Origin of the sequence: Pectobacterium sp. HCp5_1, assembly GCF_032905925.1 — a bacterium.
GTDB classification, from domain to species: Bacteria; Pseudomonadota; Gammaproteobacteria; order Enterobacterales; family Enterobacteriaceae; genus Pectobacterium; species Pectobacterium brasiliense_A.
The window spans coordinates 1-41,990 of the sequence record NZ_JAUMIO010000032.1; the positions used below are offsets into that span (position 1 = coordinate 1).

General features: G+C 54.2%; 37 protein-coding genes, 4 tRNA genes and 1 other RNA gene. 25 read left to right on the forward strand and 17 right to left on the reverse strand.

Annotation, left to right across the window (positions count from 1 at the left end; translation table 11 throughout):
* The coding region (locus Q3A88_RS17705) for a hypothetical protein (protein ID WP_317177660.1) at positions 1-122 on the forward strand (122 nt) is incomplete at its 5' end.
* A 75-nt stretch (positions 123-197) separates the two neighbouring features.
* On the opposite strand, the gene gltX is transcribed toward Q3A88_RS17705, so the two are convergent.
* Positions 198-1,613 carry a glutamate--tRNA ligase gene (gltX, locus tag Q3A88_RS17710; protein ID WP_039499521.1) on the reverse strand — a complete coding sequence of 472 codons (1,416 nt, stop codon included), beginning with the start codon at positions 1,611-1,613 and terminating at the stop codon, positions 198-200.
* A gap of 291 nt (positions 1,614-1,904) precedes the next feature.
* On the opposite strand from gltX, the gene Q3A88_RS17715 reads away from it, so the two are divergent.
* The 5 genes from Q3A88_RS17715 to Q3A88_RS17735 all read left to right on the forward strand — a co-directional run bounded on the left by Q3A88_RS17715 (position 1,905) and on the right by Q3A88_RS17735 (position 2,513).
* Positions 1,905-1,980: transfer RNA gene (locus tag Q3A88_RS17715), tRNA-Val, on the forward strand.
* Positions 1,981-2,037: 57 nt separating this feature from the next.
* Positions 2,038-2,113, forward strand: a tRNA-Val gene (locus tag Q3A88_RS17720).
* Positions 2,114-2,180: 67 nt separating this feature from the next.
* Positions 2,181-2,256 (forward strand) — tRNA-Val (locus tag Q3A88_RS17725).
* Positions 2,257-2,263: 7 nt separating this feature from the next.
* Positions 2,264-2,339 (forward strand) — tRNA-Lys (locus tag Q3A88_RS17730).
* Positions 2,340-2,385: 46 nt separating this feature from the next.
* Positions 2,386-2,513, forward strand: a non-coding RNA gene (locus Q3A88_RS17735) — RtT sRNA.
* Between the two features lie 151 nt (positions 2,514-2,664).
* Here the strand turns inward: Q3A88_RS17735 and Q3A88_RS17740 are convergent.
* Complete coding sequence (locus Q3A88_RS17740) at positions 2,665-3,771, reverse strand: NADH:flavin oxidoreductase (protein ID WP_317178368.1); 1,107 nt, start codon at positions 3,769-3,771, stop codon at positions 2,665-2,667.
* A gap of 186 nt (positions 3,772-3,957) precedes the next feature.
* Between Q3A88_RS17740 and Q3A88_RS17745 the strand changes: the two genes are divergently transcribed.
* The 3 genes from Q3A88_RS17745 (at position 3,958) to Q3A88_RS17755 (ending at position 6,444) form a co-directional block, all read left to right on the forward strand.
* Entirely contained in the window at positions 3,958-5,007 is a 1,050-nt protein-coding gene (locus tag Q3A88_RS17745) for an aldo/keto reductase (RefSeq protein ID WP_317178369.1), read from the forward strand.
* Positions 5,008-5,091: 84 nt separating this feature from the next.
* A complete protein-coding gene (locus tag Q3A88_RS17750) occupies positions 5,092-5,673 on the forward strand; it encodes a TetR/AcrR family transcriptional regulator (RefSeq protein WP_317178370.1) in 582 nt (193 codons plus the stop codon).
* Between the two features lie 336 nt (positions 5,674-6,009).
* Complete coding sequence (locus Q3A88_RS17755) at positions 6,010-6,444, forward strand: DoxX family protein (protein ID WP_014916261.1); 435 nt, start codon at positions 6,010-6,012, stop codon at positions 6,442-6,444.
* An 81-nt stretch (positions 6,445-6,525) separates the two neighbouring features.
* Here Q3A88_RS17755 and Q3A88_RS17760 read toward each other — a convergent pair whose 3' ends face one another.
* The 7 genes from Q3A88_RS17760 to dgt form a co-directional block, all read right to left on the reverse strand.
* Positions 6,526-7,518 (reverse strand): sulfate/molybdate ABC transporter ATP-binding protein, encoded by a 993-nt coding sequence (locus Q3A88_RS17760; RefSeq protein ID WP_010299494.1) that lies wholly within the window; start codon positions 7,516-7,518, stop codon positions 6,526-6,528.
* Positions 7,508-8,389, reverse strand: coding sequence for a sulfate ABC transporter permease subunit CysW (gene cysW / locus Q3A88_RS17765; protein ID WP_110164183.1), 882 nt, complete (start codon positions 8,387-8,389; stop codon positions 7,508-7,510). Before cysW ends, Q3A88_RS17760 begins: the two co-directional genes overlap by 11 nt.
* A 12-nt stretch (positions 8,390-8,401) precedes the next feature.
* Positions 8,402-9,214, reverse strand: a complete 813-nt coding sequence (gene cysT / locus Q3A88_RS17770; protein ID WP_010280704.1) for a sulfate ABC transporter permease subunit CysT — start codon at positions 9,212-9,214, stop codon at positions 8,402-8,404.
* Between the two features lie 156 nt (positions 9,215-9,370).
* Positions 9,371-10,375 (reverse strand): sulfate ABC transporter substrate-binding protein, encoded by a 1,005-nt coding sequence (locus Q3A88_RS17775; protein ID WP_369987577.1) that lies wholly within the window; start codon positions 10,373-10,375, stop codon positions 9,371-9,373.
* 396 nt (positions 10,376-10,771) lie between these two features.
* Positions 10,772-11,929 carry a CdaR family transcriptional regulator gene (locus tag Q3A88_RS17780; protein WP_010280713.1) on the reverse strand — a complete coding sequence of 386 codons (1,158 nt, stop codon included), beginning with the start codon at positions 11,927-11,929 and terminating at the stop codon, positions 10,772-10,774.
* A gap of 232 nt (positions 11,930-12,161) precedes the next feature.
* Positions 12,162-13,610, reverse strand: coding sequence for a serine endoprotease DegP (degP, locus tag Q3A88_RS17785; RefSeq protein ID WP_317178371.1), 1,449 nt, complete (start codon positions 13,608-13,610; stop codon positions 12,162-12,164).
* 189 nt (positions 13,611-13,799) lie between these two features.
* On the reverse strand, positions 13,800-15,311 hold the full coding sequence (gene dgt / locus Q3A88_RS17790) for a dGTPase (RefSeq protein ID WP_317178372.1): 1,512 nt from the start codon (positions 15,309-15,311) through the stop codon (positions 13,800-13,802).
* Between the two features lie 121 nt (positions 15,312-15,432).
* Between dgt and mtnN the strand changes: the two genes are divergently transcribed.
* The 3 genes from mtnN to Q3A88_RS17805 all read left to right on the forward strand — a co-directional run bounded on the left by mtnN (position 15,433) and on the right by Q3A88_RS17805 (position 17,470).
* Positions 15,433-16,131, forward strand: a complete 699-nt coding sequence (gene mtnN, locus Q3A88_RS17795; protein ID WP_039280650.1) for a 5'-methylthioadenosine/S-adenosylhomocysteine nucleosidase — start codon at positions 15,433-15,435, stop codon at positions 16,129-16,131.
* A gap of 2 nt (positions 16,132-16,133) precedes the next feature.
* Positions 16,134-16,964: a vitamin B12 ABC transporter substrate-binding protein BtuF gene (gene btuF, locus Q3A88_RS17800; protein WP_317178373.1), complete on the forward strand. Its 831-nt coding sequence runs from the start codon at positions 16,134-16,136 to the stop codon at positions 16,962-16,964.
* A 227-nt stretch (positions 16,965-17,191) separates the two neighbouring features.
* On the forward strand, positions 17,192-17,470 hold the full coding sequence (locus Q3A88_RS17805; RefSeq protein ID WP_317178374.1) for a hypothetical protein: 279 nt from the start codon (positions 17,192-17,194) through the stop codon (positions 17,468-17,470).
* Between the two features lie 152 nt (positions 17,471-17,622).
* On the opposite strand, the gene erpA is transcribed toward Q3A88_RS17805, so the two are convergent.
* Positions 17,623-17,970, reverse strand: a complete 348-nt coding sequence (erpA, locus tag Q3A88_RS17810) for an iron-sulfur cluster insertion protein ErpA (RefSeq protein ID WP_005969047.1) — start codon at positions 17,968-17,970, stop codon at positions 17,623-17,625.
* Positions 17,971-18,049: 79 nt separating this feature from the next.
* Entirely contained in the window at positions 18,050-19,465 is a 1,416-nt protein-coding gene (clcA, locus tag Q3A88_RS17815; protein WP_317178375.1) for a H(+)/Cl(-) exchange transporter ClcA, read from the reverse strand.
* 172 nt (positions 19,466-19,637) lie between these two features.
* Between clcA and hemL the strand changes: the two genes are divergently transcribed.
* Together hemL and Q3A88_RS17825 are read left to right on the forward strand one after the other, a co-directional pair.
* Positions 19,638-20,918: a glutamate-1-semialdehyde 2,1-aminomutase gene (hemL, locus tag Q3A88_RS17820; protein ID WP_010280733.1), complete on the forward strand. Its 1,281-nt coding sequence runs from the start codon at positions 19,638-19,640 to the stop codon at positions 20,916-20,918.
* 162 nt (positions 20,919-21,080) lie between these two features.
* The gene (locus tag Q3A88_RS17825; RefSeq protein ID WP_039547275.1) at positions 21,081-21,704 is read left to right on the forward strand and encodes a glutathione S-transferase family protein; all 624 of its coding nucleotides are present in this window, start codon (positions 21,081-21,083) and stop codon (positions 21,702-21,704) included.
* Positions 21,705-21,710: 6 nt separating this feature from the next.
* On the opposite strand, the gene Q3A88_RS17830 is transcribed toward Q3A88_RS17825, so the two are convergent.
* Positions 21,711-23,174 carry a PLP-dependent aminotransferase family protein gene (locus Q3A88_RS17830; RefSeq protein WP_039515592.1) on the reverse strand — a complete coding sequence of 488 codons (1,464 nt, stop codon included), beginning with the start codon at positions 23,172-23,174 and terminating at the stop codon, positions 21,711-21,713.
* A gap of 135 nt (positions 23,175-23,309) precedes the next feature.
* Between Q3A88_RS17830 and Q3A88_RS17835 the strand changes: the two genes are divergently transcribed.
* Positions 23,310-23,900: a LysE family translocator gene (locus Q3A88_RS17835; RefSeq protein WP_317178376.1), complete on the forward strand. Its 591-nt coding sequence runs from the start codon at positions 23,310-23,312 to the stop codon at positions 23,898-23,900.
* 42 nt (positions 23,901-23,942) lie between these two features.
* Here the strand turns inward: Q3A88_RS17835 and fhuB are convergent, their stop codons facing one another.
* The 5 genes from fhuB to hrpB all read right to left on the reverse strand — a co-directional run bounded on the left by fhuB (position 23,943) and on the right by hrpB (position 33,347).
* Positions 23,943-25,973, reverse strand: coding sequence for a Fe(3+)-hydroxamate ABC transporter permease FhuB (gene fhuB / locus Q3A88_RS17840; RefSeq protein WP_317178377.1), 2,031 nt, complete (start codon positions 25,971-25,973; stop codon positions 23,943-23,945).
* Positions 25,966-26,892 carry a Fe(3+)-hydroxamate ABC transporter substrate-binding protein FhuD gene (fhuD, locus tag Q3A88_RS17845; protein WP_205593425.1) on the reverse strand — a complete coding sequence of 309 codons (927 nt, stop codon included), beginning with the start codon at positions 26,890-26,892 and terminating at the stop codon, positions 25,966-25,968. The genes fhuB and fhuD overlap by 8 nt, the downstream gene beginning before the upstream one ends.
* A gap of 16 nt (positions 26,893-26,908) precedes the next feature.
* Positions 26,909-27,706 (reverse strand): Fe3+-hydroxamate ABC transporter ATP-binding protein FhuC, encoded by a 798-nt coding sequence (fhuC, locus tag Q3A88_RS17850; protein ID WP_317178378.1) that lies wholly within the window; start codon positions 27,704-27,706, stop codon positions 26,909-26,911.
* A 595-nt stretch (positions 27,707-28,301) separates the two neighbouring features.
* A complete protein-coding gene (mrcB, locus tag Q3A88_RS17855; RefSeq protein ID WP_317178379.1) occupies positions 28,302-30,782 on the reverse strand; it encodes a bifunctional glycosyl transferase/transpeptidase in 2,481 nt (826 codons plus the stop codon).
* A 102-nt stretch (positions 30,783-30,884) separates the two neighbouring features.
* Entirely contained in the window at positions 30,885-33,347 is a 2,463-nt protein-coding gene (hrpB, locus tag Q3A88_RS17860) for an ATP-dependent helicase HrpB (protein ID WP_317178380.1), read from the reverse strand.
* A 92-nt stretch (positions 33,348-33,439) separates the two neighbouring features.
* On the opposite strand from hrpB, the gene thpR reads away from it, so the two are divergent.
* From thpR to Q3A88_RS17910, 10 genes are all read left to right on the forward strand, one after another.
* Complete coding sequence (thpR, locus tag Q3A88_RS17865) at positions 33,440-33,970, forward strand: RNA 2',3'-cyclic phosphodiesterase (RefSeq protein ID WP_014916278.1); 531 nt, start codon at positions 33,440-33,442, stop codon at positions 33,968-33,970.
* Positions 33,971-33,994: 24 nt separating this feature from the next.
* Complete coding sequence (sfsA, locus tag Q3A88_RS17870; protein ID WP_014916279.1) at positions 33,995-34,699, forward strand: DNA/RNA nuclease SfsA; 705 nt, start codon at positions 33,995-33,997, stop codon at positions 34,697-34,699.
* Positions 34,700-35,091: 392 nt separating this feature from the next.
* On the forward strand, positions 35,092-35,547 hold the full coding sequence (gene dksA / locus Q3A88_RS17875) for an RNA polymerase-binding protein DksA (protein ID WP_005969032.1): 456 nt from the start codon (positions 35,092-35,094) through the stop codon (positions 35,545-35,547).
* Between the two features lie 128 nt (positions 35,548-35,675).
* Positions 35,676-36,608, forward strand: coding sequence for a tRNA glutamyl-Q(34) synthetase GluQRS (gluQRS, locus tag Q3A88_RS17880; protein ID WP_110164196.1), 933 nt, complete (start codon positions 35,676-35,678; stop codon positions 36,606-36,608).
* 139 nt (positions 36,609-36,747) lie between these two features.
* The gene (pcnB, locus tag Q3A88_RS17885) at positions 36,748-38,160 is read left to right on the forward strand and encodes a polynucleotide adenylyltransferase PcnB (protein ID WP_317178382.1); all 1,413 of its coding nucleotides are present in this window, start codon (positions 36,748-36,750) and stop codon (positions 38,158-38,160) included.
* Entirely contained in the window at positions 38,157-38,702 is a 546-nt protein-coding gene (gene folK, locus Q3A88_RS17890; RefSeq protein ID WP_205568655.1) for a 2-amino-4-hydroxy-6-hydroxymethyldihydropteridine diphosphokinase, read from the forward strand. Before pcnB ends, folK begins: the two co-directional genes overlap by 4 nt.
* Positions 38,703-38,809: 107 nt before the next feature.
* Positions 38,810-39,607 (forward strand): 3-methyl-2-oxobutanoate hydroxymethyltransferase, encoded by a 798-nt coding sequence (panB, locus tag Q3A88_RS17895; RefSeq protein ID WP_180775378.1) that lies wholly within the window; start codon positions 38,810-38,812, stop codon positions 39,605-39,607.
* An 80-nt stretch (positions 39,608-39,687) separates the two neighbouring features.
* Positions 39,688-40,542: a pantoate--beta-alanine ligase gene (gene panC, locus Q3A88_RS17900; RefSeq protein ID WP_014916284.1), complete on the forward strand. Its 855-nt coding sequence runs from the start codon at positions 39,688-39,690 to the stop codon at positions 40,540-40,542.
* 17 nt (positions 40,543-40,559) lie between these two features.
* On the forward strand, positions 40,560-40,940 hold the full coding sequence (gene panD, locus Q3A88_RS17905) for an aspartate 1-decarboxylase (protein WP_014916285.1): 381 nt from the start codon (positions 40,560-40,562) through the stop codon (positions 40,938-40,940).
* A 281-nt stretch (positions 40,941-41,221) separates the two neighbouring features.
* On the forward strand, positions 41,222-41,890 hold the full coding sequence (locus Q3A88_RS17910; RefSeq protein ID WP_317178381.1) for an IS110 family transposase: 669 nt from the start codon (positions 41,222-41,224) through the stop codon (positions 41,888-41,890).
* The last annotated feature ends 100 nt before the right edge of the window (positions 41,891-41,990 follow it).

Consider the following 41,990-nt stretch of genomic DNA (forward strand, 5'->3'; position numbering starts at 1 on the left):
CGGAACTAATGCGTGATCTTGAAAGCCAGGGACAACTGGTGAAATTACCGATAAGAAGGGAAAGGGCCTTCCCACGAATAGTAAAAGAAAGGCCCCAAAAATACAGTAAGGCCCGTAGATAAATTGCCAGTCAGTCGCTTAACTGACTGGCATTACAGCATTTGGCCGGGGCTTCTTGTCTATTCATGCAGTAGAGCTTATTGCTGCGCTTCACGCTCAGCAATGAACGCCAACGCTTTATCAATACGCGCCAGCGAACGCTGTTGACCAATCGCATGCACGGTCACGTCAACGCCCGGAGACTGACCCGCGCCGGTTACCGCAACGCGCAGTGGCATACCAACTTTACCCATGCCCTGACCCAGCTCGTCCGCCGTGCCCTGAATGGCGTGATGGATATTCTCCGGCGTCCAGCTCGTTATCGCGGCCAGTTTCTCGCGTACCAGCTCAAGCGGCTGACGGGCAACCGGACGCAGGTGTTTCTTCGCAGCATCGGCATCAAACTCAGCAAAATCTTCATAGAAATAACGGCAAGAGTCCGCCATTTCTTTCAGTGTTTTGCAACGTTCGCCCAGTAAGCCAACCAGTTCGCTCAACTGCGGCCCAGTGCGGGTATCAATTCCAGCCTGCTCGATATGCCATGACAGATGCGTCGCCACGTATTCTGCGGGTAAATGATTAATATAGTGATGGTTCAACCATTGCAGCTTCTCAGTATTGAAAGCGCTCGCCGATTTGTTGACGGCATCCAGCGAGAACAGCGATTTCATCTCATCTATAGAGAAGATTTCCTGATCGCCAGACGACCAGCCTAAACGCACCAGATAGTTCAGCAGTGCTTCCGGCAGATAGCCGTCATCGCGGTATTGCATTACACCCACAGCGCCGTGACGCTTGGACAATTTCTTACCGTCGTCGCCCAGGATCATCGACACATGCGCATATTCCGGCACCGGTGCACCCAGCGCTTTCAGGATGTTGATCTGACGCGGCGTGTTGTTGATATGGTCTTCGCCACGGATAACGTGCGTGATTTCCATATCCCAGTCATCGATAACGACACAGAAATTGTAGGTTGGTGAACCGTCAGTGCGACGGATAATCAGGTCATCGAGCTCCTGATTGCTGAATTCGATCGGCCCGCGAATGCGGTCATTGAAGATGACCGAGCCTTCCTGCGGGTTGAGGAAACGCACAACGTGTGGCTCATTATCAGCATGATGTTCGTGAGAGCCACGGCAACAGCCGTCGTAACGCGGCTTTTCGCCGTTTTCCATCTGCTTTTCACGCAGCGCTTCCAGACGTTCTTTAGAGCAATAGCACTTATAGGCCGTACCGTTTTCCAGCATCTGATCGATTACGGCGTTGTAACGGTCAAAACGTTTAGTCTGGTAGTACGGGCCTTCATCCCAGTTCAGGCTCAGCCAGTTCATACCATCCATAATGGCATCAATCGCGTCCTGAGTTGAACGCTCCAGATCGGTATCTTCAATACGCAGCACGAACTCGCCGTCATGATGACGAGCAAACAGCCAAGAATACAGTGCGGTACGAGCGCCGCCGACGTGGAGATAGCCAGTAGGACTAGGGGCGAAACGGGTTTTGATTTTCATTTGGGATTACAGCCTTATTACGCAACGGCTGTCGGCATAGACCGACATAAGCTCAGAGAACAAAAGTGGGCAACATTCTATCACTCTGCTTCGATTCCTCAACGCCGTAACATGCCGCTCATGCTTTTATTCTGCTAGCAATGGCAAGATAACAGGCTGAATTGCGCAAGGATGCAGCACCAACGGCGATAAATACGACGTCTTGACTAATTTTGCAACGAACAATCATTTTAGTTTTAAAAAGCGTTGACTCACATTCAAGGATCCCTATAATGCGACTCCACACAGCGGGGGTGATTAGCTCAGCTGGGAGAGCACCTCCCTTACAAGGAGGGGGTCGGCGGTTCGATCCCGTCATCACCCACCACTCTTTTGAGTTTTAAATAAGAGTAGCTCGCTGTGTAGAGTAAGAAGATTTGAGATTGGGTGATTAGCTCAGCTGGGAGAGCACCTCCCTTACAAGGAGGGGGTCGGCGGTTCGATCCCGTCATCACCCACCAATCTCATACCAGCTGGTCTTCTTATTAGAAGTTGAAGTAAATCAAGAAGTAAATGTAGTTCAGAAGTGGGTGATTAGCTCAGCTGGGAGAGCACCTCCCTTACAAGGAGGGGGTCGGCGGTTCGATCCCGTCATCACCCACCACTTCTGCGGGTCGTTAGCTCAGTCGGTAGAGCAGTTGACTTTTAATCAATTGGTCGCAGGTTCGAATCCTGCACGACCCACCACTTCCGCAAAGTGAATTCTTCCTGAAGTAAATCCACCCAATGTTATATATTGCACGTGTCGTGTAGGTGAGAACCTGCGCTCAGGTTTGAGCCGAGCGAAGCGAGACAGCAACGCGCTAGCGTTGACCCCGAAGGGGCGAGGCCAAAGGCCGAGTCATCCTGCACGACCCACCACTTCCGCAAAGTGATTCATCTCTGAAGTAAATCCATCCAATGTTATACATTGCACTTGTCGTGTAGATAAAATCCTGCTCAATTGCTCCGTATTAGCTTTCCCAATATTCAATGAAGTACCGCAGCCTTACTCAGCTACGGCACCTAAATATCACGCCAGTACGGCTAAATCCGCAGCATCAAAACCGCGTAATTTATCAGTCTGCCCAGAACGCACTTTTTGTACCCATTGCGCATCAGAAAGCAGGACCCGGCCTACCGCGATCAGGTCAAACTCTTCTCGCTCCATCCGCGCATGCAGATTGTCCAATGCCGCCGTGCCAGCACCTTCACCACCAAACGCAGCAAAGAAATCCGAGCTCAATCCCACCGAGCCAACGCTGATTGTCGCCGCACCCGTCAGTTTTTTCGCCCAACCGGCGAAGTTCAGCCCTTCCGTCCCATCAACCTCCGGGAATTCAGGTTCCCAGAAACGACGCTGGGAACAGTGCAGAATATCCACGCCAGCCTCAACCAGCGGCACTAGCCAGTCCGTCATCTCCTGTGGGGAACTCGCCAGACGTGCGCTGTAGTCCTGCTGCTTCCACTGACTCACACGCAGGATCAACGGGAAATCCTCACCAACAGCGACCCGAACAGCACGAATTACCTCAGCGGCAAAGCGAGAGCGTTCGCGGATCGTTGCGCCACCAAAGGCATCTTCACGCTTATTCGTAACCGACCAAAAGAATTGGTCGATCAGGTAGCCATGTGCACCATGCAGTTCCAGCGTGTCAAAACCCAATCGTTTTGCATCCGCCGCCGCGCGAGCAAACGCCGCCACGGTATCAGCGATATCTTCTTCGGTCATCACCACACCACGAGGCTCATCTGGGCCGACGATTCCCGAGGGGCTTTCAACAGGCGCATCAGGCTCCCAGCCACGTCCGTGGGTTGAACCTGTATGCCAAATTTGCGGCCCAATACGGCCACCAGCGGCATGAACCGCTTTCGCCACCGCATCCCAACCGGCTAACGCGGCTTCGCCGTGAAAGAGCGGGATCCCTGGCATATTACGCGAAGCGGGACGATCGACTACCGTTCCCTCTGTCAAAATCAGCCCCACTCCCCCCTCGGCACGGCGGCGATAATATTCCGCCTGCGCTGGGCCAGGAATGCCGTTTTCAGCCATACCTCGCGTCATCGGAGCCATGACAATGCGGTTAGGAAGAGTTAACCCTTTCAACGTGAAGGGACTAAACAGAACATCATCAGACATAAATATTTCCTTTTATGGTTTAACGTCATAGCGGCGTTGAATGTCGATTAGAAACGCAATTCATGCAGTTAAGCAACCTCCGTTAGCATCGCCTCCCGTAAAGAGAATGCCACCCTGCTTGCACTTATAGATGATGTGTGACATATATAATAGATGTCAATCGACATTTAAAAATAGAGGCACGGTATGAAATACACAACGTTTGGACGTAATACGGGCTTACGCGTTTCCGAACTTTCTCTCGGAACAGGAAATTTTGGCACCGGTTGGGGCTATGGTTCTGAAAAAGAACAGGCTAAACAGGTATTTGATCGTTATGCCAACGCAGGCGGCAACTTCATCGATACAGCGGATGCTTACCAGTTAGGCCAATCTGAGCAGATGGTCGGAGAATTCATTGCCGCAGATCGCGACCATTTTGTCGTTGCGACGAAGTACACCTTAAGTGCCATGCCGGATGCCGGAATTTCCCAAACCGGCAATAGTCGCAAGAACATGATCTCATCGGTAGAAAACAGCCTGAAACGGCTAAACACCGATCGTATTGATGTACTGTGGGCGCACTTTGATGACCAATTAACCCCGCTGGAAGAGATTGTTCGCGCTTTCGACGATCTCATCCGGGCAGGAAAAATTCAGTATGCAGGCCTCTCTAATTTTCCCGCCTGGCGCATTGCTCGAGCGGACACCATCGCGGAACTGCGCGGCTGGTCGCGAATTGCCGGTATTCAGGTGGAATACAGTCTGGTGCAGCGCACCGCAGAACGAGAGCTACTGCCGATGGCTGAAGCCATGGGGCTGGCAGCAACGCTTTGGTCTCCATTGGGTGGCGGCCTGCTGACGGGAAAATATCGTCAAAGTAAAGAAGGCCGTCTGATCGGTTTTGGCGGAAGATTAGTGCACACCGAGCAAGACACGACCTTGCTGGATGAGGTTTTTCGCGTTGCAAACGACTTGAACGTCATGCCAATACACATTGCCATCGCCTGGTTGCGGCATAAATCAGCCCGCGCTAGCACCAGCCTGATCCCTATTCTGGGTTCCCGCACGCTGGCGCAGTTGGATGATACGCTGCTCGCATTAAATGTGACGCTAAGCGACGAGCTGGTCGCGCGACTGGATGAAGTCAGTGCTATTTCACTGGGGACGCCGCACGATCAGATCGCAGGGTCATTGCCTCGGGCTCAGGGAGGCGACAGCGCTCATATTATTACACCGTGGCCGCCACGGGCCTGATCCGGCTATTGATGAAAGGCATCATCTATTGAGTCTGACTTTTTCATACCCTAAGATGATGCCTGACAGAAAAAGGAGAACAACATGGCCCGTGTATCAAAACAACAGATGGAGCGTAACCGAGAAGAAATCATCCAGGTTTCTTCACAGCTCTTTCGTGAACGGGGCCTGAACGGCGTTAGCGTGAACGACTTGATGGCTGCGGCAGGTTTAACCCACGGTGGCTTCTATGGTCATTTTGCATCTAAAGATGAACTCGCCGCCATCGCCAGCCGAAAAGCGCTTGAGGATTCCGGTACTCGCTGGCAGGAAATGTGCCAGCGCGCAGATAAACATAACCTGGAAACACTGGTGGAACACTATCTTTCCCCCGCCCATCGCGACGGCGCAAAAGATGGCTGCGCCCTCACGGCACTAGCCAATGACATAGCCAGAGAAAGTGCAGATAAACCAGTACACGACGTTTATCTCAGCGGTGTCAAAGCCATGCTGGACAGGCTGGAGTCTCTATCGACCATAGAAGATAAAGAACAGCGCCGACTGTCTGCTCTGGCGCAATTCGCCCTGTTATCCGGCGCGCTGGCGCTAGCACGCGCAACAGTTGGCGACACTTTGTCAGACGACTTTCTCAATGCCGCCAAAAAGGCACTACTTGACGAAGCATAAGCAGGTTATGGAAAAGGGGCCTGTCGTATCCAGGATAGGTTCCAAACTGCATCCACTCTTAAAACGATTCCCTGTATACAATCCGTTCCTCTGGCCTTCAGCCATTCAAACTACGCTCCTTTTTCATAACATCTTGTTATTGCATTATTCCCATCCATCATTAGACCGCCGCAATCGCGGTGCTATGCTTATCTGCGTTTGCTCTGTTCACGTAATTTTTTGACAGAAAATATCAAATTTATTGGTTTTCTATTCAGCCCCTAAATCGACGACACTGCCGCACTATACAAAGCATTGCCAACAAGCACTTTTTGCTCACTTATGAGGTTTTTTATTATGATTTCTCAGTTGAATCAGTGGTTCACGCGTTTAACCGATCATCCTGATGCAGGTAAACTTTTACTGCGTTTAACCGTGGGTATTCTGCTGCTGTTTCACGGCGTAGCAAAAATTGAGCACGGTGTAGGCTGGATCGTACAGATGCTGCAAGGTGCAGGTCTGCCTGGTTTTATCGCTTATGGCGTTTATATCGGCGAGGTTGTTGCCCCGATTCTGATTATTCTGGGCGTATTTACCCGCATTTCCGGCCTGATTGCCGCGCTGACGCTGGTTGTAGCGACACTGATGGTAGGAACGGGTAAATTCTTCACCCTGACTAACGTTGGCGCCTGGGCGCTGGAGTTGGAAGCACTCTATTTCTTCGCTGGCATTATCATCATGCTGGTCGGTAGCGGCCGCTACTCTGTTGCCTCTAACCCCGCCTATCGCTAATCCTTGCCATTCGGCAGGCATTTCTGACAAAAGCAAAAAAACCCGCGGATTCGCGGGTTTTTTATTTCGATGCTCTGTCGATCAGATTTCCCAATCGTGACTATAACGTTTGGGTTTGAACTGAATCACATCGCCTTTCTGTAGCCCGTGCAGACTTGCATCGTCTTTTGCGACTTCCGCTTCAATCAGCTCCGACTGCTCACCCAGCTTCAACGACAGGCGCGTTAAGGCACCGAGTGGGCGAATATCTCGCACTGTTACTGCCTGATAACCTTCCTGTGCCTGAACGGATAGCGACACTTCATGCGGACGGAACAGAATCGTCTCTTCCGTCTGCGCCACTTTCAACCGGTTACTGTCGCCAAGGAAATGGTAAACAAACTCGCTGGCCGGGTTGTTGTACACCTCCGCCGGCGTACCGATTTGTTCAATCACACCTTTGTTCATCAGCACGATGCGGTCGGCGACTTCCATCGCTTCTTCCTGATCGTGCGTCACAAATACCGACGTCAGATCGATATCTTCATGCAGTTGAGACAGCCAGCGGCGCAACTCTTTACGTACCTTGGCATCCAGTGCGCCAAAAGGTTCATCCAGCAGCAGGATGCTCGGCTCGACGATCAGTGCACGTGCCAAAGCAATACGCTGACGCTGGCCGCCGGAAAGCTGTTCAGGATAGCGATCCCCCAGCCAGTCCAACTGCACCAGATTCAGCAATTCATGCACTTTCTTTTCGATGTCACTCTTCGATGGCCGAATATTTTTCGGCTTCATTCGCAGCCCAAACGCCACGTTATCGAACACCGTCATGTGTCGGAACAGCGCGTAGTGCTGGAATACGAACCCCACGTTGCGTTTACGCACATCGTGAACGGACACATCCTGGCCGTGAAAGATAATGCTGCCGCTATCCGGCTGTTCCAGCCCGGCGATAATACGCAGCAGCGTTGTCTTACCGCAGCCCGATGGACCCAGCAACGCCACCAGCTCGCCGCTGTGGATCGACAAATTAATCTCGTTCAGCGCCCGGAACTGACCAAATTGTTTATTAATATTGCGAATCTCAATGCTCATTTTTGGCCAACTCCTGTTGTTTCTTTATTTGCTTCGTCAATCGGCTTTCACTCCACTGACGCAGCAGCAGCACTACCAGTGACATAATTAGCAGAAGGATCGCCACGCTGAAAGCCGCAACGATGTTGTACTCGTTATAAAGAATTTCAATATGCAACGGCAGCGTGTTCGTCAGACCGCGAATATGGCCGGAAATGACGGAAACCGCACCAAATTCCCCCATCGCACGCGCGGTACACAGCACCACGCCGTAGATCAGCGCCCATTTCACATTCGGCAGCGTGATGTGCCAGAACATTTGCCAGCCATTCGCCCCCAGCAGCCGTGCCGCTTCTTCCTCCTGCGAACCCTGCTCTTCCATCAGCGGAATCAACTCACGGGCAACATAAGGCAGCGTAACGAAAATTGTCGCCAGCACGATGCCCGGTACGGCGTAAACAATTTGCAGATCGTGTTCGAGCAGGAAGGGATAGATCTTGCTTTGCGCCCCAAACAGCAGCACATACACCAGCCCCGCAACCACAGGGGAAACGGAAAATGGCAAATCGATCAGCGCCAGTAGAAAGCTCTTGCCACGAAATTCGAATTTCGTCACGCACCACGCCGTCGCCAGCCCGAACACTACGTTTAGCGGTACAGAAATGACGGTCGCAAGCAGCGTCAGCTTAAGTGCAGAAATCGCATCCGGCTCGGTAATCGCGTCCCAAAATGCGCCGACGCCTTTATCCAGCCCCTGAGTGACGACCATCATCAGCGGCAGAACCAGAATCAGGAAAAAGACGACCCACGCGAGTGAAACCAGAATGTAATAGGCGGCGGGCTGTTTTTTTCTTTTAGCCGCGTTGGCCTGAGTGGAAATAACCTGTTCCATGAAGACCGGCCCTTACAGTTTCGGTTGAATGCGGCGCTGCAACACGTTAATCAGCAGCAGCATAATGAAAGACACCAGCAGCATGAATACGCCGATCCCGGTTGCTCCCTTGTAGTCATACTGATCGAGCTTGGAGACGATCAGCAGCGGCAGAATTTCGGTTTTAAACGGAATATTCCCCGCGATAAACACCACGGAACCGTATTCGCCAACGCCGCGGGCAAAGGCCAGCGCAAAGCCCGTCAACCACGCGGGTAACAGCGCAGGAAGCAAGACATGGCGGAAAACCTGAAGCGGACGCGCGCCAAGGCAGGCGGCGGCTTCTTCCACTTCTTTCGGAATATCGGCCAGCACCGGTTGCAGCGTTCTGACCACGAAAGGCAGCGTGACAAAAATGAGCGCCAGCGTGATACCGATGCCGGTGTAGGCAATTTTGAACGGAAACAGCGAGCCAATCAGGCCATTCGGCGCATACAACGCCGTCAGCGCAATCCCCGCCACGGCGGTTGGCAGCGCAAAGGGCATATCGATCATGGCATCGATCACTTTACGGCCGGGAAAGGTATAACGCACGAGCACCCAGGCCAGCAGCGTCCCGAGAATGCCGTTAATAAACGCCGCAGCCAGCGCCGTACCAAACGAAAGCCGCAGGGAGAAAAGCACCTGACGGCTGGTGATCAGATCCCAAAACTGACCAAACGTTAGTTGGCTGGCATACAAAAACATCCCCGCCAACGGAATAAGGACAATTAATCCTAAATAGCTCAGGCTAAACCCTAACGTTAGCCCGAAACCGGGAATCACTGAGGAAGAACGTTGTGACATACCGTGCCTTTAATTTTCATACTCACTACCCAGCCAACAACTGCTTGCCGACGCGCGCTACCTGACAGAAAGGTTAAGGCGGCAGGTCCTCTGCCTTCTTAACCTGAAAAAAGCCGCTAGGGTGATAGCGGCCTTAATCCGTCAGACATTAAAAACTTACTTATTAATCTCTTTAAAGATGGCGTCGAACACACCGCCGTCGTTAAAGAATTTGTCCTGTGCCGCTTTCCAGCCGCCGAAATCCTTATCAATCGTCACCAGATTCACCGGTGCAAACTGATCTTTAAACTCTTCAGCGATCTTGGCATTACGTGGACGGTAGAAATTTTTACCGATGATGCGCTGCGCTTCATCGCTGTAGAGATATTGCAGATAGGCTTCGGCCTGCTTCTGCGTTCCCTTACGCTCAACGACTTTGTCGACAACGGCAACCGGTGGTTCAGCCAGAATCGACAGAGACGGTGTCACGATCTCAAGCTGATCGCCGCCCTGTTCTTGCAGAGACAGGTAGGCTTCGTTTTCCCATGCCAGCAGCACATCGCCTAGTTGACGTTGCACAAAGCTGATCGTTGCACCACGCGCACCGGTATCCAGTACGGGTGCATGGCGATACAGTTCAGTGACAAATTTCAGTGCAGTTTCATCATTGCCACCCGGTTGTGCTTTGGCATACGCCCACGCCGCCAGGAAGTTCCAACGCGCACCACCAGAGGTTTTCGGGTTTGGCGTGATCACTTCAACACCCGGCTTCACCAGATCGTTCCAGTCTTTGATTTGCTTCGGATTACCTTTACGCACCAGAAAAACGATGGTCGAGGTATAAGGGGTGCTGTTGTCAGGCAGACGTGCCTGCCATTTAGGATCGATCAGCTGTTGATTCAGGTTTAAGGCGTCAATGTCACCCGCCAGCGCCAGCGTCACCACATCGGCCTGCAAGCCGTCAATCACCGAACGCGCCTGCTTTCCAGAACCGCCGTGCGAGTTTTTGATAGTGATATCTTCACCGGTGGTCGCTTTCCAATGCTTAATAAACGCCGCATTGTATTGCTGATACAGTTCGCGCGTCGGATCGTAAGACACGTTTAATAATTCGGTAGCCGCCGAGGCCACACCGGAAAACAACAGTGCTGCCGTAGCAACAGATAACCCCAGACGACGTATTGACATTCTTATCACTCCCTAATGCTCGAAAGTATCAGATGAAATCATGACGGATGTGACTGATTAATAAATTAAATAATTCGATTCGCAGGAAAAAACGTTATCGTTTTGAACCACGTACATGCCGCTTGAAATAGGACGGATATATCAGGCTGACAACATGGAAGTGACAATAGTGGATATAAGGAAGAGGCAAAAATATTGTTTCGCGATAATTTATGCTATCGCGTTATATTGTTAATGATTATGTAATAGTTTTCAGTCTAAGCAATTTTGTTGCAGTGGTAATATTTTACGACGAGATATGAGGTAACCCTGATGCCGTGCGGCATCAGGTCAATACGATGCAAGGTCAGCTTGAATAACAGTGGGCGTAAAACGACGAGTCTTTCTGCCCTACTCTTCTTCGTCCAGTTGCAAAGCTACGTACAGCAGCAGACGATCGTCGAAATTCCCCAGATCTAACCCCGTCAGTTCTGAGATGCGGTTAAGGCGATATTCCAGCGTATTGCGGTGGATAAACAGCGCTTTCGCCGTCGCACCGGGCTGGACGTTGTTACGGAACCAGGCACCCAACGTCCGACGCAGCAGACCATTGCCGTCCATTGCTTTAAGCTTCGAGAGCGGACGCACCAGCTCGTTTGCCTGCCAGCCGCCGCGCAGGCTGTCCAGCAGCACGGGTAGCATCAAATCCTGATAGTAATAACAGCGCTGGGCGGGCATCCGCTGCTTACCTACGCTCATGGTCGTTCGTGCCGTGCGGTAGGAACGCGCGATACTGCCGGGGCCAGAAAAATAGTTCCCCAGCGCCAACCGTACCCGTAGCCGACTGCTCTCCGCCATACGCGACATCAGCGTATCCACGCGACGCCGGTGTTCCTCTGCATCCCAGCGCCCGTGGCTGTTCAGCGCCGGTTTTAGCACCACCATTTCCGTCAGAGAAACGATAGCGATCAGGTTGTCGCGTTCCGGCGTGGTCAGCAACGTCTGCAACTGCTGTAGCTCTGCCATAGCGGAGTCGACGCCGAGCTGCCCGCTATCGACTTCGATCACCGCTGCAACGCGAGGCTTATTTAGATCGATGCCTAAACGCTGCGCCCACTCCATGAGAGCGGGAGACAGATCGTCGGTACGAATCAGGTTCAGTACCAGCTCTTCACGCAGGCGGCTATCCTGCGCCAGCATATGCAGCAGCCTTGCCTGCTCCAGCATCATTTCCGCCGTCATGCAGACAAGCTCGCCGTATTGCCGTAGCTGGCTGGGATTCCCGGTCAGGCCGATGACGCCAACGATTTCACCATCGATGCGCAAAGGTAAATTGATGCCCGGACGCACGCCGTGCAGGTGACGCGCCACGGCATCATCAATATCGACGACTCGCCCCTGCGAAAGCGCCAGCAGCGCGCCTTCGTGCAGTTCCCCCAATCGTTCCTGATCGCCACTGCCGATAATCTTACCGCGAGCATCCATCACGTTGATATTGCTATCAATGATCTGCATGGTCCGCGCGACAATATCCTGTGCCATCTTGGCATTGAGATGATACGACGCCATTTTTACCTCTGAGAGGAACATTGACAATTGCACCAGCATACCGCCACACGGTGCGCCACACATTGTGCAAATTAACAAAGAAACGGGAATTAGATTAAATCTGTGGAAGAACTCACAAAAGCACGTTGATAGAGAAGGAAGAAGTGGCCGAGTACCTGAGTACCCGGCCAGATAAGCTACGTAACAAATTGTCTTAAAAGGTAATTATTAACGTAGACGCTAAACAGACCGATTACTGAGCCAGCAGATAAATCGTGGCATCACCGCGACGAACGTTCAAGGCCAATACGGCTGGTTTGCTGTCCAGAATTTTACGCAACTCACCAATATTCTGTACCGGCTGTTGGTTAACCCCCAGAATAATGTCGTCCTTCTTCAGGCCAATTTTAGCCGCCGCGGAACCGGGTTTGACGTTATCCACCTTGACGCCTTTTTTGTCGTCCACCTGAGTATTGCTCAGCTCGGCACCTTCAATGCCAGAGTAGAGATTACCGGAAGCCACCTGAGCCTGATTGCTCTGTTGCAGCGTCACCTCAACCGTCAGCGGTTTACCCTCACGCAGCAGTCCCAGTGCCACTTTGCTGCCCACCGGCAGCGATCCAACCTGCGCACGCAGCGCAGAGAAGCTGCTGACCGCCTTACCATTCAGCGTGACGATCACATCGCCCGCCTTGATGCCCGCTTCATCTGCCGCTGATTTAGGTCGCACCTGACTCACAAACGCCCCGCGCTGTGTATCAACTTTCATCGCCTGCGCCAGTTCGGAGTTCAGCTCCGTCCCGGTGATGCCCAGCTCGCCGCGCTTCACTTCGCCAAATTCGACAATCTGTGCCACGACGCTTTTCACCATATTGCTGGGGATAGCGAAACCAATCCCGATATTGCCGCCATCTGGAGCAAGAATCGCGGTATTCAGCCCAACCAGTTCCCCGTTCAGGTTAACCAGCGCACCACCGGAATTCCCCCGGTTGATCGCCGCATCGGTTTGAATAAAGTTCTCGTAATTTTCAATATTCAACCCGCTACGCCCCAGCGCGGACACAATGCCCGATGTCGCCGTTTCGCCCAGACCATACGGGTTGCCAATCGCTACCGTGTAATCACCGACCCGCAGTTGGTCAGAATCTGCGACCTTAATCGCCGTCAGGTTTTTAAAGTCTTTCAACTGCACCAGCGCGATATCTGAACGCGGGTCTTTGCCTAACACTTTGCCGTCATACTTGCGGCCATCGCTGAGTCTAACCTGAATCTTATCGGCGTTATCCACCACATGGCTGTTGGTCACCACATAGCCTTTTTCTGCATTAATCACGACGCCCGCGCCTAGCGCCTGGAAATTTTCCTGCTGCGGCGGCTGACCGTCGTCGTCACCGTCTCCCTGACACATCGGCGATGACTGGAACGGCGATCCTTCCTGACAGAAAGGCGAGTTTTCACCAAAAAACGGCTGAAGCTGCGGTGGGATACCTTCTTTTCCCGCATTGCCCGCATGGGTCGTATGCCCTTCCACATAGATGCTCACCACGGAAGGCATGACGTTTTCCAGCATAGGGGCCAGGCTGGGTAATTGACCCGATGACGCGGCAGACGCCGCTGACTCAGCGGCATTCGCCGTGGTGGAACCCATCGCCATCGCCAGACTTAACGCCAGCGCACTCAGAACCAGTGATTTTCTTTTCATAGGAGGTTATCTCATAGTAATCAACACGCGAGTCTTACGGCCCGTGTACCCGACACCGGGTACACTCAGTGGTCGTGCTGTATGAGATAAATATGGACCAACAAGGTTCCCGAGGGGAAGATCGTGAAGCGTAAGGAAATATTGAACGGCTTTACAAAAGTCGCGATTTCCATTGCGGCCTGTTCATCGCTAATCCGCCGCCATCAGTTTGCGGTATTCGTCGTAGGCGTACAAATCGGTCATACCGCTGATGTAATCCTGAATCAGGCGCGCCCGATAATAATATTCACGGATGACGCGCTCGGTTTCGGGTAATCCTTCCAACTCAGCAACCGCTTCACAATAGGCCAGACAGTGCTTGCTGGATAGCTTGTGATAAAGCCGCGTTTCAATCGGATAGCGTTTGTGCGTATCGTCGCTAACAAGCTGGCTGAAATCCTGATAGGGCATCTCAAGCAGCGGGCTATAAATATCCAGCAGGCCGCGAATCACGCGATCCCCCTGTAGCTCCAACTGTTCAACTTCATGATGGTTAAAAACGTGCTTTAAAGCGACGCGTTTGAAAATGCCTAACAGGCGGTTCTGCGGGCTGTCGTCCTCAAGCAACGCCTGATTGAACGAACCGGCATAAACTTCCGGCAGGTTGTCGATAAAACGCTGCGCGGCGTGCGGCACCATCTGTCCCACGGTATGAACACGGAGATTCATGAAGAACTGATCGTCGTGGCTACGCCATTGAAAGCGTTCGCGTTCTTTGTAAGCACGTTCAATCGTTTTAGCGAAGATATCTTTCTCTGCTCCTGCGCCCCAATTTTCGCGCAGACGATCGTAAAGTTCGTCGATCGTGAGGATATCTTTCTCGACGGCGTCCTCAAGATCCGCGATGCAGTAGGACACATCGTCGGCCGCCTCCATAATGTAGCTCAGCGGGTGACGATGAAATTCGCCCATATCCAGCTCTTCACGCAGTGTGGCGACAAATGCTTCCTCTGCCAGATAGTAGCCCGGCTTCTTCATCAAATAATGGTAATCCGCCGGAAGCTTGCCATGCCAATACGCGGGACGGGTATATTTCAGAATACAGGCCACCTGCCCATAGGTCAGGTTGAGCTTCAGCAACGTATGCACCAGGCGGATCGCCTGTGCATTGCCTTCAAAGTGGCTCAGATCCTGCCGGATTTGCCCACGTAGATCGTCCAGTCCATCCTGCTGCATCCGCAGCGTAGGCACTCTACAGTCATCGACGCGTTCCGGGGATTCACTGTCCAGATAGTGGCTATCCAGTAATTTTCTGAACCACTGATTAATCGCCGATTCGCCAAAATGTCCAAACGGCGGATTGCCGATGTCATGCATCAGGCACGCCATTTCGACCAGACTTTCAAACGGCGTTTCTCTGTCGTTCAGACCCAGCGACGCCAGCCGCCCGTCGACTTTCAGGCGGTGCAAAATCTCTTTGGCGATATAACGGCCAACCTGCTGAACTTCCATTGAATGGGTCAGACGGGAGCGGACGGCCGCATTACGTTCTAGCGGAAAGACCTGAGTTTTTTGCTGTAAGCGGCGGATGGCAGCGGAGTTAATAATACGACCCCGATCGCTCTCAAACTGGCGCACAATCGTATATTCATCCCCAGCCGTTTTAGGCCGGCTGAAATGGCGCTGAAAGCTCATTTTTTTGGCGAAATCGATACCAGACATACGCTTCTCCCTATCATCCCGCTACAGCACAATAATGGACATTCCATCTCATCCCGCTAGCCATGATAGACTAACCCCAGCTACACGCCTTCCATTTATAACAGAATTTGCGGGGAACCTTATGAAAGTCGGTATTATCGGCGCGATGGAACAAGAAGTAACGCTGCTGCGCGATCGGATTGAAAACCGTCAGACCTTCCAGCGTGCGGGTTGCGAAATCTACACCGGACAAATCAACGGCGTAGACGTCGCCCTGCTGAAATCCGGTATCGGCAAAGTCTCCGCCGCGCTGGGCACCACGCTGCTGCTGGAACACAGCAAGCCAGACGTGGTCATTAACACCGGTTCCGCTGGCGGACTCGCACCTACATTGAACGTCGGTGATATCGTCGTTTCCGATGAAGTGCGCTACCACGATGCTGACGTCACGGCCTTTGGCTATGAACCCGGCCAGATGGCGGGCTGCCCTGCCGCTTTCCTTGCCGATGAAAAACTCATCGCGCTGGCGCAGGAAGTGATTGCCGAGTTACAGCTGAACGCCGTGCGCGGCCTGGTTGTCAGCGGCGATGCCTTCATTAATGGCGCAGAGCCGTTAGCCCGTATCCGCACCACCTTCCCGAAAGCGATTGCCGTAGAAATGGAAGCGACGGCCATCGCCCATGTCTGCCACCAGTTCGCCGTCCCGTTTGTGGTTGTACGCGCGATTTCTGATGTGGCCGATAAAGCCTCACACCTGAGTTTCGATGAGTTCCTGAGCGTTGCAGCACAGCAATCAACGCGGATGGTAGAAGCGATTCTGGCCAAGCTGGCCGCACGCTAACTGTGACTTTCAGGCTCCTCTGCTGGCTGACCGGGCTGCTGCTCTGCACCGCCGCTTATGCCATTCCGCAGCGTGTCATCAGTCTCGCACCGCACGCGACGGAAATGGCCTATGCGGCAGGTATGGGCGAACAGCTGATTGCAGTCAGCGCCTGGTCAGATTATCCGCCAGAAGCGAAAAAGCTGGAACAGGTGGCTTCCTGGCAGGGAATCAACCTGGAGCGGATCCTGGCTCTCAAACCCGATCTGATTCTGGCGTGGCGCGAGGGTAACCCGCAGCGGCCGCTGGAACAGCTCGCTAACTTCTCGATTCCTATCGTTTATCTGGATGCGAAGACGTTAGACGATATCCCTGCGTCACTACGACAGCTGGCGACCTACAGCCGCCATCCTGAGCAAGCCGAACGGGCCGCGACAGATTTTCAGCAGGAAATAGGTGAACTCCAGCACGCTGGCAAGGCACCTCACGCCGCGCCACTGCGGGTATTCATTCAATTTGGTACTCAACCGCTGTTTACTTCTTCGCAAGCAACGCTGCAAAGCCAGATCGTTTCACTGTGCGGCGCCGAAAATGTCTTTAGCGACAGCCCGGTGCCCTGGCCGCAGGTCAGCCGTGAACAGGTGTTAAGACGCCAGCCGCAGGCCATTATTGTCGGCGGTACGCCAGATAGAATTGCCAGCGTGCAGGCGTTTTGGCAGCCGCAATTAGCGGTTCCGGTCATTACCGTCAATGAAGACTGGTTTAGCCGCAGCGGCCCTCGTTTACGCTTGGCTGCCCGGCAAATTTGTTCTCAATTAGCCGAGTTAAGACCCACGCTTTCGTCAGCGAAGTGATTGTTAGTTAACAGAATGAAATCATTCCGATAACAATAGCTTCATTAGTATACAAGTTGTAACACTAACAGGCTTTTATTTCGCCAATAGTTGCCGATAATCTGAACGCAACGGTGGAATCATAGACACTATTCTGTGTTGATTACCACCCGGCGATAAAGCCAAAGCAAAACGAAATAAGAAAACTTTGAACCGATATCGGTTCTTTACACCAGGTAGCTTTAACTATGAAAAATGCGTTGCTTTACGCGGGCTTACTTATGGCAGCCTGTAGCACGGCATATGCAGGAAGTCAGGGCGGGCAGATTAACGCTCAACTGACGATACTACCGGCATGCGGCGTAACGCCTCAATCCGGTCAATATCAAATGAAATGTAACGTAGCCTCTGTACCACAACCTAAAATTACTGAGTCACGTATTCAGGTCGATCAGGCAAAATTTTCGACCTCTGCGGCAAAAACCGCACAGGGTATGGAAACGCGTCTGATTACGGTCGAATGGTAATCACAGTAAAAACACGAGGCGTGTTCTTTTAATTAACACGTCTTGTGACAGGCTTGTTATCTGCTATAAAAAATGTCTGCTATAAAAAAACCGTGTCTCGGCAACAAGACACGGTTTTTATTTTTCAGTCGGTCAATCACCGCAACGCAGGATCAGACGCTGAAAGAAGAACCACAGCCGCAGGTGGATTTCGCATTCGGATTCGTCACGATAAAGCGAGAACCTTCCAGACCTTCGGTATAATCCACCGCACCGCCAACCAGATATTGCAGGCTCATCGGATCAACCACCAGCGCCACACCTTGTTTCTCAATGGTCATATCGCCGTCGTTGATTTGATCATCAAAGGTAAAACCATACTGGAAACCGCTACAGCCGCCGCCCGTGATATACACACGCAGTTTCAGCTCTGGGTTTTCTTCATCAGCAATCAGGTTTTTCACCTTGCTTGCCGCCGCATCGGTAAATTGCAGAGGCAGTGCTGCTATATCATCGCTCATATTTTTACTCCCAACTCAGGGCTTATCAGGTGATAGACCCATATTCATACGCTTATTATCCGGCAGTATGCGAAAACGTTCAAGATTTGACAGAAATTGTTGAATTAATCTGCTGCTCCTGCTCAGCCAACGCCTGTCGCTGCAGCGTCCTCGCCAGAATAGAAGAATATAGCGGCTTCCCTCCCAGAAACTGCGCCAACAGTGTCGCGCCCAGACACGTCACGATCATGGGTAAGATCAACTGGTAGTTGTCAGTCATTTCCAACACCAGAACGATACCGGTGAGCGGAGCACGAACCGACGCCGCGAACAGCGCGCCCATCCCGGCGACAGCAAACGTACTGGCGCCAATCGCATAATCAGGAAATAACTCGCTGGCCGCCATACCAAACGCGGCTCCAAGCAGCGTTCCCAACGCCAACATCGGTGCAAAAATCCCCCCTGGCGCGCCAGATCCGAAACAAAGCAGCGTCATGAATACGCGGATTATAAAGATCCCAAAGAGCATACTAATGCTGTAATGCTCCGCCGCCGCAAGGGGAATAAGCGTAAACCCGCCTCCGGTTGCGTCATGAAAAACGACAGACAACACGCCACAAAGGCCGCCCGCCAGTGCGCCAACCAGCAGGAAACGCGACATCCGCTTACCGTGGAAGGCCAAAAACAGCGCCTGAGTACGTAACACCAGGGTATTAAACACCACGCCGACAACGCCAAAAATAATCCCAAGCACCAAATATAACCACAGCGTCTTGAGCGGTGCGGAAGGCAGTTGCCCTACATCGATCACGGCCTGCTCGCCGTTGAAGAGCCGAAATACGATGCTCGACATAATGACGCCGATGAATACCGCTTTAATTGAGATGAGGCTATAGCGGAACTGAGGCCGCATTTCCTCAATGATAAAAAGTATTCCGGCCAGCGGCGCATTAAAGGCAGCGGATAACCCGGCTGCCGCGCCAGTCGCTAATAATGAATGGCGTCCGTCCTGCTGCCTTTTGGGCAACATGTCCGCAACCATACCGCCGATATTTCCCCCCAACTGTACCGTCGGTCCTTCCCGCCCCAGCACCATTCCTGACCCGAGCGTGCCAATACCGCCAAAAAACTTAACAGGCAATACGCGCCACCAGCGTACCGGTCTGAGTTCTTCTAACGCGCCCTCAATCTCGGGAATCCCCGATCCACCCGCTTCTGGAGCGAATCGGCGAACAAGAAAATATCCCCACATCGCGAGTACAGCCGACACCGCCGCAGCAACAAGCCAGCTCACCCCGCTTTCAGGAAAATGCGCCAAGAGTGCCATTCGCTGTTGTATAACCCAGTTCACCGTACGTTCAAATGCCACGCCGACTAACCCGGTTAACGTTCCTACTATCGCCGCCAGCAGAAGAATCAACGCAGGGGTTTTATCGCGCCGCATAAATTGTGCGATGGCAGCGCGACGCTCCGCCGCAGAAGAAACGGGTACGGAAAGTTTGATCACAACGGTCATAACCAAAAAAGAGAAATAAGAGTCACTATGTTACCCCTTAAGGATAAAACTGCCTATTTGACCAGAGCAGAATACAAAGAGACCAGTATCTGCTGAACAGCGATTTCATAACGGCGGTCAGTTCATTAGAATACCCCTACATTTTACGATCAAGACCAGTCAGGACCGCGTAATGAACAAATCTGAAAGCCTGTATGCTGCGGCACAGCAACTTATTCCCGGCGGTGTGAATTCACCCGTTCGTGCTTTTAACGGCGTTGGCGGTACTCCGCTGTTCATCGAACGGGCTGACGGCGCTTATCTCTATGACGCTGACGAGCAAGCGTACATTGATTACGTGGGATCGTGGGGCCCGATGGTGCTGGGGCACAATCACCCGGCAATCCGTGATGCGGTGATCGCGGCAGCAGAACGCGGCCTGAGCTTTGGCGCGCCGACAGAAATGGAAGTGCAGATGGCGCGTCTGGTTACCTCGCTGGTGCCGAGCATGGATATGGTGCGGATGGTCAACTCCGGTACGGAGGCCACCATGAGTGCGATCCGTCTGGCGCGTGGTTACACCGGCCGCGACAAGATCATCAAATTTGAAGGCTGCTACCACGGCCACGCCGACTGCCTGCTGGTGAAAGCCGGCTCTGGCGCGCTGACGCTGGGCCAACCTAACTCCCCCGGCGTTCCAGCTGATTTCGCCCGCCACACGCTGACCTGCGTCTATAACGATTTGTCATCCGTTCGCGCCGCATTTGAACAATATCCTGACGAGATCGCCGCGATCATTGTCGAACCTGTTGCGGGCAATATGAACTGCATCCCACCGCTGCCAGATTTCCTTCCCGGCCTGCGTGCTCTGTGCGACGAGTTTGGTGCCCTGTTCATCATTGATGAAGTGATGACTGGCTTCCGTGTGGCGTTGGCAGGAGCACAGTCGCACTACGGCGTAGTGCCGGATCTGACCTGTCTGGGGAAAATCATCGGCGGCGGCATGCCAGTTGGCGCATTCGGCGGTAAGCGTGAAGTCATGCAGGCGCTGGCACCGACCGGCCCAGTTTATCAGGCGGGAACGTTGTCCGGTAACCCGATTGCCATGGCCGCAGGCTTTGCCTGTTTGACTGAAGTCGCGAAACCCGGCGTACATGAAAAACTCACCGCGTTGACCAATCAGCTGGCTGACGGCCTGCTGGCTGCCGCGAAAGCCGAAAACATTCCGCTGGTGGTGAATCAGGCAGGCGGCATGTTCGGCCTGTTCTTCACGGATGCCGAGAGCGTCACCTGCTATCAGGATGTGATGAAGTGCGACGTCGAGCGCTTTAAGCTGTTCTTCCACATGATGCTGGAAGAAGGAATTTACCTCGCGCCGTCCGCGTTTGAAGCGGGCTTTATGTCGCTGGCACATACGCCACAGGACATCGATCGCACCATCGAAGCTGCGCAGCTCTGCTTCTCACGCCTGTAAAACGGACTCGTACACAATGGCGTCACTCACTGACGCCATTGCTGCTCAACACCCGCCTCTGCTCCGCCCCCACTTTTTTCGTCAGGATTCTCGTTTGAGAATGACAAGCCCTCTCAAATTGGTTATGAGTAAGTCTATGTTCCTGAAAATAGCGGAGAGATCATGTTAAAGGTTCTAGGACGCACGTCGTCAATCAACGTTCGGAAAGTGCTGTGGCTGTGTGATGAGTTGGCGATTCCCTTTGACCGGGAAGACTGGGGTGAAGGCTATCAGTCACCGCAGTCACCGGAATTTTTGGCGCTCAACCCTAATGCTATGATACCGGTGATTCAGGACGACGATTTCGTCATGTGGGAATCGAACGCGATTATACGTTACCTAGCCAACGCGAAGGACGGTGCCTGGCTCTACCCACAGGATCCGCGTAGTCGTGCTTCGGTCGATCAATGGATCGACTGGCAGGCCAACGAGCTCAATCCCTCATGGCGTTACGCCTTTATGTCGCTGGTGCGCCAATCCCCCGCACATCAGGATCCCCAACTCTTAGCCGCATCCTGCAATCTTTGGTCCCGCACTATGGGTATTTTGAATCAGCAATTAGAGCGAACCGGCCACTACGTCGCAGGAAAAACGTTCACGCTGGCCGATATTCCCATCGGGCTATCGGTAAACCGCTGGTATGAAACGCCGCTGGAACACACAGACTATCCCGCCGTCCGCGCCTACTATGAGCGTTTAAGCGAACGCGCGGGCTACCTGACCTGGGGACGCAACGGCACGCCATAAGGCTACTCATAACGCTACGCTACCCGGCTCGATACCGCTCATCTCACAGGCCAGCGCCCCCGCGCGCTTAAGCGCATAGGTGTAGCGTTCATCAAACGGGTAGCAGCACGATAGCCGAAGCGCGTGCTTACAGCGACCGCTCAGCGTGTAAAGTTCGCCGGGCGTGACGCAAATCCGCTCTTGCAGCAGGCGATGGAATAACTCAACGCCATCCACACCGCCCGGTAACTCCAGCCAGAAGACAAAACCGCCCTGCGGCTGCGTCGCGCGTGTTCCCTGCGGAAAATGTCGGGCAATCAATCCACGCGCTTCATCCATCTGCGCGGCATAGCGGCGGCGCAACGTACGCAGATGGTGATCGTAACCGCCGGACTCCAGAAACTGCGCCAGCGTTTCCGATAGCAGCGCCGATTCCGCCATTGACGAGACCGCTTTCAGCCGCGCCACTTTGGCACGGAAACGACCCGATGCCATCCAGCCGATGCGGAAATCAGGCGCCAGCGTTTTCGTGAAGCTGGAGCAGTAAATCACCCAGCCGTCGCGGTCGAAGGCTTTCACCGTCGGCGACAGCGGCCAGGTAAACTGAAGTTCGCTGTATAACCCATCCTCAATCAGCGGAACCTGATAATCGTTCACCAGCTTTGCCAGCCGCTTTTTATCCGCCAGCGTCATACTGCATCCGAGCGGATTCTGCGCGTTCGGCATGGCAATAATCGCCTGTAATCGCTGTTCTGACAGCAGCAGTTCCAACGCATCCAGCGCAAGACCACGTTGCGGATCGGTGGGAATTTCCACCGTTTTCAATCCCAGACTGGCAAGCAGAGGAAAGAGATAAAAATAGGTTGGCGTTTCCAGCCCCACACAGTCGCCCGGCTGCGTGACCGTGCGTAGCGCCAGCTGTAGCGCTTCCATACAGCCGTGGGTGATCGTGATGTCCTCGCGGGTCAATGTCATACCCAAATCCATCGCCCGCCGCGCCACTTCGCGCCGCAGCCGTTCACTGCCCGGCGGCAGCGCATAGCGACCAATCAGGTCGGGCTGTCGTCGTAGCAAGGAAGCGGCAATACGGCTGATCTTTTCGGTCGGATAGAAATCGGCATGCTGCGGGCACGCCAGAGAAATGTTGATGTAATCCGGGTGCGTCTGAGCAGCAAAAACGGTATCAATCAGATCCAGTTGCTCACTGCCCGGCACAATCACCTGCGCACGGTGGGGCTTGCTCTCCGTCAGCGACGGCAGACGTCCTCGCACAAAGTAGCCGGACTGCGGTCGTGCTTCGATCAACCCGCGATCTTCGAGAATACGCCAGGCGTTCAACACCGTATTCACACTCACCTGATGCGATCCGGCAACGCGGCGAATAGAAGGCAGGCGGCTTCCCGGCGCTAACGTCCCTTGATGAATCGCCGTAGCGAAGGTTTCCGCGAGCTGTTGATAGAGCGTACTTTCTTGTGAGTCGATAATGGACACAGTTCCCCCGCCAGCCGATGAGTACAGTTAACGATTAATGCATTTTGTACCCATAACAATAATCGTTTTGTGTATCTGTAACCATTTATTTTTTCTGCCTACCATAGTGTTCTCCCCCATCATCAGGATAACACCATGCTCGACCCTTCTTTTTTCAGCTACGTCACCGTCATGTCTATCACGCCGGGACCCAATAATCTGCTGCTGGCAACTTCTGGCGTCAATTTTGGCCTGCGTCGTACGTTACCGATGATGATGGGCATTTCCGTTGGCTGCGGGATACAAACGGCGCTGATGGGCGTGGCCTTGGAACTTCTGCTGAACTGGATGAGCATGATTCGCCTCCCCCTTACCGTGCTGGGGTGCGTCTATCTGCTGTGGCTATCGTGGAAAATCGTGCGCTCATCGGCACCGGAATTACAGGGGCGAGTACAGCCGATGACCGTACTGCAAGGGACGCTATTTCAGGCGGTGAATCCGAAAGCCTGGCTGATGTCCAGTAACATCGCGCTGCTTTATGCCGCCAGCGGCGGCCTTTTCACCACAGTAGTCGCCTTTATGGCGCTCAATCTGCCCTGTATTTTAGTCTGGGCACTACTCGGCGATCGCATCGGTAAACATCTTCAGGAACCGTGGAAACTGAAAGCCTTCAACAGCATCATGGCGCTTTCTCTGGTGCTCACCACCTTCTGGATGCTGGTCGAAGCCATTAACCTCTCCGGCTAATCACACAGCGTCGGCGGGCTTCCCTCCCCGCCGAGGCTCGCATTATTTCACCTGTTTACGCAATAGATAAACAAAGTAAGGCGCACCGATAAACGTCGCGAGCAGCCCCGCCGGAATCTGCGCTGGAAAGAGAATCATCCGGCCAAACCAGTCTGCAATCACCATCAGCGCGCCGCCAATCAATGCAGAGCAAGCAATTTGCGGTAACACGCGGCTAAAGCCCAACATCCGCGCCATATGCGGTGCCATTAAGCCCACAAAGCTCATCGGCCCAACCATCAGGGTTGCCATCGCGGTCAGTACCGATGCCAGCAGCAAAACCAGCAGACGCACCGGCGTAACGGCCACGCCAAGCGCTCTGGCCGTGGTGGTTCCCAGCGGCAGAATACGCAGCCAGCGCTGACACAGCGGGACAATCAACAGCAGCAGAACGGCAATCACCGCCGTGCGTATCGCGTCCGTCGGTTCAACCGCATAGGTTGATCCCGACAGCCAGGTCAACACGGTTCCCATACGCGGATCGCCACTGGCCAGCAGCAGCGCAATGACGGTGGTGAACGCCATGCTCAGTGCAATCCCCGCCAGCAGCATACGCTGCGTGGAGAAACCACCGCGCCCGGCGATCATCACCATGACCAACAGCGTCAGCGCCGCGCCCGCACTACCGGCAGGAAGTAGCCACACGAACGCATTGCCGGGAATGAAGAACAGCAAAATAATGACGCCAAACGACGCGCCGGAGCTAATTCCCAGCACTTCCGGGCTTCCCATCGGGTTACCCGTCAGCTTCTGTATTAACGTTCCCGCGACCGCCAGCATCACTCCAGCAGTTAACGCCGCCAGCACCCGAGGCCAGCGCCATGAGAGCAACTGCGTTAACACATCACCGCCGCCCCACTGCCAGCCGTCGGCATCTTTCCCTAACATCAGCGCCGTAATCACCACCATTCCCAGCAGCGTGACGCCAAGTACCAGCCACGTTCCCCACAGGCGACGTTCAGCCGTCGGCGTACTGCTGCTGTCGACCATCGCAGGTTGACCGCTATTACGCAGGCGCGGCAACAGCCACAGTAGCAGCGGCGCACCAATCAGCGCCGTCGCAGCACCCGTTGGAACGTCAAGCCACACGCGGCTCAGCCAGATAACGCCCTGATCGGTAACGCCAAGCAGCAGCGCACCCAGCAGCGGCGCTAATAAGAGACGGTGAAGTAACCGCCGCGCGCCTAGCATTTTCGCCAGCAGCGGCGCAAACAGACCGATAAAACCGATAATGCCTGCCGCACTCACTAATTGCGCACACAGGAAAATCCCCAGCCCAAGCGCGCTCAGACGTGCCAGCGACAGCCCAAGCCCCAAGTTACGCGCGACGCCGTCATCCAGTCCCAGTAGCGTTAGCGGACGAATTAACAACAGCGCCAGACAGAAACACGCCGCGAGACGCGGGAGAACAAACTGCACATTGCTCCAGTCCTGCTGGTTCAGCACGCCGCTGCTCCACAGGAACAGACCCTGCAACTGCTCATGATGAAAGAGCACCAGCAGTTGATTGACTGCGCTACAGTAGAAACTCAGCACCAGCCCCGCCAGTATCAGCGTCACAGGCGATAAACGTTTGCCCCAGGCGACGCCAAAGACCAACGCGCCAACCACCAGCGCCCCAGCCATGGCCGCGACCTGCTGGAGCCATGCGCCACCGGGCAGCGCCCACAGCGTGACCACGGTGATCCCGAGCTGTGCGCCCGTGGCGATCCCCAGTGTTGACGGCTCAGCCAGCGGATTACGCAAGACCTGCTGGAATAGTACGCCGCACAGCCCCAGCCCCGCGCCAATCAGCAGCGCCAGCACCATGCGCGGCAATAGGCTGTAGTGAAACAGCAACTGCGGCATATTATTCAAGGCAGGCTGAGTCAGCCCGTCAAGCCACTGTGACACCGGTAATTGCTGCTGCAAATTGTAGCTGCCCATCCCCAGAATCACGATCAGCAGAAAACCAATCAGTACCACTGGCAGCACCCGCGGATGAGCAACGTGCTTGTGCGCGTGCGAGGCACTGGCAGACAGAGGATTAGGCATGTTTTCTCGCCTCCAGCGCCTGATTCAATACGCGGCAGAAGCGCATCGCCGAGAGCGTTCCACCATACAGCCAGACGGCAGGCACACGTTGCAAACGCTGATTACGCACAAACGGCATGGCCTGCCAGAGCGGGTTCTTATCAAGCTGCGCGCTGATGGCACTATCGCCATGCTCGAAGCAAAGCACGTTGGCATCGCCGACGTCTGCCAGACTCTCAATGCCCACAATCGTACTGCCCCAGAAGCTGGTTTCACCACGCCAGGCATTTTCAATCCCGACATGATCCATGACTTCCTGAAAAAGACTGTTCTTGCCAATCACCAGCACATGGCGGCTGTCGACCAGCGTGATGAGCAACAGCGGCCGCTGGGTGTACGGCTGGAGTGTGATTTTTTCCTGCTGGAGAAACTGCGCAAGCTCTGTCAGATGCTGCTCGCCAGCCGCTTTCATATTGAGCGCATTGGCCAGTTTCATGACAGAGGCCTGTGCCGACGTCAGCGGTTTTCCCTGTTCGTTGCTGAAGCCAAAGCCCAGCAGAGGAGAAATACGGGACATTTTTGCGACCGAAGGGCCGTAACCTTCAGAGTAAAGAATCAGCGATGGGCGAATCTGCGTCAGCAATTCCAAATTAGGCTCGGTACGCAGCCCCACATCAATTACCGATTCAGGCAACGCGGGCTCTTTCACCCACAGGTTGTAATTATGCTTATCTGCAATCGCGAAGGGCGTGATGCCCAACGCCAGAAGCAGTTCAACAGGCAACCACTCCAGCGCCACAATGCGGTTTACATCGGGGAATGTGGCAGCCGCTCCCCTGCTCGCCGCCGAATAAACCAGCGGTGACAGCAGCAGGGCCGTCAGCAAACGACGGCGTAGCGGATCGGGAGAGGATGGAGAAGAAAAAAATTCAGGCATCATGAGCAGAAAAACCGAGTTAACAAACGAAGCTGACCGGCGCGCCACCCGCCGGATGAGGCAAAGTGCCCATGGGAATGCCGTAGATATTTTCCAGCACGTCCCCTTGCATCAGCGCGACAGGCTCACCCTGCGCAATCATTTTGCCGCCGCGCAACGCCACCAGATGATCGCAGTAGCGCGCAGCCATGTTGATGTCATGCAACACCGCAATGACGGTGATGCCGCGCTCGCGGCTCATACGCTGAATCAGCGCCAGAACCTCAACCTGATGCGCAATGTCCAGCGCGGAGGTCGGTTCATCCAACAGCAGGCAGCGGCTATCCTGCGCCACCGTCATCGCCAGCCAGGCTCGCTGCCGTTCACCGCCGGACAGGCTATCCACCAGACGATTAGCGAACGGTTTCAACCCCACCAGCGTGATGGCTTCTTCGACCTTTTCCCGATCGGCGCTGCCGAAACGGCCTAATGCGCCGTGCCACGGGTAACGTCCTACGGCAACCAGCTCACGCACGGTCATCCCTTCGGCAGCGGGAAGCTGCTGCGGTAAATAAGCCACCTGACGGGCGAACAATTTGCCGTCCCAGCTTCCGGTAGCCTGTTCCCCCAGTAATGCGGTTCCGCTGCTGGCGGGCTGGTGACGGCCCAAAATTTTCAGCAAGGTCGATTTGCCCGAGCCGTTGTGTCCAATCAGACCACAGACTTTCCCGACGGGGAACGTGATAGAGAGCGGGTGTAGCAGCGTGCGTCCGGCGACGGAAAAGCTGACGTCATCCAGTCTGAAAGTGGTATCAAGCAGTACAGTTTGATTTTGCATAGCGCTTTTGGTTTGTCATGTCACTGAAGGAAAGGGGTGAGCAGAGTTCACTATTCCCGTAATCGTCAGTCTAAAAGAGAACGATAATGATTACGATAAAGGCAGCATGATAGGCGCAACGGAATGCCAATCGCAAGACTTTTACCGGGCAGCGCCAGAATGGCGTGGAGAGAAAAGCAGTATCAGGCAGGACGTGGGGCTCGGCCAAAAATAGTAGAGAAAAAAAATGCCCAAAGATTCAGCCTATTAGGTACATTTTATGCCACTATTAAAGCGGTTTCGTGCGCGATAATACCGTTATTCTCATGCTACCTTGTAGCACGCGCCCGACATAGGGGGCTACGCCAGCCCCCTATGAACCCCGGCTTTTGGCGGAAATTATGCCGCTAAAGCGGTGCCTTCGTCGGTATCAGGCTTAGAGGACCGCTTGCGACACGTTCCATACGTGGCGCAAGCTTTCGCCGCGTCCATGCGGCTCATCCTAAGCCTGCTATCTCCTCAGCATAATTTTTTACGCCGGATAACGACAAAACACGTGATACCCCTTTCTTTGTCTATAAAAGACAATAGATTAACCAGGGGCAGTGAGAAGAATTTATTGACCAAACATTTGTTTGATCCAATCAGCGACACCTTCTCCGTTTTGCTGGTCCTGCTGCGCTGAAGGCTGTGGCTGGCTCGCCTGACACAGTGCCTGCGGATTATCCGTCCAGACCGGCAGTACGCGTCCGGCGCTGCTGCCGTTGCAGATAAAGTTACCGCTGGCATCCACCGTCATGGTCGTAATGCCTTCCGGCGGCGTCAGCATTAACGGCAGCGGCGTTTGGTTTTCCAGATAGCGACGATAAATCGTCAGCGCACCGTTCGCCCCAGTCAACTTGGCCGGACCGTTGTTATCGCGCCCTACCCAGCTAATCGCCACTTCTTTACCGTCGATCCCCGCAAACCAGCTGTCACGCAAATCATTGGTGGTACCGGTTTTCGCTGCCAGATGATAATTCGGGAATTTCACCGCCAGCGAACGCGACGTACCACGTTCGACAACCTGTTGCATGCCATACAGCGTCAGATAAGCCGCCTGCGCCGGAACCGCGCGTTCCGCCTGCGGGAAGCTCTGGTACAACACCGTACCGTCTTCAGCAATCACCGAACGCAGCGAGGAAAGCGGAGCGCGGTTGCCGCCGCTGGCGATCGTCTGGTATTCCTGCGCCACTTCCATCGGTGTCAGGCTGATCGCACCCAGCAGCATCGCCGGTACAGGCTGAATCACGTTTTCCGGGATCCCTAAACGCTTCAACGTTTCCGTAATCTGATTCAGCCCCACGGCCATACCCAGATTGACGGTCGGGACGTTCAGCGAGTTCGCCAGCGCATCGACCAGCATGACGCGGCCACGGAACTCACGATCGTAGTTCTTCGGCTGCCACACCTGCCCGTTCGGCTGTTTGATCGACAGCGGTTCATCCGCCAGCCAGGTATTCAGACGGTAGGTGTCCGGCTGGCTCAGCGCGGTCAGGTAGGTTGGCGGCTTCGCCAGCGACCCGACGGGACGACGCGCCTGTAGCGCACGGTTAAACCCGGCGTACTGCGTTTGAGAACCGCCAACCATCGCGCGAACTTCGCCGCTGAAGCGATCGACAATCACCATCGCCGCTTCCAGATCGCTGACGTTACGCCCTGCACGCAGTGCCGGAACGCCGACTTCCACCGCCTTTTCCGCCGCATCCTGCGAGACCGGATCGAGCGTGGTAAAGATCTTCACGCCAGAGAGATCGTTAACCTTGTCGCCAAGCCGCTGTTGCAGTTCCTGACGTACCAGTTGCATAAACGCCGGCTGCGGGCTGATGACGCCACCTTTCGGCTGTACGCCCAGCGGACGCGCACTCAGCATGTTGTACAGATCGGCATCAATCACCTGCTGATTCTGCAACAGACGCAGCACCAGATTACGTCGTTCTAACGTAATCTGCGGGTTACGCCATGGGTTATACAGCGACGCCCCTTTCACCATCCCCACCAGCAACGCCTGCTGATCGAGGCTCAGTTCATTCACCGGACGGCCAAAGTAATACAGGCTGGCAAGCGGGAAGCCGCGGATCTGATCGTTACCGCTCTGACCGAGATACACTTCGTTCAGATACAGCTCAAGGATACGATCCTTGCTGTAGCGATAATCCATGATCAGCGCCATATAGGCTTCGTTAGCTTTACGCCACAGCGAACGTTCGTTAGTCAGGAACAGGTTCTTAACCAGCTGCTGCGTCAGCGTACTGCCGCCCTGTACCGCGCGCCCCGCCGTGATGTTCGCTAAGAACGCACGACCAATGGAGTACAGGCTGATGCCATCGTGTTCATAAAAGTGGCGGTCTTCGGTCGCGACCAGCGTATCAACCAGCAGATCGGGGAAACCAGCACGCGGCACAAACAAACGCTGTTCGCCATTCGGCGATTGCATCATGGTGATCAGCTTCGGATCGAGACGGAAAAAGCCGAAGTTGCGCTGGTTATCCAGATTCTGGATCTGCGACAGGCGATCGTTGGCAAACGTCAGCCGCGCCTGAATCTGCCCTTCTTTCCCATCGGGAAAATCAAACGGACGACGCAGCATATCGATGCTGTTGCCACGCACGCTGAACTCACCCGGACGGGTAATGCGGCTCACCTGACGGTATTGCATGCCTTCCAGCAGACTGATCATCTCTTTCTGGCTATAGGCCATGCCCGGCTCAAGGTTGACCATGCGGCCATAGACGGCGGCCGGCAACTGCCAGACTTTGCCTTCAATACGGCTACGGATCTGGCTGTCAAGGTACACACCATAGATCGCCATCGCCACGGCAAAGATCAGGAACAGCTTGATCGCCAGGCCCAGCCAGCGCCGTTTTCTCTGCGGTTTACGCGTCATGGTGTCATCGCCATCGTAATCATCATCGTCGTCATAGTCGTCCTGATAATCGTCATAATCTTCATCATCATAGTCGTCATCCCTGCGACGTCGTATGGCCTGCTTGCGTTCAGGCTTACGTTTTGGCGCTCTCCCTTTGCGTCCGATAGGTTCGCGGTCATCCCGAGACATTACAATCACTTCTCCGTCAGGTTGTTCACGGCTATCCGCTCTGCGCTCAAGCCGCCTACTCTGTTTCCAGCCCCTTGTTTGGGAAAGCGGAAACGTCTGAAATTAGTGGTTCTGATATTTCTTGGTACGTCTCGTCGGAGCCGTATTCGCCGGATCGTCCGGCCAGACATGCTTGGGGTAACGCCCCTTCATCTCTTTTTGCACCTCGCGGTACGTACCTTGCCAGAATGCCGCTAAATCCCGCGTAATTTGTAGTGGTCGCTGTGCGGGTGATAAAAGTTCCAATACCAGCGCCACACGCCCTTCCGCCAGCAGCGGGCTCTGCTGCTCACCGAACATTTCCTGCATCCGCACCGACAGTACCGGAGGCTTATCGTCATAATAGGCGATAGGCAAGCGACTGCCGCCGGGTGCCGTGTAGTGCGTGGGCAGCGCGCTATCCAGCCGCTGGCGCAGCGACCAGTCCAACAGCCGCAGCAGCGCCTCGCTCAAATTGATCTGGTGCAGCGCCCGTAAATCACGCACGCCGACAAGTGACGGCTGTAGCCAGATGTCCAGCGTTGCCAGCAGCGTTTCATCATCCACTCGCGGCCAGTCAAGCTCCGGCAACCACTGGTGAGCACACTGTAGCCGGGCGCGTAGCTGCAACGCCGTGGCGTCCCAGTTTAATGCATCAATCCCCTGCTCCCGAATCCAGGATAACAGCGCCTGCTGCAGTGCTTCATCGGAAGGCTTGTTCAGCGGGCGTGTTCTCAGGGTCAGGCAACCTATCTGGTCACGCTGGCTGGCGCGCAGAGTACCCTTTTCTTCGTCCCAGTGCACCACGTTATGTTCATTTATTAGTCCGGGTAGCCGCCGTTCCAGCCGCTCAATATCCAGCGGCAACGCCAGCAGGATCCGTGCCTCTGCGTTCTGATTGTTTTGTGCTAATCGATCGTTCTGTAAGAGCGCCGGAGCCAGCAACCACTCCGTACCCGACAGCGCCTCATCAGCCGACATCATCGCGCCGCTGCCGTTAGCAAGTTGGTAGCGTCCATCCTGACTGCGCCGCCGGGCGATGCGGTCGGGGAAAGCCTGTGCCAGCAGCCAGTCGGCTTCCCCGCCGTCAATGCGTCCCGAAGCCGTCGATAAACGGCGTGTCAGCTGCTTTGCCCGCCGCAGCCAGTGTGGCAATGGACGATGCAGCCAGTCAGCCAGATTGATCGACCCGCTACGCGGCGGTTCTTCGAGGATCGCCGCCAGACATCCGGCAGTTGCCAATGCATCTGAACCTTGCTGTGACGCGGCATACAGCATCGTCGCTAGTCGGGCATCGCAGCCTAACGCGGCGATCTTCCGCCCCTCGGCGGTCAGCCGATCCTGTTCATCGGTAATACCAAGCTGGCGTAGCAGCTGGCGTGCGGCATAAAGCGCAGGAGCGGGTGGCGTATCTAGCCAGGTTAATTGCGCCACATCGGTACAGCCCCACTGTAATAAATCCAGCCAGACGCTGCTTAAATCACTGTTCAGTATTTCGGCTTCGCTTTGCGCCGCCGCGCGTTCTGCCTGTTCACGTGAGCACAGATGCCAGCACATACCGGGGCTTAAACGTCCGGCACGCCCGGCTCGCTGCACCATCGACGCCTGACTGATTCGCTGCGTCACCAGTCGCGTGACGCCGCTTTTCACATCAAAGCTGGCGACACGCTCAAGGCCACTATCCATCACCAGCCGGATCCCTTCAATCGTCAGGCTGGTTTCAGCAATATTGGTGGCTAACACCACCTTACGACGACCCGGCTCCGCGGGCAGAATCGCCTTTTGCTGCTCCGCCAGCGTCAACGCACCATATAAAGGGCAGAGATCCGTCTCGCTCGATACGCTATTTTCCAGCAGCGCCTGCACGCGGCGAATCTCCGCGACACCGGGCAAAAACAGCAGCAGCGAACCGTCTTCTTCACTGAGCAAACGCCGCACCTGCCGCGCAACGCCCTCTTCCAAACGCTCCTGATTATTCAGCGGCGCATAACACCGTTCAACCGGATAGCTACGACCTTCGGAAACCACGCAGACGGCTTCCGGCAGCAGCGCCGCCAGCCGCGCATTGTCGAGCGTCGCGGACATAATCAGCAGTTTTAAGTCTTCACGCAGCCCCTGCTGCACATCAAGCAGCAGCGCCAATGCCAAATCAGCCTGCACGCTGCGCTCGTGAAATTCATCAAGGATGATTAGCGCCACACCTTGCAGTTCCGCATCCTGTTGCAGCAGGCGAGTCAGCATCCCTTCGGTGACAACTTCCAGCTTCGTTGCGTCACTCACGCGGCTTTCCGACCGCATGCGATAACCTATTGTTTGCCCCGGTTCTTCACCGAGCTGCTGCGCCAGCCGCCAGGCCACGCTCTTCGCCGCCAGACGACGCGGTTCCAGCATGATGATGCGCCCGTTCACATTGCCCTGTTGCAGCAATTGCAACGGCAGCCAGGTCGATTTCCCCGCCCCTGTTGGCGCATTAAGCAGCACCTGAGGCGCGGTATGTAGCGCCGTTATGACATCATCCAGCACAGCGCTGACGGGCGGTAAAATCACAGACATCTCCGTATAAAGTTAACTTTCAGCGGCGAGCATTGTAGCATCTGGATGAATGCAGCATCTGATGGAATCAGAACAGAGAGATCGCCATGCCAGCCACACGCCGCCTGTTTTTTGCCTTATCACTGCCGGAAACCACACAGCAAGAGATTCTCCGCTGGCGTGCCGAGCACTTCCCTCTGGAAGCCGGTCGTCCGGTCGCGGCGGCCAATCTTCATCTGACGCTGGCGTTTTTAGGCGATGTCAGCGAGCAAAAAGCGCAGGTTTTGCAAACGCTGGCGAGCCGCATCCGTCAGCCCGCCTTTTCCCTTACGCTGAATGACGCCGGACACTGGCCGCGCCCTGGCGTGGTCTGGCTGGGCTGCCGCCGTGCACCGCGCGGGCTGTTGCAGTTGGCGGAACTGCTGCGTTCTCAAGCGGCGCGCAACGGCTGCTATCAAACGGCATTGCCGTTTCACCCACACATTACGCTATTGCGCGGCGCGACTCGCCCGGTTGCGATTCCCCCCGCCACCTTTAGCTGGCAGGTCGACATGACGCACTTTTCGCTTTATGAGTCACTTTTCGACAACGGCAAAACCCGCTATCAACAGCTGGAAAGCTGGCCATTTATTAAATAAGAGAACGAACAAAACAGGATACGCATGAACTATACCCCACGTTTACAACCTGCCCGGTTGATTAAACGTTACAAACGCTTTTTGGCAGATGTCGTGACCCCGGAAGGCGAGACGCTTACGCTGCACTGTGCCAATACTGGTGCGATGACGGGCTGTGCAACGCCCGGCGATACTGTCTGGTACTCCACATCGGATAACCCTAAGCGCAAGTATGCCCAGAGCTGGGAACTGACTGAAACGCAACAAAATCACTGGATTTGTGTCAATACTCTGCGTGCCAACACATTATTGTACGAAGCCTTATTGGAGAATCGCATAGAAGAGCTGGCAGGCTACCCGGACGTAAAAACGGAAGTAAAATACGGTACGGAAAATAGCCGAGTCGACCTGCTTTTACAGGCGCCAGACAGGATTGACTGCTATATTGAGGTGAAATCTGTCACATTATTGCAACATGAATGTGGTTACTTTCCCGATGCGGTGACACTCAGAGGGCAAAAGCATCTGCGTGAACTGCAACAAATGGTTGCCAATGGAAAACGCGCAGTCCTTTTTTTCGCCGTGCTCCATTCAGGTATTCAGCAGGTTTCTCCCGCCCGGCATATTGATCCACGCTATGCGGAATTATTTACAGAAGCACAACGGGCAGGGGTTGAAATTTTATGTTACGGCTCCACATTATGCCCTGACGGTATTACATTGACGCATAAGCTACCGTTGTTGGGATGACGTACAAGCATTGCATAACACGCCGAACGTACCACTAAAGGCGTAACACATTGTTTATTATTTAATGTATACCCTAAATAATTCGAGTTTCAGGAAGGCGGCAAGAGAAGGAGTCCCGATGAGCTTACATGGGTAAGTGATTCGGGTGACTGAACGAAGCCAACACACATGCAACTTGAAGTATGACGGGTATAAGCAGGTTGTTCCTCACACTTTATCAGGCCGGTGTCAGGAAGCATTGCCAACCCCATCTTCATCTGCTATTTATAGCGGCCTGTTTTTTCCCCCTTTGGGGGCCGATATACCCAGATAGCTGAAGTTATGGCCAACAACGCCGCAATTTCACTGCATAAAAGGGTATTATGCGTGTCGTGTTATGTAGGAGAAGCAACATGCAAGAAGGGCAAAACCGTAAGACATCTTCTCTGAGCATTCTCGCAATTGCCGGAGTAGAGCCGTATCAGGAGAAGCCGGGCGAAGAGTATATGAACGACGCTCAGCTGGCTCATTTCAAGCGTATTCTTGAAGCATGGCGCAACCAACTCATGGATGAAGTGGATCGTACGGTATCGCACATGCGCGATGAAGCCGCTAATTTCCCGGATCCCGTGGATCGCGCAGCGCAGGAAGAAGAGTTCAGTCTCGAACTGCGTAACCGTGACCGTGAGCGCAAGCTGATCAAGAAAATCGCCAAAACGCTGGTGAAAATCGAAGATGAGGATTTCGGATTCTGTGAATCCTGTGGCGTCGAGATTGGCATCCGCCGTCTGGAAGCACGTCCGACCGCCGATCTGTGTATCGACTGCAAAACGCTGGCAGAGATACGCGAAAAGCAAATGGCAGGCTAATTTTCCTGTCCAGAATCGGCTCCTGCCCGGCGCGGGGGCCGACTCCAGGAACACGACCGCTGATGAATGATGTTCATCACTCTATCTTCTGTCTGGATAAAGCGCTGACGAGATAGCATCAACCTCTTATGTCTGGAACAACTGGTTTCACCGAAACGCATCGTTACGTCGGGCGTTTTGCCCCCTCTCCTTCTGGTGACCTGCATTTTGGCTCACTGATCGCCGCACTCGGTAGCTATCTGCAAGCGCGTTCCCAACAAGGGCGCTGGCTGGTACGCATTGAAGACATCGACCCGCCACGGGAAATTCCCGGCGCAGCCTCTCGTATCCTTGCACAATTAGAACATTACGGCCTGTATTGGGACGGCGAGGTGATGTACCAATCACAGCGGCATGCGCGTTACCGCGAGATCCTTCAGCAGCTTCGACAGCAGGGAGCGAGCTACTACTGTACTTGTACGCGTAGCCGTATTCAGCAGCTAGGTGGACACTATGACGGTTATTGCCGGACGCGTAACCTGCCCTCCGATAACGCCGCACTACGCCTGCACCAGACAACGCCGGTATTTCACTTTCATGATAAATTGCGTGGTGAGCTGTATGCCGACACGGCACTCGCGCAGGAAGATTTTATTATCCACCGCCGCGATGGGCTGTTTGCCTATAATCTGGCCGTCGTGATCGACGATAACGATCAGGGTATTACGGAGATCGTGCGTGGCGCCGATCTGATCGAGCCGACAGTGCGACAAATTTCGCTCTATCAGCAATTGGGCTACGCGATCCCTACCTACGTTCATCTGCCGCTGGCGCTGAATACAGAGGGAAATAAGCTTTCCAAGCAGAATCATGCACCAGCGCTACCGAATAGTGATCCGCGTCCCGTGCTGCTGGCTGCACTGCAGTTCTTGAACCAACCGCTGCCGGACAACGGTCAGGAGATGACACTTTCCGCACTTCTGGCCTGGTCTGTCGCGCACTGGTCCCTTGATGTTGTTCCGTTGCAGCCGGCAATAAACCCGTCCGCGATCACATCGGCATTCTCAAAGGGGCATTGGTGAGCTATGATTAGCCGCTATTTTTAGTGACGCACTCTCTTTGGCCGTCACATTTGCAGGCCGTCACTGGGTCGACGTCAAAAACGTTTCCCGGAAATTTTTTGCTGTGCCGTTGATTTATCCATCACTATCGAGGTGTATTATCTTTTCCCGAGTTGCTAATTTTTGTCGTAAGGTACTGAATCGTGAGAACGAAATGGTCGAATCAGAGGAACCGCGCCAGCGTCTGACGGTGATTCCGCGTGACCAGCATACTATTTCACGCAGCGATATCAGCGATAACGCGCTGAAAGTACTTTATCGCCTGAACAAAGCGGGCTACGAAGCTTATCTGGTTGGCGGCGGCGTACGCGACCTGCTGCTGGGCAAAAAGCCGAAAGATTTTGATATCACCACTAACGCCACCCCCGATCAGGTGCGCAAATTATTCCGCAACTGCCGTTTGGTCGGGCGTCGTTTCCGTCTCGCCCACATCATGTTCGGGCCAGAGGTGATTGAAGTTGCCACGTTCCGTGGTCACCACGAACAGCATCAGGAACAGCAAGAAGTCAAAAACTCCTCTCAGCAAGCCCAAAGCGGCATGCTGTTGCGCGACAATATTTTTGGTTCCGTTGAAGAAGACGCCCAGCGCCGCGATTTCTCGATCAACAGCCTCTACTACAGCATTTCTGATTTCAGCGTACGTGATTATACCGATGGCCTGAACGATCTGCGTCAGGGCGTCATCCGTATGATTGGCGATCCCGAAACACGCTACCGTGAAGACCCGGTGCGTATGTTGCGCGCTGTCCGTTTCGCCGCCAAGCTGAACATGACGGTCAGCCCGGAAACCGCTGAGCCGATTCCTCGTCTGGCCTCATTGCTGCACGATATTCCTGCGGCGCGCATGTTTGAAGAGTCGCTGAAGCTGCTTCAATCAGGCTATGGCTACCCAACCTATAAAATGCTGTGTGAATACCAGCTGTTCCAGCCGCTTTTCCCGCTGCTGAGCCGCTATTTCACACCAAATGGCGATTCCACATTGGAGCGCATGGTTGCACAAGTGCTGAAAAATACCGATCAGCGCCTGCAAAATGACATGCGAGTCAATCCAGCATTTTTGTTTTCCGCCATGCTGTGGTATCCGCTGGTTGAACATGCACAAAAGCTGGCTCAGGAAAGCGGTCTGGCTTATTTCGATGCCTTCTCGCTGGCGATGAACGATATACTGGATGAACAGTGCCGTTCTCTGGCCATTCCTAAGCGCATTACATCTTTAGTTCGTGATATTTGGCAATTGCAAACGCGTCTGTCTCGTCGTCAGGGTAAACGCGCTTATAAGCTGATGGAACACCCTAAATTCCGCGCCGCGTATGACCTGCTTTGCCTGCGTGCCGAAATCGAAAACCATCAGGAGCTGCTGCGCCTGGCTCAGTGGTGGGGTGAATTCCAGGTTGCCGCACCGCCACGTCAGCAAAACATGCTGAAATCGCTGGATGATGGCCCGACACCACACCGTCGTTCCCGCCCTCGTCGACCGCGTAAACCGACTGCGGCACGCAGAGATCAAGCATGACGATCCGTGTGTATCTGGCGCTGGGCAGCAATCTTGCCCAGCCTTTGCAACAGGTGCGCGCAGCATTGTCTGCGTTGGACGCGATTCCACACACTCGCGTCGTTTGCTGCTCCTCGTTTTATCGTAGCCGTCCGCTTGGCCCTCAGGATCAACCAGACTACCTCAACGCCGTCGTTGAACTGGAAACCGCATTAGCGGCCGAATCGCTACTGGATCACACACAGGCTATCGAGCTGGAACAAGGTCGCGAACGCAAGGAACATCGCTGGGGTCCGCGTACGTTGGATCTGGACATTCTGCTGTTTGGCGATACCGTCATCCAGACTGAACGTCTGACCGTGCCGCATTACGACATGAAGAATCGTGAATTCATGCTCTACCCGCTCGCAGAAATCGCCCCAGAACTGACATTCCCCGACGGCGAAACCCTCGCCCAGCGGTTAAGCCATGTCGATCGCAACGGTCTGACCTTATGGGATAATACACAATGGGATGCTGAACCGAGTGATGACGAGAAGCTGACCGGAACATTCGGCCACTAATCATCCCCCCATCTGTAACTTGAAGCGCGACGGGTATATCGCTACACGTCGGCTTACATTAGAATGTCCCCCTCAATTCTTCGCCCTATTGACATAGGAAGACCGTCATGAAACCGACGACTATCTCCCACTTGCGCCAATGGAAACAAGATCAGCGAAAATTCGCTACGATTACCGCTTACGACGCCAGTTTCTCTCGCTTGTTTTTCGAGCAAGGCATCCGCGTGATGCTGGTAGGTGACTCACTGGGAATGACCGTGCAGGGTCACGATTCCACATTGCCCGTGACCACACACGATATCGTTTACCACACGCAGTGTGTCCGCCGTGGCGCACCGCTGGCGCTGGTTCTCTCCGATATGCCTTTTATGACCTATGCCACGCCAGAACAAACGTTCAGCCAGGCCGCCGATCTGATGCGCGCAGGTGCAAATATGGTGAAGCTGGAAGGCGGAAGCTGGCTTGCACCGACGGTAAAAATGCTGACCGAACGTGCCGTGCCAGTTTGCGGTCATCTGGGTCTGACGCCGCAGTCCGTTAATATCTTCGGCGGCTATAAAATTCAGGGCCGGAGCGAAAGCGATGCCAATCAGCTACTGGCCGATGCGCTTGCGCTTGAAGAAGCGGGAGCACAGCTGCTCGTGCTGGAATGCGTGCCTGTCGCGCTGGCCAAGCGCGTAACAGACGCCCTGTCGATTCCGGTAATCGGTATTGGCGCTGGCAACGTGACAGACGGGCAGATTCTGGTCATGCATGATGCTTTCGGCATTACCGGCGACAAGACGCCTAAGTTTGCCAAGAATTTTCTGGCGCAAAGCGGTGGTGATATCCGCGCGGCAGTGCGTTTGTATGCACAAGAAGTCGAACAGGGCATTTACCCGGCCGAAGAACATTCGTTTCATTGAGACATTCATTTCATTGAGAAATGTCGTTTCATTAAAGAACGAGCATTCCATTAATCAGGCTATTTTTTAGGAGTACGGGTGTGTTAATAATCGAAACCCCTCTGCTGCTGCGCCGCGAGGTTCGTCGCTGGCGTCAGGAAGGGAAACGCATTGCTTTAGTTCCCACCATGGGTAATTTACATGACGGGCACATGACGCTGGTCGATGAAGCCAGAGCGCGTGCCGATATCGTTATTGTCAGCGTTTTTGTCAATCCTATGCAGTTTGAGCGGCCAGATGATTTAGCCCGCTACCCCCGGACGTTGCAGGAAGACTGCGAGAAATTGAATCGCCGCGGTGCCGATCTGGTTTTCGCACCGAGCCCGGATGTGATATACCCCAATGGGCTGGAGTCGCAAACGTTTGTCGATGTGCCCGGCCTGTCTTCCATGTTGGAAGGTGCCAGCCGTCCCGGCCATTTTCGGGGCGTTGCGACCATCGTCAGTAAGTTGTTCAATATGGTACAGCCAGATGTCGCCTGCTTCGGTGAGAAAGATTACCAGCAGCTAGCGCTGATTCGGCAGCTTGTCCGCGATATGGGCTATGACATTGATATTATTGGTGTCCCTACCGTGCGTGCCAAAGACGGTTTGGCATTGAGTTCGCGCAATGGCTATCTCAGTGCGGAAGAACGCCAGCGGGCGCCGTATGTTCATCAGGTGATGATGGACATGGCGACACAGTTGGACAACGGCGATCGCCAGATAGACACCTTGCTGGAGCAGGCGGCAGACAAGCTGCGTGAAGCGGGCTTTACGCCTGATGAACTGTTTATCCGCGATGCAGATACGCTGCAACCGCTGAGCGCGGCCAGCACGCGTGCAGTGATTTTGATGGCTGCCTGGTTAGGCAAGGCCAGATTGATTGATAACCACCAGGTCGATTTGACTGTATGAACCGAGGTAACAAAGCGATGATACGTACCATGCTGCAAGGCAAGCTGCACCGGGTCAAAGTAACTCAGGCTGACTTGCATTATGAAGGCTCTTGCGCCATCGATCAGGATTTTATGGATGCCGCTGGCATTCTGGAATACGAAGCGATTGATATCTACAACGTTGATAACGGTCAGCGTTTCTCTACCTACGCCATTGCGGGCGAAAGAGGTTCACGCATTATCTCCGTAAACGGCGCCGCCGCTCGCCTTGCCTGCGTGGGCGACAAACTGATTATCTGCTCCTACGTGCAGATGTCCGACGAACAGGCCAGAAGCCACAGCCCGAAGGTTGCCTATTTCTCTGGCGATAACGAGCTGCAACGTCAGGCAAAAGCGATTCCGGTTCAGGTTGCCTGATCGCCAAATTTATGACGAAACCGAGCGGTAGTAATGGATAGATCGTAAAGACGCTGCAAGTACCTCCCTTGTATCTTGAACTAGGTAGTGGGTGATGGTTAGCTACCATCACCTGAAACAGGGTGAATCTGGTACTTCCTATAAGGTCAGACCTTGTCTTACAGCTGAGATCCCCTGTTTCACCTTTCACGCCAGCATCAACTTTGAACGGTAGCCAGGAGCATAGACTCCGCATGAACAAGGAAAATGGGCGTGATGGTTATATGTGAAAGGAGACACGTATGATTCAGTTAGGTATTGATGTCGGAAAAAGCAAAATAGACTTATGCCTCAGACCAGATGGCCCGGAAGGTCGCAAGAAAACCAAAATACTGACTAACGGACCTGATGTCGCAGTCAGCGTTCTGGAATGGCTGGCAAAGCAGAAAGTCGCTCCCGCGGATGTTCAGGTGGTGATGGAGTCAACGGGCACTTACCATGAACATCTGGCTTACGGCCTTTATGAGCGGGCGGTACGCGTCATCATTGCCAATCCTGCTCGCGTCCGTGCCTTTGCTCAGGGCATGGGTATTCTCACTAAAAATGATACCGTCGATGCTGACGTTCTGGCCCGGTATGGTGCCATGCGTCAGCCGGATGTGTGGCAACCTCCTTCTCCAGCTATCCGTGAATTAAAGGCCCTAATTAGCAGACGTGATGCGCTGGTACACGATGTGGGACGTGAGCAAAGCCGGCTTGAGAAACTTCTCTCCACGCGATGTTCATTGCTGGTTGAAGCCTCTGTCAGAAAGATACTTCAGGTGCTGCACAACGAACTGCAGGTGGTACAAGCGCTGATTGATAACCATATCGATAACCATCCTGAGCTGAAACGGGATATGGAATATCTGACGTCGATAAAAGGGATAGGGTCAGCAGTCGGGAGTACGGTCACGTATTCAACTCGGTGATCGTCAGGTAGAATGTTCATCTGTTTTCCTAAATATTTAGAAGAAGAGCCTGATGGCAACGGTTGAGGTAAAATGCCCGTTTTGTGAGCAAACAGACCCG

Bases quoted from the DNA above. Each gene is read 5' to 3' on its own strand.
- gltX (WP_039499521.1), bottom strand. From the start codon at position 1,613: ATGAAAATCAAAACCCGTTTCGCCCCTAGTCCTACTGGCTATCTCCAC.
- Q3A88_RS17740 (WP_317178368.1), bottom strand. From the start codon at position 3,771: ATGTCTGATGATGTTCTGTTTAGTCCCTTCACGTTGAAAGGGTTAACT.
- Q3A88_RS17745 (WP_317178369.1), top strand. From the start codon at position 3,958: ATGAAATACACAACGTTTGGACGTAATACGGGCTTACGCGTTTCCGAA.
- Q3A88_RS17750 (WP_317178370.1), top strand. From the start codon at position 5,092: ATGGCCCGTGTATCAAAACAACAGATGGAGCGTAACCGAGAAGAAATC.
- Q3A88_RS17755 (WP_014916261.1), top strand. From the start codon at position 6,010: ATGATTTCTCAGTTGAATCAGTGGTTCACGCGTTTAACCGATCATCCT.
- Q3A88_RS17760 (WP_010299494.1), bottom strand. From the start codon at position 7,518: ATGAGCATTGAGATTCGCAATATTAATAAACAATTTGGTCAGTTCCGG.
- cysW (WP_110164183.1), bottom strand. From the start codon at position 8,389: ATGGAACAGGTTATTTCCACTCAGGCCAACGCGGCTAAAAGAAAAAAA.
- cysT (WP_010280704.1), bottom strand. From the start codon at position 9,214: ATGTCACAACGTTCTTCCTCAGTGATTCCCGGTTTCGGGCTAACGTTA.
- Q3A88_RS17780 (WP_010280713.1), bottom strand. From the start codon at position 11,929: ATGGCGTCGTATCATCTCAATGCCAAGATGGCACAGGATATTGTCGCG.
- degP (WP_317178371.1), bottom strand. From the start codon at position 13,610: ATGAAAAGAAAATCACTGGTTCTGAGTGCGCTGGCGTTAAGTCTGGCG.
- dgt (WP_317178372.1), bottom strand. From the start codon at position 15,311: ATGTCTGGTATCGATTTCGCCAAAAAAATGAGCTTTCAGCGCCATTTC.
- mtnN (WP_039280650.1), top strand. From the start codon at position 15,433: ATGAAAGTCGGTATTATCGGCGCGATGGAACAAGAAGTAACGCTGCTG.
- Q3A88_RS17805 (WP_317178374.1), top strand. From the start codon at position 17,192: ATGAAAAATGCGTTGCTTTACGCGGGCTTACTTATGGCAGCCTGTAGC.
- erpA (WP_005969047.1), bottom strand. From the start codon at position 17,970: ATGAGCGATGATATAGCAGCACTGCCTCTGCAATTTACCGATGCGGCG.
- clcA (WP_317178375.1), bottom strand. From the start codon at position 19,465: ATGACCGTTGTGATCAAACTTTCCGTACCCGTTTCTTCTGCGGCGGAG.
- hemL (WP_010280733.1), top strand. From the start codon at position 19,638: ATGAACAAATCTGAAAGCCTGTATGCTGCGGCACAGCAACTTATTCCC.
- Q3A88_RS17825 (WP_039547275.1), top strand. From the start codon at position 21,081: ATGTTAAAGGTTCTAGGACGCACGTCGTCAATCAACGTTCGGAAAGTG.
- Q3A88_RS17835 (WP_317178376.1), top strand. From the start codon at position 23,310: ATGCTCGACCCTTCTTTTTTCAGCTACGTCACCGTCATGTCTATCACG.
- fhuB (WP_317178377.1), bottom strand. From the start codon at position 25,973: ATGCCTAATCCTCTGTCTGCCAGTGCCTCGCACGCGCACAAGCACGTT.
- fhuD (WP_205593425.1), bottom strand. From the start codon at position 26,892: ATGATGCCTGAATTTTTTTCTTCTCCATCCTCTCCCGATCCGCTACGC.
- fhuC (WP_317178378.1), bottom strand. From the start codon at position 27,706: ATGCAAAATCAAACTGTACTGCTTGATACCACTTTCAGACTGGATGAC.
- mrcB (WP_317178379.1), bottom strand. From the start codon at position 30,782: ATGTCTCGGGATGACCGCGAACCTATCGGACGCAAAGGGAGAGCGCCA.
- thpR (WP_014916278.1), top strand. From the start codon at position 33,440: ATGCCAGCCACACGCCGCCTGTTTTTTGCCTTATCACTGCCGGAAACC.
- sfsA (WP_014916279.1), top strand. From the start codon at position 33,995: ATGAACTATACCCCACGTTTACAACCTGCCCGGTTGATTAAACGTTAC.
- dksA (WP_005969032.1), top strand. From the start codon at position 35,092: ATGCAAGAAGGGCAAAACCGTAAGACATCTTCTCTGAGCATTCTCGCA.
- gluQRS (WP_110164196.1), top strand. From the start codon at position 35,676: ATGTCTGGAACAACTGGTTTCACCGAAACGCATCGTTACGTCGGGCGT.
- folK (WP_205568655.1), top strand. From the start codon at position 38,157: ATGACGATCCGTGTGTATCTGGCGCTGGGCAGCAATCTTGCCCAGCCT.
- panB (WP_180775378.1), top strand. From the start codon at position 38,810: ATGAAACCGACGACTATCTCCCACTTGCGCCAATGGAAACAAGATCAG.
- panD (WP_014916285.1), top strand. From the start codon at position 40,560: ATGATACGTACCATGCTGCAAGGCAAGCTGCACCGGGTCAAAGTAACT.
- Q3A88_RS17910 (WP_317178381.1), top strand. From the start codon at position 41,222: ATGATTCAGTTAGGTATTGATGTCGGAAAAAGCAAAATAGACTTATGC.